Raw genomic sequence first — 57,671 nt, forward strand, 5'->3', positions numbered from 1 at the left:
CACCCGGGCGCGGGGGGGGGGGGGGGCGCCCCCCCGCGCCCCGGGGGGGGCGCCCCGCCCCCCCCCCCCCCCCCGCGCCCCCCACGGGCCGGGCGCCATGCCGACCGTCGCCCTCCGACCGCCGGCTCGCCCGGGGGACCGCCCGGCCCGAGGGGGTACCGCGGCGGCGGTAGTCGGCCGTTACTCCACAGGGAGGACTCGCCGATGGCGCGGTCCGGCTAAGGTGCGCGTATGAGCACAGGACTGTCCCGTGTCTGGGCCCAGGTCGGGGACTGCGTGATCGCGGTCGGATTGGCGGCGGTACTGCTGGTCACCGCGCTGTCCGGGGACCACGCCGCCACGGACCTCGCGCCCCTCGGGTACGCACTGGTGGTGACGAGCGGCCTGGCCCTGGCAGTCCGCCGCCGCGCACCGGTCCCCGCCCTGGTCGTCACGGGCCTGTGCGTGGTGGGGTACAACGCGGTCGGTTTCGAAGTGCCCGCCGTGGCCTTCCTGTTCGCGGTCTACACCGCCGTACGGTCGGGGCGTGGCCTGCTGACCGTACTGGTGTGCGTGGTGATGCTGCTCGGCCTCCCCTTCGCGGTCATGGCATCCCCCGGAGACGGCCCCGCCGCCGACGCCTTCGCGCAGGCCCGTGGGGTCCTGGAACTGGCGTGGCTGATCGCCGCCGGGGCCGCGGGCGAGGCGCTGCGGCAGGCCGAGCAGCGGGCGGACGAGGCCGAACGCACCCGCGAGGAGACCGCGCGGCTGCGCGCCACCGAGGAACGGCTGCACATCGCGCGTGAGCTGCACGATTCGCTGACGCACCAGATCTCGATCGTCAAGGTGCAGGCAGAGGTCGCCGTCCACCTGGCGCGCAAGCGGGGCGAGGAGATCCCCGAGTCGCTGCTCGCCATCCAGGGCGCCGGCCGCGAGGCGACCCGCGAGCTGCGCGCGACCTTGGAGACCCTGCGGGACGAGACCAAGTCCCCGTCGTACGGCCTCGACCGCGTTCCCGAACTGGTGCAGCGCGCCCACGGGATAGGACTGAAGACCACGCTGACGATCGAGGGGCAACGCCAGGACGTGCCGGACGCCGTCGACAGGACCGCCTACCGGATCGTGCAGGAGTCCCTCACCAACGTCGCCCGCCACGCAGCGGCCGCCACCGCGTCCATCCGCATCGACTACCGTCCGGACGCACTCGCCATCCGCGTCGACGACGACGGCAGGGCCGAGCCGGGGTCCACCCCGGTGGCCGGTGTCGGCCTGCTGGGCATGCGCGAACGCGTCGCCGCCCTGGGCGGCCGCCTGCTCGCGGAGCCGCGCAGCGAAGGCGGTTTCACTGTCCAAGCCGAGATTCCGGTGGCCCGCATCTCATGATCCGTGTACTGCTTCTGGACGACCAGCCCCTCCTGCGCAGTGGTTTTCGCGCGCTGCTCGACGCCGAGGACGACATCGAGGTGGTGGCCGAGGCCGCCGACGGGAAGGAGGGCCTCGCCCTCGCCAGGAAGTACCTGCCCGACATCGCGCTCGTCGACGTCCAGATGCCGGTCATGGACGGCATCGAGACGACCCGTCAGATCGCCGCGGACCCGTCCCTGTCCGGTGTGCGTGTGGTCATCCTGACCAACTACGGCGTCGACGAGTACGTGTTCAACGCGCTGCGCGCCGGCGCCGCGGGGTTCCTGGTCAAGGACATCGAGCCCGAGGACCTGCTGCACTCCGTGCGCGTCGCCGCCCGCGGTGACGCGCTGCTCGCGCCGACGATCACCAAGATGCTGATCGGCCGGTACATCGCCCAGCAGCCCAGTCTGGACGTCGGGCCCGGGCTGGCGGAACTGACCAACCGCGAACGCGAGGCCGTCGCCCTGGCCGCTCAGGGCCTGTCCAACGACGAGATCGCCGACCGCATGGTGATCAGCCCGCTCACCGCGAAGACCCACATCAACCGCGCCATGATCAAGCTCCAGGCCCGCGACAGGGCCCAACTCGTGGTGTTCGCCTACGAGGCGGGCCTGGTCGTCCCCCGAGGACGCTGAACACGCCGACGGACCCGGAGGCCGATGCCCCGGGTCCGTCCGCGTCATGAGGCGACTAGATGAAATCCATCACCCCGGGCTTCCACTTGTAGTGCGACTCGAGCTTGTAGTACTCCCCTTCGGGGGCGAGCGCGACGCCGTAGACGAACTTCCGGTCCGCGCCGGTGTGCGGGACGCTGCTCACGAACTTCTCGATCTCCGGGGCCATGCGCACCGGGAGGGTCTGCAGGTCCGTCGTGGTCACGGCGTAGCAGATCCGCTCGATCCTCGACGAGTCCCAGCTCAGCGTCACATACAGACCGAACGCCGACCGACCGAGTGCGAGCATCTGCTCGCTCGGCTCCCCGAACCCGGATTCGCGGAGCATCGCGCGGATCGTCCCCGGTGCGAAGCACTCCGCGGGCGCCTCGTTGAAGTACACGTTCACGGTGCGGTGCGGGTAGTCGATGCCGATCACCCCGACCCGGTCGTGCAGGCCGTACCGCTTGAAGAAGTCCCCGTTCCCGGCCAGGCTGCGCGGCATGGACGGAATGCCGGCGAGCGCCGCCACCTCTTGCAGGGCGTCCGGGGTGAAGAACGAGTAGATCTTCTTGAAGCCGCCCACGACTCCGAAGTCGATCCCGTAACTGTCGATGGGCAGCCGTTCCTGCAGGGCGGAGAGCAGGGAGCCGACGGGATGGCCGGTCTTCGGCGTGAGCCCGTTCGACAGGGCGAGGGCGTAGGGGTCGCGGTGCGTGGGATGGGTCGTGAAGCGGCAGTCGAGTTCGCCGATGTGGCGCTTGCCGGTCGCCACCCGGAAGGCGACCACGGTGGCGTCGTGCTCGAAGGTTTCGCCGTACGTGGACAGGATGGGCGCCACCGTGTCGGGCGAGCAGGTGACGCCCAGCAGCCGAGCCGAGTCCTCTACGACCGCGTGAAGTTCTGCCGCCCCGGCAGTTGCGAACATGTCTCCTCCAATGGCCCCCCGGCGGGGGAGAGATGATTGCGGCCGGCGTACGCCCGTCGGCGTACGCGTTCGGCTTCTCGTGACAGCGGCCCTAGCGAGGCTCGTAGACGCGCTTGTGACCGGACAGCGCGGCCAGCCGGTAGGGCCCGGTCGTCTCCGCCGGCACCGGGTGGTGGCCGCCTTCGACCGGGAAGGAGTGCTCGTGCAGCTCCCGGTACTTGGCGTAGTCGATGGGCCGGCGCCGGCTGATCGCGTCGCGGTGCGACGCCGTCCGCAGCCGCGCTCGATAGCCCGGTACGACGGTGCCGCCGAAGAACTCGGCCACGCTGCCGGAGCCGTAGCTGAGGAAGCCTATGTGCTGGCCGGTCAGGTCGTCGGCGTTGTCGAGCAGGGCGGCCAGCCCGAGGTACATCGACGCGGTGTAGCTGTTGCCGACGTCGGCGTTGTAGGTCGTGGTGAGCCCGATGGCGCGGGCGATGCGCTCCTCGTCGACCTCGTGCCCGCAGTTCTCGAGCAGGTGCCGGTGCGCCTTGTACGCCATCCTCGTGAACGGCTGGTGATAGCAGAAGGCCCTGAACTCGTCGAGCGCCCGGCCGCCCTGCTCGGTGTAGTCCTTCCACACCCCCGCCACCGCCTGGAGGTACGCGAAGACGGACTCCTGTCCGTCGACCAGCGCGGTGGAGCGGTAGTTGGGCCGCCAGAAATCCATGACGTCGGCGGTGAACAGGCCGGACGGTTCCTCGATGCGCAGCAGCGCGGGATCGGCGCCGACCAGCATGGCCACCGCGGCAGCGCCCTGAGTGGCCTCGCCCGGGCTGTCCAGGTCGTACTTGGAGACGTCGCCGGCGATCACCAGGACCTGCTGCGAGGGGTCACGGTGGACGAGGCCGACGGCGAACTGCAGGGCCGCCGTACCGCCGTAACAGGCCTGCTTGAGCTCGACGACCCGGGTGGCCGAGGGCATCCCCAGCAGTGCGTGGACGTGTATGCCGGCCGCCTTGGCCTGGTCGACGGAGGACTCGGTCGCGAAGACGATCGTCCGGATCCGGTCGGTGCCGTGCCGTTCGACGACGGGCGCGGCAGCGGCGGCGGCCATCGTGACGATGTCCTCGTCGGCGGCCGGCACACTCATGCCGCGCTGGCCGATACCCGCGTGGTACTTGCCGATGTCCGTGCCGTTGTGGGCGGCCAGGGTGGCGTGCGTCAGGACGAACCGGGTCGTGGAGAAGGAGAGGTCGTGGATTCCGACGGCGAGGCCCGTGGACATCGTCAGCCTCCGACCTTGCTGGTCGCGCCCTTGCGCTCCAACTGGACGTGTGCCCGCATCAGTTCGCCCGGGTTGGTCTGCGCCGCCAGCAGGGAGAGCTCGCCGCACAGGACGGTCGCGGCCGTGATCACCGCGAGCCGGCGCGCGTTCTCGCCGGGCTCGCGCTCTTCCCGGCAGCCGAGACGGGTCAGGTTCTCCTCGACGAAGTCGAGCCCCTTCCCGTTGCCGACCGTGCCCACGATCAGGTTCGGCAGCGTGCAGGAGAAGTACAGGTCGCCGTCCCGGTCCTCGGCCACGGTCACCCCCTGTGAGCCTTCGACGATGTTGGCCGCGTCCTGGCCCGTCGCCAGGTAGAACCCGAGCAGCATGTTGGCGTAGTGAGCGTTGGCGGACCGGATGCCACCGGCGAGCAGCGTGCCGATCATGTTCTTGCGCAGGTTCAGCCGGGCTATCGCGGCCGCCGAGGTGTGCAGCACGTCGCGGACGACGTCACGCGGCACCAGCAGCTCGGTGACCACGTTCTTGCCCCGGCCCAGAATGCCGTTGACCGCGGTCGCCTTCTTGTCGGTGCAGTAGTTGCCCGAGATCGAGCCGTACGAGATCCCCGGGATGGATTTCAGGAGGTGGGCCAGCAGGGCGTCGGCCGCCAGCGTCGCCATGTTGTGCCCGGAGGCGTCGCCCGTCGTGAACTCGAACCGCAGGAAGAGCAGGTTGGCCGCGATCTCGTGACGGAACCCGATCAGTTCGGTGAACCGCCCGCAACCGCGCACGATCTCGCGCAGCTCGTCGAACCGCGCGTCGACCTCCAGCGCCGCCAGGTGCGCGGTCTGCGCGTCCTCGGCCGTGACGAGTACCGAGCGCGTCATCCGCTCGTCGACGAGTGTGGCGAGGATGCCCCGCTCGACCAGCATGGAGACCTTCGCGCCCCGGCCGACGGAGGGCCACAGGGGCGACTCGTACGTGGCGAGTGGAACCTCCGTCTCGGTCGTCGTCACGTTTCCCGAGATCCTCACGGGACCTACCCACCTCATCGGTACACCGGCGATCGCCTGGGTGTCGTTCATCGAATGCCTCCCACCGTCTCGTGAGTGATGTCGTAGGTGATGGAGCGTGTGGCCGGCCGGCGGGTGTCGATCCCCCGGTCGGCGCAGAAGGCGCGCAGGTCGCCATGGACGAGCACGTCGCACCGGGTCAGTTCGGACGGGGTACGCGCGCCCAGCGCCGTCATCAGGGCCGCGAGTTGGTCGAGCCAGGTGGTGATGCGGGCGACCAGCGCCGAGACACCTCCGTCGAGAACAGTCCTGAGGAATCCTCCGGACACCCCGGCGGCGGCGGCGCCGAGCGCCAGTGCGCGCGCCACGTCGAGCGGATGCCGTACTCCGCCGGAGGCCAGCAGCGGGATCCCGGCACCCTGGGCGTCCAGCAGGCACGCGGGAGCGGACTGCCCCCAGCCTTCCAGGTAGCCGTAGTCGGCGTCCCGGCGCCGGTCGTTCTCGATCCGCGCGAAGTCGGTGCCGCCCCGGCCGGCCACGTCCGCCACGCTCACGCCCAGGTCCCGCAGCAGGGCGACGGTCCGGCCGCTCAAGCCGAAGCCGACCTCCTTCACGATCACCGGGACGTCCACTGCGGCCACGATCTTCTCGATCTGCGACGCCCAGGCAGAGAACGACCGGTCCCCTTCCGGCATGACCGTCTCCTGGACGACGTTGAGGTGGATCTGCAGGGCGTCCGCCCGCAGCAGATCGACGGCCCGCCGCGCCTTCTCCACCGAGGCGTTCGCATTGATGTTCGCCATGACGAACCCGTCGGGGTTCTCGCGGCGCATCACGCGGAAGGTGTCGGCCACGGACTCGTCGGCGAAGTACGCGCTCATGGAACCGGTGGCGATGGGGACACCGGTCTCGCGGGCGGCGATCGCCAGGTCCCGGTTGATGGCACCGGTCCGCTCGCTGCCGCCGGTCATCGCGTTGATGTAGAGCGGAACCGGCCAGTCGATGCCGGCGAACCGGGTCGCCAGCGAGACGTCGGCCCGGTCGATGCCGGCCAGGGCGTGGTGGACGAACGACACCTCGTCGAACTGATTGCCTCCGCCCAAACGGCGTTGCTGCTCGGCGGCGAACCGCACATGGTCGTCCTTGCGCTCGGCGATCACTCCGTGCTCCCTTTCGTTGACGTGATGGAGATCGGTAGGGGGAGCAGCCCCGCGGCGGTCCACTTCTCCCGCAGCAGCGAGATCTCCGCTTCGGCCGTGGCGTCCAGCAGTGCGATGCCGCAGTCGCCGCCACCGGCGCCGGAGGGTTTCGCCGCACCGCCCACGGCCTCGGCGGCGTCGCACAGCGCCGTCAGCCGGGGGGTGAAGATGCCGAGGCCGACCTCGTCGTCCAGAGCGGTGAGCAGTCGGCGGGCGTCCCCGACCTGCCGCAGCAACGCCTGGTCGTCTCCTTGCCCGAGCGCGCGGACCGCGGCGCCCACGCAGCTGTCGCTGCGGGCCAGGAAGCTCCCTTGTGCCGTGCTGCCCTGCCACCCGCGCCGGCCGAGACGCCCCGTCAGTGAGGCGGTACGGACCGGCCGACCGGTCCAGGCCACCTCCAGAGTCAGTCCCCGGGGTGGCGGCAGCGGACGCACCGCGAAACCGGGCCACGGCGCCCGGAGCGTCTCCTCGACGCCCCGGCGCCGCACCAGGTCGAGCACGGCGGCCCGATCGGGGGCGCGATACTCGATCCAGCCGCCCCAGACCCCGGCGGCGAGGTCGCCGCCGGAGGAACCGGCCTCGATCCGCGCCGTCGCCAGCATCGCGAGCCGGAATCGCGTACCGGGCGACAGTTCCAGGCCGCAGTACGCTGCCACGGCGTCCACCGTGGCGACCGTGACCGCGCCGCTCGACCCGAGGCCGAGCTTGGTCCCGTTGCGGTGCAGGCCACTGCTGATCGAGACGCGGATGGGGGGCACGTCCGTGCCTCGTTCGGCCAGCAGCGCGCCGACCACGTCGATCGCCGACAGCACATGGCGGAGTCCGCCGGACCCCGGCGCCCCGGCGTCCGCGGCCGGCCGGCCGGCCTGCCGTCGCAGTCGCACCTCGCCGGGCCGGAGGTCGGACACGACGACCGTGTCCGCGCCCTCGGCCGCCGACACGGTCACGTGCACGTGCCGGTCGACCGCGACCAGGATCGCCGGGTGACCCGGCTCCATGACCGCGTACTCGCCGGCGACGAACAGCTTGCCCGGCGCCCGTCGTGCCACCGCTGACCGGACGGTCACAGCCCGGCCCCCGTCCGCAGGCGGGCACCCGGCCCGCGCCGGGCGGTGACCACCGAGCAGCCCGGCGCGGCGGCGAGCACCGCCTCGCCCACCCGGGCGGCGTCAGCGGGGTGGCAGAGCACCTTGACGTTCGGTCCGGCGTCCATGGTCGCGTAGGCCGGCGTGCCCTCCCGCCGCAGTCGCAGAACGCCGTCGAGGACGGCCACCGTGGCCGGCGACAGGTAGCGCACCGCGGGCCGTGCGGCCAGCATGGTGGCGTGCATGCCGAGGGCGTTGCGTTCGGCGATCTCACCCACCGCGTCGAGATCGCCGCGCTCCAGGGCCGCCCGCATGTCGGCCAGGTCGCCCTTGCCCGACATCGCCCAGGCCGGGTACAGGGGCGACGTCTCCACGGTGTGCCGCATGGCGGCACGGCTCGACACGGCCTTGGGGCCCGCGTCCACCAGCGCGATCACCAACGCGGGGTCGAAGTCACTCACGGGCACCGGCTCGGCGTACGAGCTGAGGTCGGCGACCGTGCCGACGCCCCGGCCCGCGTGACACACCGCGAAGCCACCGAAGACCGACCGGGAGGCCGACGCGGACCCGCGCCGGGCGAGCCGGGACAGCGCGGTGTCGTCGAGGGCAAGGCCGTACGCGGCGGTGGCGGCGACGGCCAGGGCCGCGAATCCGCTCGCCGACGAGGCCAGCCCCGCCCCGGTGGGCACGGCGTTGCGGGTGTCGACGACGGCCGGTTCACCCCGCCCGGCCAACTCCCTCACCAGGTCCAGGAAGGCGATGACGCGCCGTCCGGGCTCGTCCGCCGCGGGTGCGCCGTCGAAGGTGACGACGTCGCCGCGTGCCCCGGGAGCGAGCCGCACGGTCGTGGTGGTCGGGAAGACGTCCAGCGTCATCGACAGGCTGTCGACACGGGGGATGACGAGTCGCTCGTCGCGTTTGCCCCAGTACTTGATCAGCGCGATGTTCGGATGGGCGACGGCGGTCGAGCCGCGGTCCAGCACGCCGTGCCGCGGGCCGGCCGTCTCGCGCACGCGGTCAGTCGGCATGACGGGCGAACCTCCCCACGGGCACGACCCAGGTGCGGACGGCGCCCGCTTCCCGGAGACTCCGTACGACGTCCTCGGCGTGGCCCGGATCTCCGGCCAGCGCGATCATGCAACCCCCCAGCCCGCCGCCGCTGATCTTGGCGCCCAGTCCGCCGGCCGCGAGCGCGGCACCGACCAGCGCGTCGATCGTCTCCGTGCTGAGTCCCGCCTCGTGGAGCAGCTCGTGGTTCTCGGTCATCCGCTCGCCCAACTCGCCCGGACGGCCGTCGCCCAGGGCTCTCGCGGCGGCGTCGGTCAGGTCCGCGACCCGGCTGACGAAATCCGTCCGTGTGCCCGCGTCGCGCTCGAACCTCTGCCGCAAGAGCTCCACCGCTTTCCTGGTGCTGCCGCTGACACCGCTGTCCGCGATGACGAAGAGTCCGTCGAAGCCGCCGGTGCGGCCCCCGGCCGGTCCGGGCGGGGGCACGAAGCCGTTTCCCGGCAGGGGGACGGGCAGCTCCCGGACCGTGCCGGAGCGGAAGAGCACGAGCGAGGACGATCCGGTGGCGACCGCGTCGATGCCGCTCGCCCTGCCGTGCGCCACGTTCTCCGACGCCTGTACGAGATCGAAGACCGCTCCGGCGTCGAGCCGGCGCTCGAAGAGATCCGCGAGGGCCAGCACGGCCGCCCGGGCGCACGCGGCGCTGGAGCCGAGCCCGCGGCCCTCGGGGATCGCGCAGTCGACGTGCACGTCGACGCGCACCGGGCCGGTCGGACCGGTCCGCAGCGTGAACTCGGCCACCAGACGCCGCAGGCCCTCCGTGGCCGGCGGTGTCGCCGACGCGGCTCCCGGGCCCGACATCGTGAACGAGACCTGCTCTTCGCCCTCCTGCCCCCAGCGGTGGCCCGTCGCCTTCGCCGCGACCGTCAGCTGCGGCACCGGCAGGGCCAGCGCCGGCGCGCCGTACACCACGGCGTGCTCGCCGAGCAGGATGACCTTGCCGTGGGCGCGGCCGGCGCCGGCCCGGTCCCGTCGTGCGCCCGGGCCGGGCGCCGAGCCCTCCCGGCGGGTGAAGGTGCCCGGATCGGGCGCCGCCATCAGTGCGACCTCTGCGTCGCTTTGACCGCCATCTCGGTGAGCCGGGCCTTCGCGGGCTCGGTGGCCTCGCTCGCCTCCAGCACGGCGACGGCCCGGTCGGCGCGCAGCGAGATCTGCCGCTCGACGTGGGCCACCGCGCCGACGTCGACGAGGACGCGCCGCACCGCGGCGAGTTCGTCGTCGCAGAGATCGGTGCCGATCGCGGAGCGGAGGAACGACGCGGCGTCCGGGTCGCGTTCGTCCGCCAGCCCGAGCGCCGTCGCGAGCAGAACCGTCCGCTTGGCCTCGCGGAGATCGTCGCTCGCCGGCTTGCCCGTCACCTCGGGGTCGCCGAACACGCCCAGCAGGTCGTCCCGCAGCTGGAACGCGATCCCGATGTCGACGCCGAACGCCCGGTAGGCCGCCACGAGTTCCTCGTCCGCGTCGGCGATCGCCGCACCGAACTGCAGCGGGCGTTCCACCGTGTACGAGGCCGTCTTGTACTGGTTGACGCGCAGCGCCGAGCCGACGTCCTCGGCGCAGCTCGCCTGGTTGACGAGATCGAGCAGTTGACCGTAGAGAACCTCCGACCGCACGGCGGACCACACCGGGCCGATCCGGGTCTGCGCGTCCACCGGCAACCCGGACGCGCGGACCGCGGCGTCGGCCCAGGTCTGGGCGAGGTCCCCGACCAGCAGGGCGGTGCCTGTCCCGAAGGCTTCCGGGTCGCCGGAGAAGCGCCGCGTCCGATGATGTCCGGCGAAGGCGACATGCGCGGCGGGACGGCCACGGCGGGTGCGGGACGCGTCGATGATGTCGTCGTGGATCAGGGCAGCGGCGTGCAGCAGCTCCAGCCCGGCGCAGGCCCTCACCACCGCCGCCGCGGCCGGGCCGTCCGGGTCGCCGCCGGCCCCGATCCAGCCCAGCCAGGCGAAGACCGGCCGCACGCGCTTGCCGCCGCTCAACACGTAGCTCTCCAGCTCGGCGACGGCGGCCAGGACGTCCCGGCCGAGCGCCTCCGCCTCGGTCCGCCGTTCGGCGAAGAAGTCACCGAGTGCGGCGTCCACGGCGAACGCGTCCGTGGCCGCCTCGACATGACTGACGGTCATGCGCTCAACTCCCGACCGAGGCGGCGATCACTCATACAGGCATGCATCTACCACTCCCAGGAATTCGCTGAGATCACGCTGCTCGGAGCGCGGTTCACCGGTCTCTTCAGGACGCGCACTCGCCGCCGCACCTCCACTGCAGGGAAGAGGGAAGGCGGTTCGACGAAATCCGTCGAGCTTCTCCGAAAAGCGACGCCGAATCCCCGACAAAGCGAATCCACTGCCTTGCGTCACTCACCTCGGAATCGGCACGGCCCGATATTAGCCACGGGGTGATGCCGTGCCCACTACTCGCACGAGTAGTGCCGACCACTCGTTCGAACAAGGGACTCCGGCGGCCACCGGCCGTAGATTACCCGCGTATTACCTGTGTGGCCGTGGTTGCCAGGGAGTGTTCAACCCGTCGGAACAGGCCGTTGAACACCGCGTGTGTTCGCGGGGCCACAGCAGGCGTCGGAAGATCGTCCGGAGCAACGCGGGGGTAATCGTGAAGGCTTTGATCGGGCGCGAACACGTGCTGTCCGTGGTGAACAGCCGTATGGACGCCGTCTCGCAGGGCTCCGGCGGCTGCGTCGTCGTCGAGGGACCGTTCGGGACGGGGAAGACGCATCTGCTGCGGGCCTCGACCCTCGAGGCCTCGGAACGCGGCTTCACGGTGGTCGCGGGGCAGGCGGGCGGGACCGATCAGCCGACCCCCATCCACCTGCTGATCAATGCGTTGCGTCACCTGACGCCCGGCGCGGCCGACTTCGACGCTCTGGTGCGTCCGGGCAGCAATCCGTTCTGGCTGACGGACCGGGTCGGCGAGCTGGTCGAGAGCGCGGCGCGCAGGCGGCCTCTCGTGCTCGTCCTGGACGAGGCCCAGCGGATCGACGACATGAGCGGTCTGGCCCTGCGGGGCCTGGTGCAGTCGCTGGCCTCGGCACCGGTGCTGTGGCTGCTCGCCCGCCGGCCGGTGCCCGCCCGGTCGCTCGCCCAGCACGCTCTCGGCTGGCTGGTCGACCACACCGCGCTGCGGCTGCCCCTGGGAGCGCTGGACGACGAGGCGGCAGCCGCGCTGTGCACCGATGTCCTCGGCGCCGAACCGGATGCGTCGGTGCTGCGCTGGGTGCACCGCTGCGGAGGCAACCCCTGGATGCTGGAAATCCTGCTGGACGCCTTCCGCCGGGCGGGACAGGTGGTGGTCGTCGACGGCACGGCCTCGGTGGTGGCCGAGCGGCTGCCCGAAGGCGTCCTCACGGCCGTCGACCGTCTGCTGGACGGGATGTCCCCCGAGGTGCGGCGTCTGCTCGTGTCCGGCAGCGGGATCGGCCGTGTGTTCACGGCCGGTGAGGTGGCGGCCGTACTCGGCGCGTCGGCGACGGAGCTGTCCGCGTCCGTCGAGGAGGCCGTGTGCGCGGGCCTGCTCCGAAGAGACGGCAGCGATCTGGCGTTCGAGCACGAGGTGATCGAGGAAGCGCTGCCTCTGCTGCCGCCGACGCGGAAGCACGTGCCCGCGGGGGCCCGGCCGCCCGCCGCGGCGAGCGGTGCGCGTCCCACGGGCGAGCCGGAGCCGGCGACCCCGCCCCGGCCCCTCGCCGGGGACCACCGGCACGCGGCCGGTGCGGCGGACGCCCCTGTCCGGCAGCCCGGTACGGCAGCACCGGCCCTCGCGCCCACCGCCCCCGCCATCACGTCGGTCGTCCCGGCGGCCCCGGCGCCGTCACCGCAGCCGCCCGGGTGCGACTGCGAGGATCTGGCGGCTCGGGCCATGGCGTCCCTGGGAGACGTGTTCGACGAGGTACCGCGGACACTGGCCGGGCCCCTGCGTCTGCTCGCCGGAGCGGGACGCTGTGCCGAGGCCGCCCGCCTCGCGCGACTGGCTCTGCGGCCCGGTGTGGAGGCGGTGGCCGAGGCGCAGCTGGTGCTCGGACTGGGCCAGGGACTGCGGGACGCCGGCCACCCCGGCGTGGCGGCCGGGCTGCTGCGGCGGACGCTGACGCGGCAGGACATCGGTGAGCCGGAGCGTGCCGCGCTGAACGAGGCGCTCGCCGACGACGCCCGGTTCCCGGGGGGCACGCCCGACGCCGTCCGGGGAGCCGAGCCCGGCAACGGAACTCCCCTCGACACGGGCGAGTCCCGCGCCGTGGCACCCCGGCGGGCGCCGGGGCGCTGCGGCGCGTGCGAACGGCCGTTGTGGACGTGGCTGATCCGGGCCCTCGCCGCGGCCGACCTGTTCGATGCGGCGGCGACCGTATGCGAGGCCGTGAGGCGTGAGGCGGAGAGGTTCAGCGAGGTCTGGCCGGAGACCCTCTGGTACGGCCATCACGCCGAACTCCTCGCGGCGGCGGGCCGGCTCGAGGAGGCACGGGGCGAGGCCGAAGCGGCGCTGCGGACGGCGGACCGGTCGGCACCGGAGGATTCCGTCCCCGCGCGTCTGGTGCTGGCCCGGCTGAGCCTGCACCGGGGGGATCTCGCCACCGCCAGCGACCAGTTGCGCATGTCCGAGCGGTTGACGGCCCCGGACGGCGGCGCCGACAGGGCCCGCCTGGACTGGGCGCTCGCGCGGTTCCACACGGCCAGTGGGCGCCCGGCGATGGCGGTCCGGACGCTGATCGACGTCGAGGACCGGGTGGAGCCGGACCCCCTGCTCTTCTCCGAGGCTCCGACGGCGGCGGCCATGCTCGTACGGCTGGCCGGGCAGGCGGGTCTCGCGGCGGAGGCCGAACGGGCGGCCGTGTTCGCCCGGCAGATCGCCGACCGCAATCCGACGGTCCGGTCGCTCGCCGGGGGCGCCGAGCACGCCGAGGGCGTCCTGCGCAACGACATGGTGGCGTTGCACCGCGCCGTGGAGCTCCACCGGCACGCCGCCCGGCCGCTGGCGGCGGGCAGCGCGCTCGAGGACGCGGCCCTGGTCGAGCAGTCGATGGGCAACAAGACCCGCACCGTCCGGCTCCTGGAGTCCGCCGTGGACCTGTATCTGGACTGCGGGGCGCAGCGGGACACGGTCCGGGTGCAGAAGAAGCTGCTTCGCCTCGGTGTGCACCACGAGCGCGGGCAGGGTTCGGAACGGCCCAAGACGGGCTGGGAGAGCCTCACGAGCGCGGAACTGCGCGTCGTACGGGCGATCGTGGACGGCATGACCAACCGGGAGGCCGCCAGCAGCCTGTTTCTGTCGCCGCACACCGTCGACAGTCACCTACGGCGCGTGTTCTCCAAGCTCAACATCAACAGCCGTGTCGAACTGACCAAGCACTTCCTCACCCACGAGGCCGTCTCCTCCGGTGTCGCGGCCCTCGGCGGGCCCGGATCGGCGGGGTGAGCGAACGGCGAGGCCCTCGGCGGGCCGAGCCGGGGCAGCTGGTCCCGGCCGGCCCGCCGAGGGCCTCGTCCGTTCGCGGGCCGGACGTCACACCGCACGTCAGGTCAGACGGCCGCACCGCCGGCTCGTCCGAAGCCCGGGTCCCCCTCCGTCTCGGTGGAGTAGATCGCCGCTCTGCTCGAATAGGTGGCGGCTCCGCTCGCCAGTTCGACGCGGGTATTGATGCCCAGCTTCCGGTAGATCTTCCGGAGGTGGTAGTTCACCGTGTGCGCCGAGAGGTGCACTTCCCGGCCGATCAGGCGGTTCGTCATTCCCACGCTCACCAGGTAGGCGATGCGTCGCTCCATGTCGGAGAGACCCGCCCAGCAGACGGGGTTCAGCTGGGAGGCGGTGACCCGGTCGGTCCCCGCCGGCGACGGGTCGGAGGGGACCGACGCCGTGCTCCTCCTCCTGGCCGGGGCCTTGCACCGGTAGATCTTGGCGAGCTCCTCGGTCGCCAGGGCCACGGCGATCGGGTCCGGCGACCGCGCGATGATGTGCGACAGCCCGGCCGCATCCCCGTTCGCCACCGCGTTGGCGTGCATGGCGCCGAGACCGACGACGGTGACCCCGGGATTGTCCGCGGCCAGGGCGTCCACGGTCTCGAGGACGCTCCGCCGGAGGCCGGTGTCGCCCACGTCGAGCGCGAGGCGGACCAGGAACGGGGCGGCCACCGGGTCCTCGACGTACAGACTCCGCTGAGTGGGGAGGTTCCTGTACTTGCCCGCGAACAGGTCGACGGCCGCCTGCGGACCGTCCCTCTTCACCGCGATACGCAGCTCCGTCCAGGCGTACTGCGCGGAGTGGAGCACCGCCCGGTCCGTCGCCAGCTCGCCCTGCGCCCGGTTCAGGTACTCCGCGGCCGTGGGCAGGTCCCCGATGTAGAGGGCCACGGTGCTGAGCACGGAGTACGCCAGCGGCCGGAGCACGGGGACGGCGTGCGGCCTCGCCGCGGCAAGAGCCAGTTCCGCCTCGCGGCGGGCGTCGCCGAAGCGTCCCGACTGGAGGAACAGCCGGGCGCGTACGACCGCGGGCGCGGCGTTCCAGACCCGGGCGGGCAGTCCGTGGAGGCCGGCTTCGGCGTCGTCGATCAGCGCCTCGGCCGTCTCGAACTCGCGGAGATCGATGAGCTTTCCCGCGAGCGCCAGCCGGAAGTGCATGCACCAGACCGGGTCCACGTCGTCGCTGTGACGCACCGCGGTGCGCCCCAGACTGAGACCCTCGCCCAACTCTCCGGCACGCCAGAGCGCGTCGGAGAGCGCCGTGGATGCCATCAGGGTGACGACATCACCCTGCGCGACGCCGCGTTCCCGCAGAAGGCGCCGCGCATATCCCTCGTCCTCTTCCGTGCCCATCAGCGAATGGCCGAGGATTATCGATGCTTCGGCGTCGTCTCTGGTGGCGGACGAGCTTTCGGAGTCCGCGAGAATGCGCTCCGCCGCCCGGATTCCCGCTGTGGTCCGCCCGTCCATGATCAGGGCATGGGCTTGTGAGAGGACCTCGTCGCTTCCTTTGTCGTCCCTGGTGTACACCGTTCTCGGGCGACCGGGCGCCGGCACGGGAGGTTCGGTGCTCGAAAATTCCTGACCGTAGGCTGCGCTATTGCCTGTGAGATGTTCCGCCGCCTCGCGCTGCAATGCGCCGCGTGCCGGAGCGGGAATCGTTTCGAGAATCCCGTGCAGTAAGAATTCGCTCGGGAACGAGAGCCGTAACTCGTCGGCGATGACCATTCCCGATACGATTGCCTCGTCCAGTGGTGAAAGCAGGCTGGCGGACGACCGGTGCAGCATTCTGGAAACGTCCTCCAGCATGAAGGGCATGCCTAACGCGGCAGCAACCTGCAGAAAGTGCCGGCAGTCGGCGCTCAGGTCGTCCAGTCGGTGCTTCACCAAAGCTGGAACACGAAGCGGAATCCGTCGTTCAATCAGACGTGCGGCGCCTTCGTGTAGCTCGACGAGTTCTTCTTCGACCAGCCCGAGCGCGAATTCGACCAGCATTCGGTGATCCCCGCCGCTGCCGGCCGCGAAGTCGAGCAGTTCGCGGTCCGGGACACCGCCGATCACGCGTCGCAGAACCTGTTCGTCGGTCGCATCCTCGTTCAGCGGACTCAGAATCACCCGGCCGAGCCCCGTGCCGTTGCGCTTGATTGCCGGTTCGCTGCTCTCGATCGTCGGTCCACATGCCATGACCTCGACTTACCCCCGTCTGTCGTCCGGTACTACGAGACCGCGCACTTCCTCTGCTCATCTGTCAACGGCAATTCGGAGAAGGCGGCGGCCCGCCGGCGAGCGCAACTCACCTTCATGTGGCGATCTTACCGAATGTTTTCGGTCGTTATAAGAGGTGAGCGGTGAAATATCGCACCCGAGGCGCCGTATCTATTGACAGTCCGTCGAACAGGGCGTAGTGCAGCGTAAATCATAAGGGAAGCCCGGTGGCATATCCATAGGACTTTTGTCATGCCTGCGCAGCGGTGGCCCGCCGTTTTGTCACGCATTTCGTTGACGACCGGAGCTACGATTCCGCACCGCGTCGAGGGCCCCGTCCGGTGCGGACGGGGCCCTCGATCGATGTGAGTGGGTACAAAGCGGGCGCAAAGCGGATACAAAGCGGATACAAAGCATGCGGACCAAAAGTGCGGGGAACCCATGACGGGCTCCCCGCACCTGATGTGAGGCAGGGTCAGACCCTGGCCTCCTCCTCGACCCCGGCCGGGGGAACCGAGGCCGGCTTCTTGGCCCGGCTACCGGGCATCCACCAGTTGGCCTTGCCGCACAGCTCCATCACCGCGGGCACCAGGATCATCCGGATGATGGTGGCGTCGATGAACACGGCGACGGCCATGCCCAGACCGATCTGCTTGATGGAGACGTCGGGGCCGAGCAGCGAGGTCGTGAACACGGCGACCATGATGGCGGCCGCGGCCGTGATGACCTTGGCGGTCCTCGCCAGTCCCTGGGTGACCGCGGTCCGTGTGTCACCGGTCCGCTCGTACTCCTCGCGAACCCGTGAGATCAGGAAGACCTCGTAGTCCATCGACAGGCCGAACAGGACCGGGAACATCATCATCGGCACCCATGTGGTGACCGGCATCTCGGTCGGGAACCCGAGGGCGGAGCCGAGCCAGCCCCACTGCACGACCGCCACCAGCACACCGTAGGCGGCGCCGATCGAGAGGAGGTTCATCACGGCGGCCTGGAGGGCGATCGTGACCGACCGGACCAGCGCCACGAGCAGGAGCAGGGACAGCAGGATGACCACCGCGACCATCCAGGGCAGACGGGTGCTGGTCTCCTCCGCGAAGTCGATCGCGCCGGCGTTCGGGCCGCCGATGCGCACCTTCTCGCCGCCGGACGCCTGGGGGAGCACGTCGTCGCGCAGCTGGTGCACGAGGTCCGCGGTCGCCTCGTCCTGGAATCCCGTCTCGGGGAAGGCCATGAAGGTGGCGGCCCGCTGGTCCTCGCTGACCCGCGGCTCCGTGGCGTAGGCGACACCCTCCGTCTTCCTGACCGCCTCGACCACCGGGCCCAGCCCCGCGCCCCGGGAATCGACCTCGGCGGCGAAGACCAGGGGTGCGCCGTACCCCGGGCCGAAGCCCTCGGAGAGGATCTCGTACGAGGTGTAGCTGCTCCGGTCACGGGGCTGGACACTCGCGTCCGGCAGGCTCAGCCGCATCGACAGGGCGGGGGCGGCCAGCACCAGCAGGCCCGCACCGGCCAGCACCGCCGCGAGCAGCGGCTTGCGCTGCACCACACCGGCCCAGCGCTCGGCGGCCGTACGACGCTCCCTCGACGGGACACCCTCGGTACGCCGCTTGCGGGACGTACGACGGGGCAGCCGCAGAGAGTTGATCTTGTAGCCGGTGAAGCCCAGGAACGCCGGCAGCAGGGTCACCGCGGCGATCATCGTCACCAGTACGGTGACGGACGCGCCGACGGCGACGCCGGTCATCAGCCGCTGTCCCATGGTGATCAGACCCAGCAGGGCGATCACGACGGTCGTGCCGGCGAACAGGACGGCGTGACCGGCGGTGGTGATGGCCCCGACCGTGGCGGCCTCCGGCTCGTCGCCCTCCGCCAGGCCCTCCCGGTACCGCGTCACGATGAACAGGGCGTAGTCGATGCCGACACCGAGTCCGATCAGCGCGGCCACGAGCACGGTGAAGTCCGGTGAGGGAACGATGTGCCCGGCCAGCTTGATGAGGGCGATGCCGCCGAGGATCGCCATCAGCGCGGTCACGATCGGCAGGCCCATGGCCACCAACGAGCCGAAGGCGATGAAGAGGATGACCGCCGCCGCCAGGACGCCGATGCTCTCGGCGGGGCCCTGCGGGGGCGTCTCGGCCTTCTCCGCCTTGTCCCCGCCCAGTCCCAGCGTCACGCCGTCGCCGGAGGCGTCCTTGACCGTGGTCACCAGGGGCTTGACCTCGGTCTTCTTCACGTCCTGATCGGTCAGCGGGATCGTCGTACGGGCGATGCGGCGATCTTCGGTCACCAACTGCTCGTCGTCGTACGGCGAGGTCACCGGCCCGGTGATCGAGGAGGCGTCCAGCTCGGCGATGACCTTCTCGATCTTCTGCCGGGCCGCGGGGTCGTCGATCCCCTTCTCCGACTTGATCGCGAGGGTGAGCGTGTCCCCTTGCTGCTCGGGGAAGTGCTGCTCGATCAGAGCCTGAGCCTTGGCCGAACCGGAGTCACCACCGGTGAAGTCGTTGTCCGAAGCGGCACCGAAGCGAAAGCCCACGAACGCCAGGGCGATCACGCCGATGATCCAGGTCACCAGGACCAGGCGGCGGCGTCGGTAGCAGAACCGGGCTAGCCCCGCCAGAGCTCCGTCCGTGCGGGGAGTCTCGGTTGGCATCGTCTCTCCTCGAGTCGTTGAGCGTTGAGCTCAATCCTCACGAGGAGACTCCTCCGCGTCGATGTGCGTACGGAGGCACTATGCCGATGCCCCTACCGCGGTTGCGGTACTCCCCACGCAGTACTGCCGTGCCGGCGCGCACCCGTGCCGTCGTCCCCCCGGCCGCGCCGAAGGCGGTGCGCAGGCCCAGGTGCTTGGGGTGGATCACGGCCTGGGTGCGCACCGGCTCCTCGTGGCAGCGTTCCACGGGCAGTGCGGTCGGGACCACGGCGTGCTGGATTTGCGACCTCCCGTACGAACCGGAGGCGTTCCTCGTCCCACGCCGGATCGGCGATCAGGTCGATGGCGACCTGGATGCCCGTCCGGCGGGCCGACGGCGCCGGACGGCACCCGGGCGGACCAGCCGCACGCCCACACGGCCGGCGCCGCGGGAGCCGGGTCAGGCGTAGTGGCGGTAGACCGCCTGCGCCACGCAGGCCGGCTTGTCGCTGCCCTCGACCTCGACGGTGAACGTCAGCGGCATCTGCACGCCGTTGCCCTTCACCTCCTCCACGGTGCCGACGGCGCCGTGCAGGCGGATCTTCGCGCCGACCGGGACGGGACTGGGGAAACGGACCTTGTCCAGACCGTAGTTGACGCTCATGGAGATGCCGGTGATGTCCAGCAGCTCACCGAAGAGCGGGATCATCAGGGAGAGCGTGAGGTACCCGTGGGCGATCGGGCCGCCGAACGGGCCGTCCTTGGCCCTCTCCGGGTCCGTGTGGATCCACTGGTGGTCGTCGGTCGCGTCCGCGAAGGTGTTCACCCGGTCCTGGGTGATCTCCCGCCACTCGGTGCGCCCGAGGTCGGTGCCGCCGAGGGCCTTGAGTCCGTCGATTCCATGGGCGGTGGTGGGCATGAAAGATCCTTTCGAAGGTTCAGCAGGGTGCGTCACGTGGGGGAGTGGTGGGACGGTCCGCCCGCGTGCAGGTCGCGGACGGCGGACTTGATGATCTTGCCGGAGGCCGTGCGGGGCAGACGGTCCGTGAGGATCACGGACTTGGGGATCTTGTACTTGGCGAGCCTGCCCCGGAGGTGGCCGAGGAGGTCGTCCTCGGCCGCACGGGCCCCGGGCCTGAGGACGACGACGGCGCGGCCGACCTCGCCCCAGACCCGGTCGGGCACACCGATCACCGCGCACTCGTCCACGGCGGGATGGGTGAGGAGCGCGCCCTCCACCTCGGCCGGATAGACGTTCTCGCCGCCCGACACGAACATGTCCTTCACGCGGTCGACGATGTAGGCGTAGCCGTCCGCGTCGGTACGGGCGACGTCACCGGTGCGCAGCCAGCCCCCGTCGGTGAAGGCGGCCTCGGTGTCATCCGGCCGGCACCAGTAGCCGCTCATCACGTTGGGGCCGTGCACGAGGATCTCCCCGCGCTGCTCAGGCCCGGCGTCGCTGCCGTCGGGCAGGACCACGCGGGTGTCGGTGAAGAAGTGCGGCACGCCGGCGGAGCCCGCCTTGGCCGAGGTCTGCTCCTTGTCCAGGAAGAGAACCCCGGGGGAGGCCTCGGTCATGCCGTACCCCTGGCTGAAGGCCAGGCCGCGGGCCAGGTACGCGGCGATGGTGCGTGCCGGGACCGGTGCGCCGCCGCAGGTGACGGTGCGCAGGCTGGACAGGTCCGTGGTCGCCCACCGGGGCCGGGCCGCCATCGCGTCGTACATCGTGGGGACGGCGAACAGGTGGGTCACGCGCCGGCTCTCGATGGTCTCCAGCACCTGCTCGGCGTCGAAGGCGCCGAGCAGGACCACGCGGCCGCCCTTGAGGAGGGTGGGCAGGCACGTCATGTTGAGACCGGCGGTGTGGAACAGCGGGGCCACGACCAGGGTGACCTCGTCACCGGCGAGGTCGGTGTCGACGAGGACGTTGACGCTGTTCCAGATGATGTTGCCGTGGGAGAGGACGGCGCCCTTGGGGCGGCCCGTCGTTCCCGAGGTGTACATGATCATGCACGGGTCCTCGGGAGTCACGGCCACGTCCAGGGGGCCGGCCGCGCCGCCTGCGATCAGCTCCTCGTAGCCGTGGGCACCGTCCTCGGGACCGTCCAGCGCGACGCGGTGGCACAGCCCCGCCTCGTCGGCGGCGGCGCGGGCGGCCAGGGCCTGCTCCGGTCCGTGGACGAGGACGGTGCTGCCCGAGTCGGACAGGTTGTACGCCAGTTCCGGAGCCGCCAGCCGGGTGTTGAGCGGCACGAACACCGCACCGAGCGCGCCGGCGGCGAACAGGGTCTCCAGGAAGGCCGGATGGTTGGGGCCCAGGTAGGCGACGCGGTCACCGCGCCCCGTACCCAGCGCCCGCAGGCCGTGGGCGAGGCGCAGGACACGCCGGTGCAGGTCGCGGTAGGTCCAGGAGCGGTCCTCGTGGACGACGGCGACGCGGTCGGGTGTCTTGCGGGCCCGGCGGGCCGGCCATGAGCCGAGGCCTTGGTTCAGCACGAGGACTCCTTCAGTCCGTGAGCAGGCCGAGCAGGCGGGCGGCGTTCTCCTTGAGGATCTTCGGCCGGACCTCGGGCTTGATGTCGAGCTTCTCGAAGTCCGCGAGCCACCGGTCGGGCGTGATGACGGGGTAGTCGGAGCCGAAGAGGACCTTGTCCTTCAGCAGACTGTTGGCGTACCGCACGAGCTGCGGCGGGAAGTACTTCGGGGACCAGCCGGACAGGTCGATGTAGACGTGGGGCTTGTGGGTGGCCACCGCGAGCGCCTCGTCCTGCCAGGGGAAGGACGGGTGGGCCAGGATGATCCGCAGCTGCGGGAAGTCCACGGCGACGTCGTCGACCAGCATGGGGTCGGAGTACTTCAGCCGGATGCCGCCGCCGCCCGGGACACCCGCGCCGATGCCGGTCTGGCCGGTGTGGAACAGGGCGGGCACGCCGAGTTCCTCGATGGCCTCGTACAAGGGGTAGGCGAGCGGGTCGTTCGGGGAGAACGCCTGGATGCTCGGGTGGAACTTGAACCCGCGCACGCCGTACTCCCGGACCAGACGCCGGGCCTCGCGCACTCCCGCGCGCCCCTTGTGCGGGTCGACGGAGGCGAACGGGACGAGCACGTCGGCGTGGGCGGCGCAGCTCTCCGCGATCTCCTCGTTGGAGATCCGCGGGTGCCCGGTGGCGTGTTCGGCGTCGACGGTGAACACCACGGCGGCCATGCGGCGTTCACGGTAGTGCGCGGCCATCTCCTCGATGGTCGGCTGCCGGTGCCCGTGGGCCTTGAAGTACTTCTCGGAGGCGCCGAACAGCTCGGGGCTCAGCGCTCCGTGGCCGTCCTTGGAGACCTCCGCGTGCGTGTGCACGTCGATGGCGGTGAGCCGGTCCAGATCCAGCGCGAGGTCGCCCATGTCACGCCACCGGGGCCTTGGGCGCCGGGATGCCGTACGTCTCCGGCTCGGCGCCCACGCCGTCCGCCCACTGCGCGGCGATCGTCTCCGCGTTCCAGCCGCCGTCGGCGAAGGCGACGGCCTTCTCCTTGGGGTGGGCCCACAGGGCCAGGCGGTCGCCGCCGACACCGATGGCCTGTCCGGTCACGTCCCGCGAGGCGTCCGAGGCCAGGAAGGTGACCAGGCCGGCGACATCCTCGACGGTGCCGAGTCCCTCGTCCTTGCGCAGCCAGTCCGGCAGCGGGGAGCCGTCCCGTTCGGCGGCCTCGATGACCGGGGCGAAGGCCGGGATGGTCTTGGTCATCTCGGTGGCGGCGACCGGCACCACGGCGTTGACCGTGACGCCGGCGCGGCCCAGCTCCATCGCCCAGGTCCGGGCCATGGCGACGATCCCGGCCTTGGCGGCGGCGTAGTTGGTCTGGCCGAAGTTGCCGCGCTGCCCGGCCGGCGAGGAGATCAGGATCAGCCGGCCACCGGTGCCCTGCTCCCGCATGCGGACGGCGGCGGCCCGGGCGCAGGTGAAGGTGCCGCGCAGATGGACGCGGACCACGGCGTCGAAGTCGTCGTCGGTCATCTTCCACAGCACGCGGTCGCGCAGGATGCCGGCGTTGGTGACCAGGACGTCGAGGCTGCCGAACTCCCGTACCGCCGTGTCCACCAGGAGCTGGGCCGCCTCGCTGTCGCCGACCGCGGCGACGACGCCGGTCGCCCTGCCGCCCGCGGAGGTGATCGAGGCGACGGCCGTGTCGACGGCGGCCCGGTCGACGTCGTTGACGACGACGGCGGCCCCCGCCGCGGCGAGTGCCTGCGCGTACCCCAGCCCGAGACCGCGCCCGCTTCCGGTGACTACGGCGACTTTGCCCTGAAGATCCATGAGAGGTGCCCCTCGTGTGCGGTGTGAAGAGGAATGCCGAAGCGCCGGCCGAGCCGGGATCGACAGGAATCCTGATGAACGGCAGTCTGGGCAATCATCAGGATTCCTGTCAATGCCTTAGTGTGGGACGCGCCGTCGAGCCGGCGGCGCACAGCGAAGGGAGCGACATGAACCGATCCGCGCGGACCGCCACCTCGGGAGGGCGGACGTGACCGCCTCGCTCCTCTACCTGGTCAAGAGGACGGAGCTGGCGGTGCGGGCCCGCCTCGAGGAGCTGCTCAGGCCCGCCGGCATCACGGCGCTGCAGTACACCGCCCTCACCGTGCTGGAGCGGCACGACGGAATCTCCGCCGCGCAGCTCGCCCGCGACTCCTTCGTCACCGCCCAGACCATGGCCGACATGGTGCGTGCCCTGGAACGCCGCGGCCTGATCCGGCGTGAACCCAACCCGGTCAACCGTCGCGAGCGCCTGATCCTGCTCGCCGGACCGGGACGGCGACTGCTCGCCGAGTACGCGGAACCGGCCCGCGAGCTGGAGCGGCGCATGGTCGCCGAACTGACCGCCGAGGAGGTCGCCCTGTTCCGGGAGGCGCTGAACGAGGCATGGCGCGCCCTGTCCTGACCGCCCGCGGGCGGGCCACTGGCGGAGGAGCGGCTGCTGGTCGAGCCGGCGGTGGGCGGGCGCGTCCGTGCGGAGGGCCGGCCGCCACGGAAGCGAAGTGTGGGAAAACAGGAAGGAGGCCGGGGTGCTGGAGCGGCTGAACCAGGCCATGGAGCACATCGAGTCGCATCTCGACCAGCAGATCGACGTGGCCGAACTGGCGCGCGTCGCCTGGACGTCGGAGTACCACTTCCGGCGCATGTTCTCCGCGCTGTCCGGCATGCCGCTGTCGGAGTACGTCCGGCGCAGGCGGCTGACGGTGGCGGGCGCCGAGGTGCTCGCGGGTGAGCGGACACTGCTGGACGTCGCGATCCGCTACGGCTACGGGTCCGGTGAGGCCTTCGCGCGGGCGTTCCGCGCCCTGCACGGGGTCGGTCCGGGCGAGGCCCGGCGGACCGGTGCGGCGCTGCACTCCCAGCCCCGGATGTCCTTCCGGATCGTCGTGGAGGGCAGCAGCGGCATGCGGTACAGGATCCTCGACAAGAAGGAGTTCCGGGTCGTCGGCAGGAAGGCCCGGGTGCCCCTGGTCCACGAGGGGGTCAACCCTTCGATCGCCGAGTTCATCCGGGGTATCGGCCCCGAGCCGCTGCGGCGCCTGGCGGCACTGTCCGACCAGGAACCGGAGGGCATCGTGGGGGTGAGCGACCAGCTCGACCCCAGCCGGGCGGAGGGCACCGAACTCGACTACTACCACGCGGTGGTGACCGGGGCCGAGGCGCCCGAGGACATGGACGTCCTCGAGGTGCCCGCCGGGACGTGGGCGGTCTTCGAGAGCTCCGGCCCGTTCCCGCAGGCACTCCAGTACCTGTGGCGCGACGTGTACACGCAGTGGTTCCCCTCGAACCCGTACCGGAGCAGGCCGGGTCCCGAGATCCTCCGCGTCCGCGTGTCCGAGGACGGGGCGCAGGCGGACGCGGAGGTCTGGATCCCCGTGGAGCGGGCCGTCGGCTGAGCGGACGCCCGGCCGGCGGCCCGCGCGGGTCAGGGCTTCACCGGATTGCCGTCGGAGGTCACCACGAGGCGGCCGTCCGAGGCGAAGGACCACCCCAGGGCTCCGCCGTACGCGGGGCACCGGGAGCCGTTCGAGCCGGTCCAATCTGGATGGTGCCGTCGGCGTCGCCCACGGTCCTGTCGTGCGAACCGCCGCCGCTGCGGCACGAGGCGTTGCCGCGGAACACCGAAGTGCCCGCATCGAACGAGAAGTTGCGCTGGGCGTCGTCGATGCTGACGTTGTCCGACACCCGTTCATCGAGCCCGGGTTGCTGTTGCAGGTGAACCCGTGCTTGCCGTTGGCGTGGGCGATGCCGCGCCGGACGACGCGGCCGACCGCGATGTCCTCGCCGCCGAGCGTGTGGCCGTCGCGGTCACCGCTGGAGTTCCGGGTGCCGCCGACGAAGACGCCGTTGCCCCGGCGTGTGTGACGACGAGGCCCTGGCTTCCGGCGTGTCGTGACACTCGTGCTGGGCACTGGGGGACGATGGGCGTCCCCGGGCAGACACGGCACCGGCCGGACAGGGAGGGCACGTGGACCAGCGGGCCGTACGGGAGGCAACCGCGCCGGCGGGCGGGCCGGCCGGCGCTCCGGGGCGCGGGCACCACCAGGGCGGGGAGGGAACGGACACCCGGCGCCGCATCCCCCGCACCGACGCCGTACTGCGGGACCCGCGGCTCGCGGAGGCAGTGCACCGGCTCGGCCCCGACACGGTGAAGTCGGCCGTCCGGCAGGCCCAGGACCAGGCCCGTGAAGGGACGCTCCTCCCCGAGGACGTGGCGGACACGGCCCTCGCCCTCCTGCCGCCCTCGGCCGGCGGACTGCGGCCGGTGATCAACGCGACCGGCGTACTGCTGCACACCAACCTCGGCCGGGCCTCCCTGTCGCAGGCGGCCCGCCGCGCCGTGCGGGAGGCCGCCGGGCCGACGGACGTCGAACTCGACCTGCGCACCGGCGTACGCGCCCGCCGGGGACGTACCGCACTGGCCGCCCTGCGGGCACGGGTGCCCTCGGCCGGTGCCGCGCACGTGGTGAACAACGGTGCCGCCGCGCTGGTGCTGGTGGCGACCGCGCTCGCCGCGGGCCGCGAGATCGTCATCAGCCGGGGGGAGATGGTGGAGATCGGAGACGGTTTCCGCCTGCCCGACCTGCTGGTGTCGACCGGCGCCCGGCTGCGCGAGGTCGGCACCACCAACCGCACCTGCGTCGCCGACTACGCCGACGCCCTCGGCCCGGAGACTGGCTTCGTCCTGAAGGTGCACCCTTCCAACTTCCGCGTCAGCGGATTCACCCGCGCCGCCTCCACCGCCGAACTGGCCGCGCTGGGCGCCCCGGTCGTCGTCGACATCGGCTCCGGACTGCTCGCGCCGCACCCGCTGCTGCCCGAGGAGCCGGACGCCGAGAGCCAACTGCGCTCCGGCGCCGCCCTGGTGACGGCCAGCGGCGACAAACTGCTCGGCGGACCCCAGTGCGGACTGCTGCTCGGCCACGACGACCTCGTGCGGACGGTGTCCCGGCACCCCCTCGCCCGCGCACTGCGGGTGGACAAGCTGACCCTGGCCGCGCTGCAGGCGACCCTGACCGGCCCCGGCACCCCGACCGCCGACGCCCTGGCCGCCGACCCGGTACGGCTCCGGCACCGCGCCGAGCGGCTGGCCGCCGCACTGGGCGCCGACGGCGTCGACGCGCGGGCCGTCGCGAGCGACGCGACGGTGGGCGGCGGCGGTGCCCCGGGCGTCACCCTGCCCAGCGCAGCCCTCTCCCTCCCGGAGGCGTACGCCACCGCGCTGCGCACCGGCCGGATCCCCGTGGTGGGGCGCCTGGAGGGCGGCAGGTGCCTGCTCGATCTGCGCGCCGTACCGGCCGAGGACGACGAGCGGCTGGCCGAGGCCGTACGGGCCGCGGCGGAGAGGTAGGCGTCATGCGGGTGGTGGCCACCGCCGGTCACGTCGACCACGGCAAGTCCGCCCTGGTGCGGGCGCTGACGGGCATGGAGCCCGACCGTTACGAGGAGGAGCGCCGCCGAGGGCTCACCCTGGACCTCGGATTCGTCTGGACCCGGACCGAGCAGGACGGGGATCTCGCCTTCGTGGACGTGCCCGGGCACGAGCGGTTCGTCGCCACCATGCTGGCGGGCGTCGGACCGGTGCCCGCCGTGCTCTTCGTGGTCGCCGCCGACCAGGGCTGGCAGCAGCAGTCGCGGGAACACCTCGCGATCATCGACGCCCTCGGCGTACGGCACGCCGTCCTCGCGGTGACCCGCAGCGACCTCGCCGACCCCGGGCCCGTACGGGCCGACGCCGTCGAACGCCTCGCCGCGACCTCCCTCGGCAAGGTGCCGGCCGTCGCGGTGAGCTCCGTCACCGGCGCCGGACTCGACGAGCTGCGCGCGGAGTTGGGGCGGCTGGCCAGGTCGCTGCCCGTGCCGCCGGCCGACGCCGACGTACGGCTGTGGCTGGACCGGGCCTTCACGGTGCGCGGACGCGGCACGGTCGTGACCGGCACCCTCGGCGCGGGCACGCTGCGCGTCGGCGACCGGCTGCTGACGGGGGACGGCAGGGCGGAGCTGCGGGTGCGCGGGATGCAGTGCCTGCACGAGGAACGCACCACCGTGAGCGGGGTGGCCCGCGTGGCGGTCGACGTGCACGGAGCCGCCGACGGCACCCTGCGCCGGGGCCAGGTCCTGCTGTCGCCGGACCGCTGGCTGCTCACCGCACTGACCGACGTGCGTGTCACCGGGGAACCGGTCGCCGACCTGCCCCGGGCGTCGACCCTGCACATCGGGACGGCCGCGGTGCCGGTGACCGTCCGCCCGCTCGGCGGGGACACGGCGAGGCTGGCGCTCGGCCGCCCGCTGCCCCTGCGCGTCGGCGACCGCGCCGTCCTGCGCGAACCGGGCGGCACCCGCGCCCCCTGCGCGGTGACCGTCCTCGACGTGCGTCCGCCACGCCTGACCCGACGGGGAGCGGGCCGCGCCCGCGCCGAGGAACTCGCCACGATGACCGGACGCCCGGACGGCACCGCCGAGCTGCGGCGGCGCCGGCTCGTACGGCGCGGCGAACTGCTGGCGATGGGAGTGCCCCCGCCCGCCGAGCCCGTCGCCGGGGACTGGCTGGCCGACGCCGGCCACTGGGCACGGCTGCGCGCACGCCTCGCCGAGGAGGTCGCGCGGCACGCCCGGCAGCACCCGATGGAACCGGGCCTGCCCGCCGAGGCCGCGCGCCACCTCCTCGGCCTCCCCGACCGGCTGCTGGTCGACGCCCTCGCCCGGACCCCCGGCCGCCCCGGACTCCGATACCGGCAAGGGCGGCTGTACGGCGCCGACGCCGGCCCCACCCTGCCCCCGGCCCTGCGCGAGGCCGTCGACGCCGTACGCCGGGACCTGACCCGCGCGCCGTTCCGCGCGCCCGAGGCGGACCGGCTGAGCGAACTCGGGCTCACCCGCAAGGCCCTGGCCGCGGCCGTCACCGCCGGCGCGCTCCTGCGGGTCGGCGACGCCGTCGTGCTGCTGCCGGGCGCGGACACCGAGGCCGCCGCCGTCCTGGCCCGGCTGCCCCAGCCGTTCACCCTCAGCGAGGCCCGCCGGGCGCTGGACACGACGCGCCGTGTGGCCGTACCGCTGCTGGAGCACCTGGACGCCAGGGGACTGACGGAGCGGGTGGACGACCAGCGCCGGCGCTGCCGACCGGCCACCGGGAGCGGCGGAAGCGGAGACGGACGGGAATCGAACCCGCCTGCCCGAGATCCTCGGACACCTCGGTTTTGAAGACCGGGAGGGCCACCAGGCACCCACACGCCTCCACCGCCCGGCCAGGCTACACGGGCACCCGGCCACGGTCCCGTCACCACCGGTTCACGTCATCACCGAGTCCCGTCACCACCCAGGAGTACGGCATGACATCGACGAGCGAGACCGCCGTCCGCCTCACCCAGTACGCCCACGGCGGCGGCTGCGCCTGCAAGATCCCTCCCGGCGAACTCGAGGACGTGCTCGGCCCGCTGGCCCGGACGCGGCCCACCACGAGCGACTTCCCGCTCCTGGTGGGACTGGCCACCGGCGACGACGCGGCCGTCGTCACCCTGTCGGCACCGCCCGGCGGCACCGCACAGGCCGTGGTGTCCACGGCCGACTTCTTCACCCCGGTCGTCGACGACCCCTACGACTGGGGACGCATCGCCGCGGCCAACGCGCTCTCCGACGTCTACGCGATGGGCGGCCGCCCGGTCCTGGCGGTCAACCTGCTGGCCTGGCCGCGCGACGTCCTGCCCTTCGAGCTGGCCCGCGAGGTGCTGCGCGGCGGCCTGGACATCGCCGCCGAGGCCGGCTGCCACGTGGGCGGCGGACACAGCGTCGACGACCCCGAACCCAAGTACGGCATGGCCGTCACCGGCCTGGCCGACCCCACCCGGCTGCTGCGCAACGACGCCGGCCGGCCCGGCCTGCCGCTGTCGCTGACCAAACCGCTCGGACTGGGCGTCCTCAACAACCGGCACAAGGCCACCGGCGAGCGGTTCGAACAGGCGGTGGCCACCATGGTCGCCCTCAACCGGGACGCGGCCGCGGCCGCGCTGGACGCCGGGGCGGTCTGCGCCACCGATGTCACCGGCTTCGGCCTCCTCGGCCACCTGCACAAGCTGGCCCGCGCCTCCGGGGTGACCGCCGTGCTCGACTCCGCCGCCGTGCCCTGCCTGGACGGTGCGCGGGAGGCGGTGCGCGACGGCTACGTCAGCGGCGGCACGCGGCGCAACCTGGAGTGGGTGGCGCCGTTCACCGACTTCGGGGACACGGACGCCGACACCCGCATCCTCCTGGCCGACGCCCAGACCTCCGGCGGACTGCTCGTGGCCGGTGAGGTGCCGGGGGCACCGGTGATCGGCGAACTGGTCGCCCGCGGGTCGCACTCGGTCGTCCTGCGCTGACCGGCGCGCGTCCACCGCCCGTCCGTCACACCTCCGTGCCGGTGTGCCCGTCGATGCCCGCCCGCGCCCGGTACTCCCGCACCAGCGCCGGCGCGGCCGGACCCCTCGGACGCCGGCCCGGCCGGATGTCCACGGCGAACGCCTTCGTCTCCTGGATGTGCGTGTTCGGGTCGAGGGACAGATGCAGCAGCTCGTTCGCCGCGTCGCCCGTGCTGTAGCCGTTCGGACCCCAGTGATAGGGCAGCCCCACCTGGTGCAGGGTCCGGCCGTGCACGGTCAGCGGCGCCACGCGGTCGGTGACCAGCACCCGCGCCTCGACCACGCCGCGGGCGCTGACGATCGTCGCCCAGCCGGTGTGCTCCAGGGCGCGCTCGGCGGCCAGCTCGGGGGAGACCTCGCAGAAGAACTCCGGTTGCAGCTCCGCCAGATACGGCTGCCAGCGGGACATGCCGCCCGCCGTGTGGTGCTCGGTGAGCCGGTACGTGGTGGCGACGTACGGGAACACCTCCGAGCCGGGGGCGCCCGCGCTCGGCTGGTAGCGGTTGTCCGGGTGCGGCGGCAGCAAATGTCGTACGGGGTTGCGCTGTTGGCCGTACAACAGGTTGGGGAAGGGCGAGTCCTGAGGCTCGTAGTGCGCGGGCAGCGGGCCGTCGGTGAGTCCCGAGGGCACGTACAGCCAGGCCTTGCCGTCGGCCTGCATGATGAACGCGTCGGTGCCCGACAGGGCCTCGGGCCCGGTCGCGTCGGGCGGCGGCACGTGGTCGGGGGACTTGTCGGCGGCGAAGTCCGGGACGTCGTGCCCGACCCACTTCTCCTGGTCCTCGTCCCACCACACCAGCGCCTTGCGCTCGCTCCACGGCCTGCCGTCCGGGTCGGCCGAGGCGCGGTTGTACAGCACACGGCGGTTGGCCGGCCACGCCCAGCCCCACTCGGCGGCCACCCAGTCCTGCTGCTCCCCGGGTGTGCGGCGGGCGGCCTGGTTGACGCCGTCGGCGCGGACACCGCAGTAGATCCAGCAGCCGCACACCGTGGAGCCGTCGTCGCTCAACTGCTGGTAGGACGACAGCGGGTTGCCGTCGGCGTCATGGCCGTTGATCTCGGCCAGCACCGCCTCGGCGTCCGGTTCGGACAGCTCGCCCTTGACCGGGTAGTCCCAGGTCAGGTCGACGATCGGCCGGTCCGCCGGATCGGTGGAGCCGGCGAGCTTTCGGCGGATGATCCGCCCCAGGTGGTAGGTGAACCACAGGTCGCTGCGGGCCTCGCCGGGCGGCCGGACCGCCTGGTGGTGCCACTGCAGCAGGCGCTGGGTGTTGGTGAAGCTGCCGTCCTTCTCGGTGTGGGCGGCGGCCGGGAGGAAGAACACCTCGGTGCCGATGTCCTCCGTGCGCATCTCGCCCGTCTCGATCTCCGGGCCGTCCTTCCACCAGGTCGCCGACTCGATGAGCGAGAAGTCCCGCACCACCAGCCAGTCCAGGTTCGCCATCCCGAGCCGCTGCATCTTGCCGTTGGCCGAGCCGACCGCCGGGTTCTCGCCCATCAGGAAGTAGCCCTTGCAGGTCCCCTCCAGCTGGGCCATGACCGTCTCGTACGTCGAGTGGGAGCCCGTCAGCCGCGGCAGGTAGTCGAAGCAGAAGTCGTTCTCCGCCGTCGCCGCCTCGCCCCAGTAGGCCTTCAGCAGGCTCACCAGGTAGGCGCGCATGTTGCCCCAGTAGCCCTTGCGGGCCGCCTCGCCCCGCACGAACGCGTCCAGGCCCTCCTGCTGGTGCGCGTGCGGCATCGGGATGTAGCCCGGCAGCAGATTGAACAGGGTCGGGATGTCCGTGGAGCCCTGGATGGAGGCGTGTCCCCGCAGGGCCAGGATGCCGCCGCCGGGCCGGCCGATGTTGCCGAGCAGGCTCTGCAGCACGGAGGCCGCGCGGATGTACTGCACGCCCACCGTGTGCTGCGTCCAGCCGACCGCGTAGGCGAAGGCGGTGGTCCGGTCGCGGCCCGAGTTCTCCGTGACCAGCTCGCACACCTGCCGGAACAGGTCCTGCGGCACCCCGCAGATCCGCTCGACCATCTCCGGCGTGTAGCGGGCGTAGTGCCGCTTGAGCACCTGGAAGACGCAGCGCGGGTGTGTCATCGTCTCGTCCCGCTCGATCTCGCCCTCGCCGATGTCGGCGCCGCCCGAGCCGTGGGCCTCGCCGCGTGCCGCCTCCGTCACCGAGGCGCCGCCGCCCGTGCGGTCCTGGTACTGCAGGTCGCGTTCACCGGAGGCGGCCTGCATCTGCGTGCCCTCGTACTGCCAGCTGCCGTTGTCGTAGCTGCGGCTGTCGGGGTCGAGGCCGGAGAAGACGCCGTCGAGGTCCTCGGTGTCCCGGAAGTCCTCGCGCAGCACGACGGGACCGTTGGTGTAGGCGACGACGTAGTCGCGGAAGTACTTGTCGTGGCCGAGGACGTAGTTGACGATCCCCCCGAGGAAGGCGATGTCCGAGCCCGCGCGCAGTGGCACGTGCACGTCGGCCAGCGCGCTGGTGCGGGTGAACCGCGGGTCGACGTGGATCACTTTCGCGCCGCGGGCCTTCGCCTCCATCACCCACTGGAACCCGACCGGATGGCACTCGGCCATGTTCGAGCCCTGGATGACGATGCAGTCCGAGTTCTGCAGGTCCTGCTGGAAGGTGGTCGCGCCGCCGCGGCCGAACGAGGTTCCCAGACCGGGAACGGTGGAGGAGTGTCAAACACGTGCCTGATTCTCGATCTGCACCGCGCCCAGAGCGGTGAACAGCTTCTTGATCAGGTAGTTCTCCTCGTTGTCCAGCGTCGCGCCACCGAGGCTCGCGATGCCCAGCGTGCGGCGGGTACGGGTCTCGTCGACCTCCCACTGCCAGCCCGCGCGCCGGGCCTCGATCACCCGGTCGGCGATCATGTCCATCGCCGTGTCCAGGTCCAGGCGCTCCCAGTCGGTGCCGTGCGGGCGCCGGTACAGGACGTGGTGCTCGCGGGCGCCGCCCGTCGTCAGCTGGAGGCTCGCCGAGCCCTTGGGGCAGAGCCGGCCCCGGGAGATGGGGGAGTCGGGGTCGCCCTCGATCTGGGTGACGCGCCCGTCCTCGACGTACACGTTCTGGCCGCAGCCCACGGCACAGTACGGGCAGACGGACTTCACGACCCGGTCCGCCGACGCCACCCGGGGGGTGAGCCGTTCGGTCGTCCCGCTCTTGGCGGCGGCTCCGCGGCCCAGGGGGTCGGTGCCCTTGAGCTGACGGTAGACCGGCCAGGAGTCGATCCAGGTGCGTACGCCCATGTCGTCCTCCGCCCTTCCTCGGTGTGCTCCGCCGGCCCCGGGTGTCCCGTTTCCGGCCTTCCCATCCGTGCCGCGCCGTCCGGCGGACCTCGGGCCCGCGAGGCGCGGACCTCTCAGCCCGCGCCGTCCTCCAGCCGCTCCCGCTGCGGGACGACGGTGTACCGGGGGTCCTCCGCCGAGGCCACCCCGGCGTGGAACACGCCGAACCGCAGGGCCGCGGAACCCGCCAGCAGTGCCGCCCCGGCCAGCGCGGCCGGGGCGCGGCGACGGCCCGCCACGGCGGCCAGGGCCGCCCCACCGGCCGTCAGCGTCTCCGCCGCGCGCAGCAGTCCGCGCGCCTTGCCCTGCTCGAAGGGCTCGGACACCATCCCCATCCGCCGCTTCATCAGCCGGAAGGCACCCAGCTCCAGGGCCGCCCCCAGCACCGCCGTCCGGCGCGCGGGCCCCGTCTGCGCCGACGGCACACCGGCCAGCGCCAGCCCCGCCGCCGCGGTCGCCGCCGAACCGGCGAAGACGAACGGCAGCTCCCGGTAGCCCTCGTGCCAGGAGGGCACCGCGGTGTCCGACAGCAGCACGGCGGTGTACGTGGCGACCGCCGGGCCGAGCACCGAGGCGGCCGCCGTGGCGGCGGACCCGGCCGGCCGGAAGCGGCCGCTCACGTCGGCCGCCGCGGCGGCCATGGTGAGCGGGGCATAACCGGCCAGCAGCCAGGAGCCCACGTTCATCGGCGAGGTGGGCTTGAAGACGCGCAGCATATTGAGGAACCGGGAGGGCCGGCCCAGGTCGTGCACCAGCGCGCCCAGCGACAGCGAGACGGCGCCCGCCGCGCCCAGCTTCGCCGTCCGCGCCAGCGCCGGACGCCCCGTGGCGTGCCCGCCGGCCGCCAGCAGCGACGACGCGCCCGCCAGCCCGCCCAGCCAGAGGTAGCCCGCGATGTCGAGGGCCGCCCAGTTCGGCCTGTTCAGCACCGGCTTGCCGTAGTACGAGGAGAATTCGGCGTCCGGCACCATCGGTTGCTCACCGCGCCCACGGCGGCGCCGGCGGCGCCCGGCGTGCGCTGCCGTCGGGGCGTCCCGTCCGGGCCGCGCGCCCTGGACGCCGTCGCGGGTGACGTCCGAACCGGTCATCGGGGCCTCCTGGCGAAACCGGCGACGGCCAGCGCGGCCAGCGAGGCTGCGGCCATCGCCGCGTGCCGCCACATCGAGGGCAGGTCCCGGGTGGTGACCACCGGGTCGGGCGGCAGCCCGTACACCTCCGGCTCGTCCAGCAGCAGGAAGAAGGCGCCGTCGCCGCCCACACCGTCGTCCGGGCTCTCCCCGTACAGCCGGGCGTCGGTCACCCCGGCCGCGTGCAGCCGCGCGACGCGGGACGCCGCCCGCTCCCGCAGCTCCTCCAGCGGGCCGAACTGGATCGAGTCGGTCGGGCACGCCTTCGCGCAGGCCGGTTCCATGCCGACGCCGAGCCGGTCGTAGCACAGCGTGCACTTCCAGGCGCGTCCGTCGCCCTCCCGCTGGTCGATGACGCCGTAGGGGCAGGCAGGCACGCAGTAGCCGCAGCCGTTGCAGATGTCCTCCTGCACCACGACCGTGCCGAACTCGGTGCGGAACAGGGAGCCGGTGGGGCACACGTCCAGGCACGCGGCGTGGGTGCAGTGCTTGCACACGTCGGAGGCCATGAGCCAGCGCAGCTCGGTACGCCCGTCCGGGCCGGGGGAGGAGGGCAGGGCGCCCAGGCCCCGGGCGGCCGCGAAGACGTCGACGTCCCCGTGGCCGGCCCCCGGCTCCCGGCCGCCGAACGGCCCCCGCTGCTCGATGAAGGCGACGTGCCGCCAGGTGTCGGCGCCGAGCCCCTGCGTGTTGTCGTAGGACATGCCGGTGAGCAGCAGACCGTCCTCCGGTACGGCGTTCCACTCCTTGCAGGCCACCTCGCAGGCCTTGCAGCCGATGCACACGGAGGTGTCGGTGAAGAAGCCGACGCGGGGCGGGGGATCGCGATGACCGGCCGCGGCCGCCACGTCCGGCTCCGGGCCGGAGAGCCGGTGGGCGTGCTTCGCACGGCCGCCGGTGCGGGCGGCGCCGGCGCTCTTCTCGGTCATCCCGTACCTCCACGCCCCTCGGTGCCCTCCTCCCGAGCCTGGCACGGGTGCCCGCGCCGCGCGCGCCCGAAACGGCCGACGGTGACTGCCGCGCGGGCGGGCCGGGACTGCTCAGGCGACGCCGGGGCCGGTGATCGGCCGGCCGTCGCCGTCGTAGGGCCAGACGTTGGTGGTGCAGCCGTGCAGTCCCTTGATCTGCTGCATCATCACCGGCGCGGGCCGCCCCGGGCCGGGGCACCCCTCATGGCCGTGGCCCAGGAAGTGCCCGACCTCGTGGTTGACGATGAGCGCCCGGTACGACGTCACGTCGTCCGCGTAGTACTGCGTGGCCAGCAGCCACCGCTTGAGGTTGACCATGACGTCCTGACCGACGTTGCAGTTGACTTCGCCGCCCGTGTCCAGGCCGTACCGGCCGCATATGTCGTCCACCGTTCCCGCCGTGGCGAGCCGCACCCGGAAGTCGGACGCGCCGCCGGACACGCGGCGGAACCCCACCTCGCCGTCGGCCGTCCAGCCCCGGTCGTCGGCGAGGATCCGCTCGACCTCGGCGGCGACGTCCCGCGCCGACACCCCGATGCCGTCCTCTACCTGGACGACATAGGTCAGCGTGCGCCCGTTCCCGCCGGCCCGGTCACCGCCGCCCCCGGCGGTGGTGAACGTTCCGGGCCCCGAGGACGGGATCGAGTCGGGGCTCTCCGAGCCGTCCGGCTGAACCTCCGGGTCCTTCTTCTCGGCCACGGTGCCCGGCGCGGGCCGCCCGGCCGGGGAGGAGGCGCCGGCGGACGGCCGGGGCTCCACCGTCGTGACCGGACCGGCGGCGCCGGCGGGACGTTCGGAGGCGGAGGTGCTCCCCTTCACGGCCAGCGCTCCGGCGAGCAGCACGACGGCGGCCGCCGACCCCGCCCAGAGGGCCGGCGCCCTCCGTCGCCGCGCGCGGCGGACACGTCTGCCGCTCCGGCGCCGGCGGGCCTGGTCGGCGGACGGTGAGGGACTCGATCGGTGCGCGTTCATGATCACGCAGCGTTCCCCGGCCGTGTGATCGCCGGTGGACCGCTTGTGGACCGTCCTGTAACAGCCGCCCACCCGTGCGCGAACACGCGTTCGCCCCCACGCATACTGAGACCCATGCCACGGGTCCTGATCATCGAAGACGACCGCGCCGTCCGGGAGGGCGTCCGCCTCGCCCTGCGCCGGCAGGGACACGAGGTCGCCGCCGCCGCGACCGGCGAGGACGGGCTGCGGGAACTGCGCACGTTCCGGCCCGACGCCGTCGTCCTCGACCTGATGCTGCCCGGCATGTCCGGCCTGGAGGTGTGCCGCCGCATCCGCGACCACCACCAGGTGCCCATCATCATGGCCACCGCCCGCGGCGACGACGCCGACGTCGTCGTCGGACTGGAGGCCGGAGCGGACGACTACGTGGTCAAGCCCGTCCGCGCCCGCGTGCTGGACGCACGCATCCGGGCGGTGCTGCGCCGCGCGGGCGGCCCGCCGGACGACCACGGCGGCCCGCGTACCGAGCAGCACGGCGACCTGACCATCGACCGCGCCGGACTCACCGTCACCCACCAGGGGCGGCCCGTCGCCCTCGCACCGTCCGAACTGCGGCTGCTGCTCACCCTGTCCGCCTCGCCCGGCCAGGTGTTCAGCCGTCAGCAGCTTCTGGAAGCCGTGTGGGAGCACAACTACCACGGGGACGCACGGCTCGTGGACGCCTGCGTGAAGCGCCTCAGGTCCAAGATCGGCGAGCCCGCGGACCGGCCGCACCACATCCACACCGTGCGCGGTTTCGGCTACCGGTTCGGGCCCCGGTGAGGGCGGTGAAGCTGCTGCGCGCGCTGGGCGGACTCCGCCTGCGGCTGGTGGTGGCCTTCGCCTTCGTCGCCGCCGCGGCCACGGTGACCACCGGTGCGCTGACCTTCCGCGAGGCACGGACCGGCATCCTCCAGCAGAGCCAGGACACGGTGATCGAGGACTTCCGCGACCGGGTCAACACCCTGGTGCCCAACTACCGGTTCCCGCCCGACCGGTCCGACCTGGAGTCGTTCGCCGCCGACGTGGCCCGCGGCGGACGGTCCCAGAACTGGCGGGTGCTGGCCGCCTACCGGGAGCTGAGTGTCACGTCCGCCGCAGACGACGCCTTCGGCGAGCTGTCCCCGGGAATGCGCGAGTCGGTGCGCTCGCGCCGCGCCACGGTCTTCCAGCGGGTGACGAGGGACGGCCGCTCCTCCCTCGTCGTCGGCATGCCCGTCACCTTCGCCGGCCCGTACCCCGTCTCCGAGCCCGCCTCCGGGCTCGAGGTCTACCTCACCGTGCCCCAGAACGAGGAACAGGGATACGTCGACGCCCTGGTCGCCGCCATCGAACGGGCCACCGTGCCCGCCCTCGCCCTGGCCGTCGTCCTCGCCCTGCTGGCCGCGCGCGGGGTGCTGCGGCCGGTCCGGGAACTGCGCCGGGCGACCCGCAGCATCGCCGAGGGCCGGCTCGACACCCGGCTCGCCGTGCAGGGTACCGACGAACTCGCCGACCTCTCCCGCACCTTCAACGAGACCGCCGAGGCGCTGGAGGGGTCGGTCGCGGAACTGCGGCGCATGGAGGCCGGTGCCCGGCGCTTCGCCGCGGACGTCTCGCACGAACTGCGCACCCCGCTCGCGGCGATGACGGCGGTCACCGACGTGCTGGACGAGGACGCCGCCGGCCTGGACGACGACACCGCGACGGCCGTCCGCCTCATCAGCGAGGAGACCACCAAACTGGCCGGCCTGGTGAACGACCTGATGGAGATCTCCCGGTTCGACGCGGGCGCGGCCGCCCTCCACCTGGACGACATCGACCTCGCCGAGTCCGTACGGCGCACCCTCGCCACGCGCGGCTGGACGCACACGGTGGAGACCGTCCTGCCGGAACCCGGCACACTGCGCGGCCGCGTCGACCCGCGCCGCCTCGACGTCGTCGTCGCCAACCTCGTCGCGAACGCCCTGCGCCACGGCCGTCCCCCCGTGCACCTGCACCTCTACGGACTTAACGACCCCGAAACGGGCGCACAGGCGGTCGTCGAGGTCCGCGACAGCGGGGACGGCATCCCCGACAGCGTCCTGCCGCACGTCTTCGACCGCTTCTACAAATCGGACACCGCCCGGGTCCGCAGCGAGGGCAGCGGGCTCGGACTGGCCATCACCACGGAGAACGTGCGCCTGCACGGCGGCACCGTCCGGGCGGGCAACCATCCGGACGGCGGCGCCGTCTTCACGGTCGTCCTTCCCCTGCGCCAGGACGGCGCGGCGGACGGAACGGGGAACCCGGCGAAGGAGGACCGCGCATGAACGTCCGGCGCGCGCTGCCGGCCCTGCTGACGGCGGGCCTCGCCCTGTCCGCCTGCGACATCCCCGCGACCGGCGTGGTCGAGGCCGGCGAACCCGCCACCGGCGTCCTCGAACCGCCGGGCGCCACCCGGACGCCGGAGGAGCCCCGGGCCCTGCCGGCCGCCACGGTCCCGCTGTACTTCGTCTCCGGCGGTTCCCTGGTCGCCGTCTCCCGCACGCTGCCCGGCGGGGCGGAACTCGGCAGCACGGTACTGATGCTGTTCAAGGGCCCGGACACCGCGGAACGCGAGCGCGGACTGACGACCGAACTTCCGCCGACCGGCGTCGCGCCCACCATACGGACCGACGGCGCGACGGTCACCGTCGAACTCCCGCCGGCCGCCGCCGGACTGAGCGGCACGGCCGTCGACCAGCTGGCCTGCACGGTCGCCGGTGCCCGACTGCTCCAGGACCCGGAACTGGGGAGCGCGCAGGTGACCGTGGAGCAGCCGGGCGGGCGGCTGGCCGGCCGGTCCAGCGACGACTGCCCCGGCATGGCGACCGCCGTGCCCACCGCCGCCGTGCCCACCGGCTGACCGCCCGGCCCGTCCGGCGGCACCGGCGAGGAAGCGGTCGCGCCACCCCGCCTGCCTGCCGACCGTCCCCCGGTGGCACCGTGTCCAGCGTGAGGGAACCGGAGACGACGAGGAGACCGGACATGCCGACGAGCCACCACACGGACGACACGCAAGCGCTGCGGGGCGTGCGGATCGCGGACTTCTCCCGCGTGCTCGCCGGGCCGTACGCGACGATGCTCCTCGCCGACCTGGGCGCCGAGGTCGTCAAGGTGGAGCGGCCCGGCACCGGCGACGACACCCGCGCCTGGCGACCCCCGGCCGACGCCTCCGGGACCTCCACGTACTTCCTGGGCGTCAACCGCAACAAGCGGTCCGTCGCCCTCGACCTGACCACCGACGAGGGACGCGAGCGGGCCCGCACGCTGATCGCCCGCTCGGACGTCGTGGTGGAGAACTTCCGCCCCGGCACCATGGAGAAGCTCGGGCTCGGACACGAGGAGCTCCTCGCCGCCGACCCGCGGCTCGTCTACTGCTCCGTCACCGGCTTCGGCACCGGCGCCGGCGCGGCACTGCCCGGCTACGACCTCCTGGTGCAGGCGGTGGGCGGGCTGATGAGCGTCACGGGGGAGCCCGACGGGGAACCCCTCAAGACCGGCGTCGCCCTCGTCGACGTCATCACCGGACTGCACGCGGTCGTCGGCATCCTGGCCGCGCTGCGCCACCGGGAGCGGACCGGCCGGGGACAGCTCGTCGAGGTCAGCCTGCTCGGCTCGCTGCTGTCGGCGATGGCCAACCAGTCCTCCGGTTACGTGTCCGCCGGCGTCGTCCCGGGACGGCTCGGCAACGCCCACCCGAGCATCGCCCCGTACGAGACCTTCCCCACGGCGGACCGCCCGATCGCCCTCGCCGTCGGCAACGACCGGCAGTTCGCCGCGCTGGCCGCCCTGCTGGGACGGCCGGAACTCGCCGGCGACGAGCGGTTTCGCACCAACCCCGACCGCGTCGCCCACCGGAGCGAACTCCGCCCGCTCCTCGAGGACCTGCTGCGCACCCGCACCGCCGACCACTGGGCCGGCGTCCTGCCCGCCGCCGGGGTGCCGGCCGGGCCGGTCAACGCCCTCGACGAGGCGTTCGACTACGCCGAACGGCTCGGTGTCGAGGCCGTCGTGGACGCCGGCGGTACCCGCCAGGTGGCCCACCCGATCCGTCTCGGGGCGACGCCGGCGCAGTACCTGCTCGCACCGCCTGAGCTGGGCGAACACACGGAGGAGGTGTTCCCCGCCGACGAGGGGCGCGACACCTGACGCCGCTGCGGCGTGGCCGTACGGCCGGTGCCCGGACCCCTGGGTACCCTCCGCCGCATGGCGGTGGACAGAAAGACCGAGCCGCCGCGCCGGACACCGGCGCGGCAGCGGACCGGCCGCACCCTCGGGCGGGCGCTGGCGCGGTGGGCGAAGACGACCGATCACAAGGTGATCGGGAATCTCTACATGACCACGTCGTTCGGCTTCTTCCTCTTCGGCGGCGTGCTGGCCATGCTGATGCGCACCGAGCTCGCCCGCCCCGGGCTGCAGCTGTTCTCCGCCGAGCAGTACAACCAGCTCTTCACCGTCCACGGCACCGTCATGATGCTGCTGTTCGCGACCCCGCTGTTCGCCGGGTTCACCAACGCCGTCATGCCGCTCCAGATCGGCGCCCCGGACATGGCGTTCCCCCGGCTCAACGCGCTGTCCTACTGGATGTACCTGTTCGGCGGCCTGGTGGTGGTGTCCGGGTTCCTGACCCCGGGCGGGGCCGCCTCCTTCGGATGGTTCGCCTACGCACCGCTGAACAGCTCCGCGTTCAGCCCGGGGCCGGGCGGCGACCTGTGGACCATGGGCCTGGTGGTGAGCGGTGTGTCGACCACGCTCAGCGCGGTCAACTTCATCACCACCATCGTGTGTCTGCGCGCGCCCGGCATGACCATGTTCCGGATGCCGATCTTCACCTGGAACGTGCTGTTCACGTCGATCCTGGTGCTGCCCGCCTTCCCCGTGCTCACGGCCGCCCTGTTCGCGCTGGAGGCCGACCGGAAGTTCGGCGCGCACATCTACGACGCCGCGAACGGCGGGGCGCTGCTGTGGCAGCACCTGTTCTGGTTCTTCGGGCACCCCGAGGTGTACATCGTCGCGTTGCCGTTCTTCGGTATCGTCTCCGAGATCATCCCGGTGTTCAGCCGCAAACCGATCTTCGGCTACGTCACGCTGATCGGCGCCACCATCGCCATCACCATGCTCTCCGCGGTGGTGTGGGCCCACCACATGTTCGCCACCGGAGCCGTGCTGCTGCCGTTCTTCTCGGTGATGTCGTTCCTCATCGCGGTGCCCACGGGCGTGAAGTTCTTCAACTGGATCGGCACGATGATCCGCGGCTCGCTGTCCTTCGAGACACCCATGCTGTGGTCGATCGGCTTCCTGGTGACGTTCCTGCTCGGCGGCATGAGCGGTGTCCTGATCGCCTCGCCGCCCCTGGACTTCCATCTGACGGACTCGTACTTCATCGTCGCCCACCTGCACTACGTACTGTTCGGCACGGTGGTGTTCGCGATGTTCGCCGGCTTCTACTTCTGGTGGCCCAAGTTCACCGGCAAGTTCCTCGACGAACGCCTCGGGAAGATCCACTTCTGGACCCTCTTCGTCGGCTTCCAGACCACGTTCCTCGTCCAGCACTGGCTCGGTGAGCGGGGCATGCCGCGCCGCTACGCCGACTACCTGGCCGCGGACGGCTTCACCGCCCTCAACACCATCAGCTCCGTCGGCGCCTTCCTGCTGGGCCTGTCCACGCTGCCGTTCCTCTACAACGTCTGGCGCACCCGCCAGTACGGCACCCCGGTGGAGCACGACGACCCCTGGGGTTACGGCCGTTCCCTCGAATGGGCCACCTCCTGCCCGCCCCCGCGCCACAACTTCACGTCGCTGCCCCGGGTGCGCTCCGAGTCCCCGGCGTTCGACCTGCACCACCCCGAGATCACCCGACACGACCAGAGGCACGTGCAGTGAGGACCGAAGCCCGTCTGTTCACCGGTGTGGCGCTCTTCTTCGCCGCCACCGCCGTGCTCTACGGCTGGTGGTCGGCCGAGCCGGCCGGCACCGCCGCCCTGACCGTCGCCTTCCTGATGGCCTCGCTCGTCGCCTTCTTCTTCCGTGTGCAGCACCACAAGCGCGGACCGCGGGCCCAGGACCTCGACGACGCCGAGGTCGCCGACTCCGCGGGCCCGCTGGACTTCTTCCCGCCGCACAGCCCGTGGCCGATCACCATCGCGCTGGGCGCGGTCGTGATCGCGCTCGGCATCGTCTTCGGCCTGTGGCTCGCCCTGATCGGCTTCGGCGTGCTCGCCCTCGCCGTCTTCGGACTGGTCTTCCAGTACGCCGGCCGGGGCGCTCAGCGCCCCAGCTCGCCCGAGGAGGAGGACTCCCGTTCCGGCTCCTCGACGTCGACCCGGTCCCCGTAGTACCACTCGCTGAGCGTCGCCCGCAGCCGCCCGACGTGCGGCGCCTCCGCGTCGGGCGCGGTCCGCGCGAGCGGCTCGGGCTCCCTGCGCGCCCGCAGCACGTACCGTTCCTCGGCACCGAGCGGCTCATGGCTCTCGGCGTAGCCGCCCGCCAGGGTCTGCCGCAGCTCGCCCGTCTCCTCGCCCTCGGCCAGCCGTTCGCGCTCCGACTCCTGCATCGCCAGGCAGACCCGCTTGGTCACCATGAAGGCGACCGGCGGCAGCACCACCAGACAGACCCGGAACACCCACGTCAGCAGGTTCAGCGAGACGTCGAACGTGTGGGCGATGATGTCGTTGCCGCCGGCGAGCAGCAGCACCGCGTAGAAGACGATCGCGGCGACGCCCAGGCCGGTCCGCACCGGCTTGTCGCGGGGCCGGTCGCACAGGTGGTGCTCCTCGTGGTCGCCCGTCACCCACCGTTCGAAGAACGGGTACGCGTACAGCACGGCGAAGAGGACTCCCGGCAGCAGCACCGCCGGAACCAGCACGTTCCACATCACGGTGTGCCCCGCCACCACCGTCTCGAAGGGCGGCATCAGGCGCAGCGAGCCCTCCAGGAAGCCGACGTACCAGTCCGGCTGCGAGCCCGTCGAGATGACATCGGTGCGGTAGGGGCCGTACGCCCAGATGGGGTTGATCTGCGCCACCGCGGAGAGGACCGTCAGGACCCCGGACACCATGAAGAACAGGCCGGTCGAACTCGCCGCGAACTGCGGGAACAGCGGCTTGCCGACGGCGTTGCGGTCGGTGCGGCCCCGGCCCGCCCACTGCGTGTGCTTCAGATAGAAGACCAGCACGAGGTGGAGGGTGACGAGCGCCAGCAGCAGTCCCGGGACCAGCAGGATGTGCACCGAGTAAAGCCGTGGGACGAAGTCGTGGCCGGGATACTGGCCGCCGAACACGAACATGCTGATGTACGTGCCCACCACGGGGATGGACAGCATGATGCCCTGCGCGATGCGCAGTCCCGTACCGGACAGCAGGTCGTCGGGGAGCGAGTAGCCGGCGAAGCCCTCGACGAGCGCCAGCACGAACAGCGTGACGCCGATCAGCCAGTTGACCTCACGGGGGCGGCGGAACGCGCCCGTGAAGAAGACCCGCAGCAGATGCACCCCGATGGCCGACAGGAACACCAGGGCCGCCCAGTGGTGCAGCTGGCGGATCAGCAGCCCGCCGCGCACGTCGAAACTGATGTCGAGCGTCGTGCGGTACGCCTCCGACATGCTCACGCCGAGCAGCGGCTCGTACGAGCCGTCGTAGACGACCTCCGTCATCGACGGATGGAAGAAGAGGGTCAGCCAGACCCCGGTCAGCAGCAGGACGACGAAGCTGTAGAGGGCGATCTCGCCCAGCAGGAACGACCAGTGCTCGGGGAAGGCCTTGCGCAGCAGCCCCCCGCCCTCGGACACGGGCAGCCGCCCGTCGGCCCAGTCGACGGTGCGCTCGGCGGCGTGACGGGCCCGCGCGCCGGCGCGGGCCCTTCTCCTCTTCAACAGCACGGCAGCATGGGTTTCCCCGCCACCCGTACCGGAAACTACCTCCGTGCCACCACCGGTTTACGCACGGTGGCCCTCGGGCTTGCCGGCCGCGTCCCGCACGGTGGTCACTCCCCCCGGTACGACGAGGGGCCCGGGCGCGGCCGTGCCGGTCGCGCCCGGGCCCGTCAGAGCCGTGCCGGGTCCCTGGAGCGGGACGGCGGACGGGTCAGCGCGCGCCGCCCGGGCCGCCACCGCCGAAGGAACCGCTGCTGCCCTCGCCCCAGCGCGGCCGGTCCTGGCCGGACGCGGTGCGGCTGCCCTGGTGCCGGAGCTCGTGCGGCAGCGTGCGGTCCTCGCTCCTCGGCACCTCCTCGGGTTCACGGTTCTCCCTGACCTCGCGGACCGGTCCGCCGTCGGGCACGTGGGGCTGCTCCTCGGGGAGGGGCGGCGGCGGCTCCTTGCGCTTCATGCGGCTTCCGAAGACGAAGGCGCCGATCAGTACCGCCACCACCACGACGGCCGCCACCACCAGCCAGACGCCGGCGGCGCCGGAGCCCGCGGCCAAGTCCATCGTTGCGCTAGTCATGAACCGCGAGTACCCCCGGCGGACCCGGCCAACCAGCTCAGCCCGACCGGGCCGCTCGCGTCCGCGAACGGTTGGCCTTCCGGATCGCGTCGAGCAGTTCCGCCTTGGACATCCGTGACCGCCCCGCCACGTCCAGCCGCTTGGCGACGCCGTAGAGGTGCTCCTTCGACGCCTTCTCGTCTACGCCCTCACCGCTGCGCCCGCCCTGCTGCCGGGGCCGTGCCGACTGCGGGTCGGAGGGGCCCTTGCGGCCGCCCTCCTTGCGTTCCCAGTGGTCGCCGACCTTCTCGTACATGTGCTTGAGCGCCCCGTACGCCACCCGATGGGCGCGTTCGCCCTCGCCGTACTCCTCGACGGCCGAGTCGTGGGCCTTGATCCAGGTGCGCTGGGCTTCCTCGGGGGACCGTTCCAGGGTCGACGGCAGTTCCTGTCGTCCCGGCATGTCGTGCACCTCCGCGCGTCGTCGTCTCCTCTTGCGGTGCGTCGCCGGGTGCCCGGCGACGCACCGGCGAAAACGGGCCACGGCCCTTGGGAACACGGGCCTCGACGGGTTTGGTGCCGACCACGGCGGCAACCCGCGCGGTGTGACATCGACGACGACTTCCCAGCAGGAACTGTTCCGTTTCCTGGAGGACCGCTTCGCATGTGCACAGGCCTGTACCGAGTGCGCGCGAGCGTGCGCGCTGCGGGCGAGCCTGGTGGACCCGGACGGGACCGAGTACCAGGAACTCGTACGGCGCAAGGGCATCATGTGCGCGGAGGTGTGCGACGCGACGTGCCGTGTGCTGTCCGAGCAGAACCAGGTGGACGAGACCGCGATACGCGTCCAGCTGGAGTGGTGCATGCAGGTGTGCCTGGAGGGCGCGCACGTCTTCGACAAGCAACCGGGCGCCGAGGACAGCGCCGAGGCGTGCCGCGCCTGCGCCCGGGCCTGCGGAGAGTTCCTCGCCACGCTGCGCTGAGGCGCCCGGGCGGCAAGGGCCCCCGTGCCGGGGGGCGCACCGCCCGGGCCGGCGCACGCACGCCGACGGGGTGCGGCCTGCCGCATCCGGCGTACCCGATCCTGCGCCCGTACGACCACGGGCGCTACGGCAGACCGGCCCCCGCACCCGCCACCGCCGGCCGCCTGCCGCGCACCCCGGGCGTCGGACCGCACGGATGCCCGCACGTCTGCACCCCGGACTGCCTTCCAAACACCCCCGGCCCGCCAGGGCCGGGCGCGGGCCCGGCACCGTACAAACCCGGGCCATAAGCCGCCATACTGGACCGGCCAGGGGAGGGCGGGGCGGACTGAACCACGGGGGCGGGCGCAGCGATGGGGGACAGCACGCTGATCCAGGGCCGGTACCGGTTGCTCGAACGGATCGGGCGCGGCGGCATGGGCGAGGTGTGGCGGGCACGGGACGAGTCGCTGGGGCGGCGCGTCGCGGTGAAGTGCCTCAAGCCACTGGGCACGCAGCACGACCAGTCCTTCACCCGCGTGCTGCGGGAGCGGTTCCGGCGCGAGGCCCGGGTGGCCGCCGCGCTCCAGCACCGCGGAGTGACCGTCGTGCACGACTTCGGCGAGTACGACGGCGTGCTCTTCCTGGTCATGGAGCTGCTGGAGGGCCGCGACCTCAGCCGGCTGCTGGAGGACAACAAGCACCATCCGCTGCCGGTCCCCGACGTCCTGGACATCGCCGAGCAGGTCGCCGCCGCGCTCGCCTACACGCACGAACAGGGCATCGTGCACCGCGATCTGAAACCCGCGAACATCGTGCGCCTGGCCGACGGCACCGTGAAGATCTGCGACTTCGGCATCGCCCGGCTCGGCCACGACGTCGGGTTCACCGCCCGGCTGACCGGCACCGGCATCGCCATGGGCACCCCGCACTACATGTCGCCCGAGCAGATCGGCGGCGACGAGGTCGACCGGCGCAGCGACCTGTACTCGCTGGGCTGTGTGCTCTACGAGATCGCCACCGGCGTCCCGCCCTTCGACCTCGACGACGCGTGGGCCGTCCTCGTCGGCCATCGCGACACCGCGCCCGAGCCGCCGCGCCGGCACCGGCCCGACCTGCCCGGGTACCTGGAGCGGATCATCCTGGACCTGCTGGCCAAGCAGCCCGGGCAGCGGCCGCAGGACGCCCGCGAAGTGGGCCGCCGGCTCACCGCGGACCGCTCGGCGCAGGTGTACGCGCCCGCCGTGGTGGCGCCCGGCGCGGCCACGCGGACGCCCGAACCGGTCGGGGGCAGGGCGGCCCCGCCGTCGTGGTCCCTCGGCATGACCACCGGGCCGAAGGCGACCGGCGCCGGGCTGCGCAGCACACCACCGGACCCCGCGGCCGGGCTGTCCGGGGACTGGCTCCCACGCCCCGCCGGCGGCGAGGCGGCCGCGTCCGCCCCCGGCGAGCGGCCCGGCCCGGAGCCGGAGGTCCTGACCGCGCTGGCCGGACGGCACAACGCGGCGCTGAGCCTCGGCCGGCTCGGCCGCTGGACGGAGGCGTCGGAACTGCACCGGGCCGTGGCCGGCGAACGCGAGCGCCTCCTCGGCCCCGACCACCCCGACACCCTCGCCAGCCGCTACGAGATCGCCTTCGCCCTCAGCCGCACCGGCCGTGCCGCCGACGCGCTGCGGGCGTACAAACGCGTGACCGAGGCCCGGATCCGGACCCTGGGCGCCGACCACGCCGACACGCTCGCCGCCCGTCAGGAGATGGCGTACGTCCTGGGCAGGCTGGGCCGGTACGCCGACGCCCACCAGGTCTACACGGCCGTCCTCGCGGCCCGGGAGCGCACCATGGGCGCCGACCATCCCGACACCCTGCGCTGCCGTCACAACCTCGCCTTCAACCTCGGCCGGCTCGGCCGCCCCGAGGACGCCCACCGCATGGCGTGCGAGGTCGCCGAGGCCCGCGCCCGGGTCCTCGGCCCCGAGCACCCGGACACTCTGGTCACCCGCTACGAGGTGGCCTACGCGCTCGGCCGGCTCGGCCGCTGGCGGGAAGCCCTGGAGACCTACCGGGAGGTCGCCGGCGCACGCGCCCGGGCCCTCGGCCCGGACCACGCCGACACCCTCGCCGCCCGCTACGAGGCGGGCATCTGCCTGGGCCGCCTCGGACACAGCGCCGAGGCGCTGACGCTGTACGCCGCGCTGATCGACGACCGCACCCGTGTCCAGGGCCCCGAACACCCCGAGACCCTGCGCGCCCGGCACGGCCTCGGCGTCAACCTCGGACGCCTCGGCCGCTGGCACGAGGCGCTCACCGCGGCCCGCGAGGTCTGCGCGATCCGCGAGCGCGTCCTCGGCCCCGACCATCCCGACACCCTGGTCAGCCGCCGCGAGGTCGCCGTGGGCCTGGGCTGGCTGGGCCGCTGGTCCGCCGCCCTGGCCGAGTACAGCGAGGTCGCCGCCGCCCGCGAGCGCGTCCTCGGTCCCGACCACCCCGACACCCTCGCGAGCCGCGACGACGAGGCACACTGCCTGGAACAGCTCGGCCGGGGGCCGGAGGCGGTGGAGCTGTACCGCAGGGTGGCGGTGCTCCGGCGGGCCGGTGCCCGCTGAACCGGGTGCCGCTCGGCCGGCCCTTCGCACGGCGCACGGCGTCGACAGCCGGGCGCAGTGCCCCTCGGTCACCCGGTGGAGCCGCGCGTCCGGCCGGCGCGCCGCACTGCCGGCCGGACGCGCCGCGCTGCGCGGCCCGGCGCCCCTGAGCCGTCACCGCAGGCCGGGGCCGCGTGCCGGGCCACGCCGGCCGGACGCGCCCCCGAGGCTCCACGACGCGCGACGCGCGGCGCACGACGCACACGACCGCGTGATCCACCCCTGGCCGCCCGGGATCACCTCGTGCTACCAAGAGCCATGACCCCACCGCGCACATCCCGTACCTACGACGCCGTCATCGTCGGCGGCGGCCACAACGGGCTGGTCGCCGCCGCCTATCTGGCCCGCGCCGGGCGCTCCGTGCTGGTGCTGGAGCGGCTCGGCCGCACCGGGGGCGCGGCCGTGTCCACCCGGCCGTTCGCCGGGGTCGACGCGCGGCTGTCCCGGTACTCGTACCTGGTCAGCCTGCTGCCCCGGAAGATCGTGCGGGACCTGGACCTCGACTTCCGGGTGCGCGGCCGGACCGTCTCCTCGTACACGCCGGCCCACCGGGACGGCCGGCCCACCGGGCTGCTCGTCGGCGGGGGCGAGCGGCGCACCCGGGAGTCGTTCGCCGCCCTCACCGGCTCGGAGCGCGAGTACGCCGCCTGGCAGAGGTTCTACGGCATGACCGGCCACGTCGCCCAGCGTGTCTTCCCGACCCTCACCGAGCCGCTGCCCACCCGCGACGAGCTGCGCCGCCGGATCGACGACGAGGACGCCTGGCGGGCCCTGTTCGAGGAGCCGATCGGTGTCGCGATCGAGGAGCACTTCGCGGACGACCTGGTGCGGGGCGTGGCCCTCACCGACGCGCTGATCGGCACGTTCGCCGACGCCCACGACCCCGCCCTGAGCCAGAACCGCTGCTTCCTCTACCACGTGATCGGCGGCGGCACCGGCGCCTGGGACGTGCCGGTCGGCGGCATGGGCGCCCTCACCGACGCGCTGGCCGGCGCGGCCCGCGCCGCCGGTGCCGTGCTCGCCACCGGACACGAGGCGGTGCGCGTCGACACCGACGGGAAAGCGGCCGAGGTCACCTACCGGTCGGCCGACGGCGACGGCGTCGCCGCCGCGCGCCACGTTCTGGTCAACGCCTCCCCGCGGGAACTGGCGGCGCTGACCGGCCAGGCGCCGCCCCCGCCGGCCGAGGGCGCCCAGCTCAAGGTGAACATGCTGCTGAAGCGCCTGCCGGCACTGCGCGACCCCGCGGTCGACCCGAGTGAGGCCTTCGCGGGCACCTTCCACATCGCGGAGGGCTACGAGCAGCTGGCCACCGCGTACGCCCGGGCCGCGGCCGGTGACCTGCCCGCCGCCCCGCCTTCCGAGATCTACTGCCACTCGCTGACCGACCCCACGATCCTCGCCCCCGACCTCGCCGAACAGGGCCTGCACACCCTCACCCTGTTCGGGCTCCACACCCCCGCCCGCCTCTTCGCCCGGGACAACGACGCCGTCCGCGAGGAACTGCTGAAGTCGACCCTCGCCCAGCTCGACGCCCATCTGGCCGAGCCCCTCGCGGACTGCCTGGCGACCGACGCCGACGGGCGGCCCTGCATCGAGGCCAGGTCGCCGCTGGACCTGGACCACGACCTCCGGCTGCCCGGCGGCCACATCTTCCACCGCGAGCTGTCCTGGCCCCACGCGGCCGAGGGCACCGGCCGCTGGGGCGTGGAGACGGGTCAGGCCAACGTCCTGCTGTGCGGGGCGGGGGCGGTGCGCGGAGGAGGGGTCAGCGGGGTGCCGGGACACAACGCCGCGATGGCCGTGCTGGAGCGGACCGGAGAGTGACCGGCGCATGCGCCGGGTCGGGCTGGGTACCGCGACATAACGGAAATCCCGTACGTACGACCAGCACGACAAGGAGCCTGCCATGGCGGACCTCAGCCCCATCGACCTGCAGAAGGCGCTCAGCGGCATGGACTACCCGGCGGACAAGAAGGCGCTCGTCGACCGCGCCCGCAAGAACAAGGCGGACGACAAGGTCGTCAGCCGCCTCGACGGCCTGAAGGAGAACAGCTTCGACGGGCCGAACGAGGTGCAGAAGGCCGTGTTCAACGGATAGCGGACCCGCCCGTGGCCTGCCCTAGTCGGCCGACGGCGTCCACCCCACCGCTTCGATCCGCGCCGCGTCCGCCGGGCGCGCGTCGTCGAACAGGACGCCGCCGGCCGCCTCCGCGCGCAGCCCGTCGACGTACGCCCCGCGGCCCACGTACAGCCGGTCGGTCACGTACCGCCAGCGCAGGACGAGCCCCCGGGCGGCCGGGAGGTCCGCCGACAGGCGGTGCCACACGCGCCCCGACCAGCCGCTGACCGAACCCGCCGGATGCGTCTGCGGCCCCTCGCCGCGGCGTGTGGTCGTGAAGGGGACGGGCCGCCATGTGGTGCCGCCGTCCATGGTGGCCTCCAGGACGAGCACGTCCGCTCCGGGCTCGGTGTCCCACCACAGCGCGCAGCGCAGCCGCGCGTCACCGGCGGACGTGTCCAGCGCGGGCAGGGCGAGGGTCGCCGACGCGGAACTCGCCGTCCCCGAGAACCAGGCGGTACGCCCGTGCGCCGGACGGACGGGCACGGCACGCGCCAGGTTCGTACCGGCCGCGACCCGGGGAGCCGACCCCGAGCGCCAACTGCGCACCGGGTGCACGGAGTTGCCCAGCACCACCAGGAACGAGTCGGTGGTCGGGTCGAGCACCAGCGAGGTGCCCGTGAAGCCGGTGTGCCCGGCGGTGCGCGGGGTGGCCATGGCGCCCATGTACCAGTGCTGGTAGAGCTCGAAGCCGAGGCCGTGCTCGTCGCCGGGGAAGGCGGTGTTGAAGTCGGTGAACATCAGCTCCACCGACTCCGGCCGCAGGATGCGCGCCCGCCCGTAGGACCCGCCGTTGAGCAGCGTACGGCCGAGCACCGCCAGGTCCCACGCGCAGGAGAACACCCCCGCGTGGCCGGCGACCCCGCCGAGGCTGAAGGCGTTCTCGTCGTGCACCTCGCCCCACACCAGCCCCCGGTCGAGGCCGGACCAGGGCCGGCGGGCGTCCTCCGTGGCCGCGATCTTCGGCCGCCAGGAGGCGGGCGGGTTGTAGCGGGTGCGGCGCAGGCCCAGCGGGGCGGTGATGTTCTCACGCAGCAGGACGTCCAGGGTGCGGCCCGTGATCTTCTCCAGCACCAGCTGGAGCGAGATCATGTTCAGGTCCGAGTAGAGGTACGCGGTGCCGGGCGGGCTGACCGGTGCCTCGTCGAAGACGAGCCGGACCTTCTCCTCGTACGTCGGCGCGCTGTACAGCGGGATCCAGGCCCGGAATCCCGAGGTGTGCGTGAGGAGCTGACGGATGGTCACCCTCTGCTTGCCCGCCCGCCCGAAGTCCGGCAGGTACGAGGCGACCGGCGCCTCCAGCTCCAGCGCGCCCCGCTCCATCTGCTGCACGGCGAGAAGAGAGGTGAACAGCTTGGAGATCGACGCCAGGTCGAACACCGTGTCCTCGGCCATCGGGATCTGCTGCCCGGCCGGGAACTCGACGCCGGTGTCGGTCTTCTCGTCGTACGCCCGGTAGCGCACCGCCATGCCGATCGGCTCGTGCAGCGCCACCGTGCCGCCGCGCCCGGCGAGCAGCACGGCGCCCGCGTACCACGGGTGTTCGGGGGAGGGGCCGAGGAACGCCTCGGCGTCGGTGACCAGTTGCCGCAGATGGCCGCGGAGCAGCCCGGCGCGCTCCGCCGAGCCGCGCCTGAGGGTGGGGCGGGGGGCCTGGTCCGCGACGGCCTCGGCGGGCCCGGCCGCGAACGGGGCGATCGCCAGCGCCCCGCCCAGCGCCAGGGCGTCGGCGCCCAGTTGCCGCCGCGTGTATCCGCTCGTGCCCTGACCGGCCATCGAAGAGCCTCCCGCCACCGAAGCTGAAAGTATCTTTCCCGGATCACCGTGCGGAGTGAAACTTTCCTGTCAGCGGCGGGTCGTGTCAATGGGGCGTGCGGGACCCACGGGCCGCGGCCCGCCCGGTGGGTCACCGGACGGGCCGCGGGACGGTGCCGCTCAGCGTTCGCGCACCCGGACGATCCGCAGCGCGGGCGACGCCAGGATGTCCCGCTCGCAGAAGCGGGACGTCACCCACTTCTCCTCGGAGAACAGCCGGGTCTGGTCCGCGTGGTGCGGCGAGCCCGGGTCGGAGGACTGGGAGTAGGTCAGCAGCGTGCGGGCCACCGGGCACCGGCCGCCGTCCCAGCCGACGGCCTGGATGTAGCTGGAACCGGTGGTCACCTCGGTGTAGCCACCGTGCGCCGGGTCCCAGACGGGCTCGACCTTGTTCCAGACGCCCAGGGACTCGGTGCCGCCGCCGACGGGGACGCGTGCGCCGTCGCGGACGACGAACTGGTGCTCCCCGAGCGGCGCGTCGAGCGGGATGCCCGCGGCGCGCAGCTCGCCGACCGCGTCCGCGAGGGCGGTGGCGACACCCTGCGCGCCGGTGTTCAGCGTGTTCGGGGTGCGGACCGGGTCCGCCGGCGAGAACGGCACCTTCCACAGCTCTCCCGCCGGCACGGCCCGGTTGAGCGCCCGCCAGAACCGGTCGAAGAGCAGCGCGCCCCGGCTGCCGGTGTCCATGGTGCGGTCCCAGCCGGCGAGCACGTCACAGGCCTCCCGCACGTCCACGGACCGGCCGTCGCCGCCCGTGGCCGTGGAGCCGGGCAGCGCGGCACAGGCCTTCGCGGCGTCGGCCGCGGTCAGCTCGCCGGCGGGCGCCCGGTCGGCGAACTGCTGCCGCTGGAGGTCCCGTACGGTCAGCCCGCCCCGGTCCGCCATCGTCGCCACGTCCTCGATCGCGCCCCGCGTGCGCATCGTCCGCTGGGTGCCGACCGTGCCGAAGATCCGCTCGTAACCGGTCAGCGGCCGGTCGGCGTTGGCCAGCCAGGCGCTGTCGTTGGAGTTCTCCGCGTACGGCGCGTCCTTCAGCGTGGGCATGCTCGACGGGCCGAAGATCCCCGGCTGGACCGCGTCCCGGTCACGGCCGAGCGCGCAGTCCCCGCGCGAGCCGTCCAGCACCGCCAGCCCCGAGGACGGGTACGTCACCTTGCCGAGCGGCGTGGAGCAGCGCCCGGCGAGGTCGTCGGTGATGCGGGGGAGCACCTGGGACTGGGTGAACAGGGTGTGGCCGCGCGAGTCGGCGGCGATCGTGTTCACCCACGGCAGCCCCTGTGTGCGGCGCAGGGAGGCGAGGACGTCGTCCGTGCCGCGGGCCCGGCTGAAGCCGAGGGCGGTGTCGGAGCCGCGCAGATTGGTGGCGTTCGGATCGTTCAGCGCGTACGCGGTCGTCGCCGTCCAGGGCAGGGGCAGCGAGGCGCCGAGCGAGGTCACCACCGGGCCGTACCGGGTCCACCACTGCGTTCTCGTCACCGGGGTGCCGTTGCGCACGGCGACGGTGACGGACCGTTGAGTCATCCGCTCGCGCCTGCCGTCCACCAGGTAGACCGTCGGGTCGGCCGGATCCAGCGTCAGCTGGTGCAGGTTGAGGGTGACGCCCGTGGCGACGGTGTGGCTCCAGGCGACGTGCGCGTTGTGGCCGATGGACATGGTCGCCGAGCCGAGCAGCGAGGCGCCCGAGACGTTCAGCCGCCCGGGGATCGTCTGCTGGGACTGCCAGAAGCGGCGCCCGCCCTGCCAGGGGTAGTGCGGATTGCCGAGCAGCAGGCCGCGGCCGTTCGCCGTGGTGCCGCCGCCGAAGGCGACCGCGTTGGAGCCCATGTCGGCGTCGCCGGCGGCGAAGAGCGTCCGGGCCGCGCGGGCGGTCGCCTCGGCGCCGGGGCCCTGCGCGGTGCCGGTCCCGGCCGTCGTGCCCGGCGGCCGCGCCGCCGTGATGCCGTCCACCGCCCGGCCCTGTCCGCCGAGCACGGAGAGGGCGAACCCGCGTGCGGCCACGTCCAGCGCGGTCACCGGCCGCACCCAGGCGGCGCCCCGGCACGCAGGGTCGGTGATCCGGTTCTGCTCCAGCCAGGCGTTGTAGCCCGCGGCGAAGCCCCGCATCAGCTCCTTGGCGTCCCGGCTCGGGCCCCGGGGCGCCGGCTCGGCGAGCAGCCTCTCCACGGTCCCGGCCCGGCGCACCCCGGAGAAGTACAGGTCGCTGGAGAGGTTCGTGGCCGCGGAGGAGAGGGAGAGGTCGGGCGCGGCGTCCGGGCCGAAGAAGCGGGAGCGTTCGCCGCGCACGGTCACGAAGCCGTCGGCCAGGGTGCAGACCTGGTCGGCGGCCTGCGCCCAGCCGGTGCCGAAGCCGAGGTTCGCGTAGTCCTTCGCGACGATGTGCGGAATGCCGTACTCGGTGTACCGGACGACGGCGGACAGCCCGCCGTGGGACGGCCGTTCGGCCCGGCCGCCCGAGGGTCCGTCCGCGGCGGCCGCGGGCAGGGTGGTCGCCGCGGTGAGCAGGGCGACGGCCGTGACGACGAGTCGTCTCCGGCGGATGCGCATGGTGCCTCCCGACGTCTTTGGGGAAGGAGCGGCTGAGCGTACCAGTCGGTATGTGCACGTGTCAGTGGCATGACAGTACGAGTCACGGCGCCGCCCGCGCACGTCTTGACCCGCCCCGCGTACCGGCCGAGGATCATGCCATGACGCCCGGACACCGCAGCACGGTCGACGGGGTGCTGCGGCGCAGCGCCCGACGCACCCCCGCGCGCGTCGCGGTGGAGTACCGCGACCGCTCCTGGACGTACGAGGAGCTCGACACCGCCGTCTCCCGCGCGGCGAGCGTCCTGCGGGAGCAGGGGCTCGCGCCCGGCGACCGGGTCGGTGCCTACGGGCACAACTCGGACGCCTATCTGATCGCCTTCCTCGCCTGCGCCCGCGCCGGACTCGTGCACGTCCCGGTCAACCAGAACCTCACCGGCGACGACCTCGCCTACCTCGTCCGCCAGTCCGGCAGCGCCCTCGTCCTCACGGACCCGGACCTCGCCGGCCGCCTTCCCGGCGGCGTACGCACCCTGCCGCTGCGGGACGCCGACGGCAGCCTGCTCGACCGGCTGGCCACGGCACCCGCGTACGACGGGCCCGAGCCGGACGGCGAGGACCTGGTGCAACTGCTCTACACGTCGGGCACCACCGCGCTGCCCAAGGGCGCGATGATGACCCACCGCGCCCTGGTGCACGAATACCTCAGCGCCATCACCGCCCTGGACCTCGGCGCCGGCGACCGCCCCGTGCACGCGCTGCCCCTCTACCACTCGGCGCAGACGCACGTCTTCCTGCTGCCCTACCTCGCCGTCGGCGCGACGAACATCGTCCTGGACGCACCCGACGGCGACCGCATCTTCGACCTGATCGAGGCCGGCCGCGTGGACAGCCTCTTCGCGCCGCCCACGGTCTGGATCGGCCTCGCGAACCGCGCCGACTTCGCCACCCGCGACCTCGGCGGCCTGCGCAAGGCCTACTACGGGGCGTCGATCATGCCCGTGCCCGTCCTGGAGCGGCTGCGCGAACGCCTCCCGCACCTCGCCTTCTACAACTGCTTCGGCCAGAGCGAGATCGGCCCCCTCGCCACCGTCCTCGGCCCCGACGAACACGAGGGCCGCATGGACTCCTGCGGCCGGCCCGTCCTGTTCGTCGACGCGCGCGTGGTCGACGAGGACGGCAAGGACGTGCCCGACGGCACCCCCGGCGAAGTCGTCTACCGTTCCCCGCAGTTGTGCGAGGGCTACTGGGACAAGCCCGAGGAGACCGAGGCGGCCTTCCGCGGCGGCTGGTTCCACTCCGGCGACCTCGCGGTCCGGGACGCCGACGGCTACCTCACCATCGTCGACCGGGTGAAGGACGTCATCAACTCCGGCGGCGTCCTGGTCGCCTCCCGCCAGGTCGAGGACGCCCTCTACACCCACGAGGCCGTCGCCGAGGCCGCCGTCGTCGGCCTGCCCGACGAACGCTGGATCGAGGCCGTCACGGCGGTCGTCGTCCGCCGCGGCGAGGTCACGGAGGACGAACTGATCGCCCACGCCCGCGAGAAGCTGACCGCGTTCAAGGCCCCCAAGCGCGTCCTGTTCGTGGACACCCTGCCGCGCAACGCCAGCGGCAAGATCCTCAAGAGAGAACTGCGCGACCGCTTCGCCGGTTCTCGGCCGTGACCCTGAAACCGCTGTTGCAGAGTCACGTGGACAGGGTCCGGCACATGACAACGCTCGACGACCTCGTCCGTCTGTGTCCGCCGCCCGCCGAGCCGCCGCCCGCCGTGGACTGGACGCAGGCGGAACGGGCCCTCGGCTCAGGTCTGCCCTCCGACTACAAACGTCTGGTGGAGACGTACGGAGACGGGGTCTTCGACGAGACGGTCTGGCTGCTCGTGCCCGACTCGGCCCACGACGACTGCGATCTGTTCGCCCAGGCCGCCGAACGGGAAGAGATCCTGGCCCAGTTGTGGGCGGCGGGAGAGGAGCAGCCCGCCCACCTCTTGGAGGAGGGCGCGCGAGTGCTGCCGTGGGCCCACGAGGAGGGCACGGGAGCCTTCCTGTACTGGCTGGTGCGTCCCGGCCAGGATCCCGACGCGTGGACGGTCCTCTACAACGAGGGCCGCGGTCCCCTGTGGGAGCACCACGACACCGGGTGCCTCGCGTTCCTGCTGTCGGTCCTCGACGGGACGGCGCGGACGGAGTACTTCGGCTACCTCTACGAGGTGCTGAAACCCTCCGTGCACCGTTTCACCACGGCCGACGAGGCCCTCGGGACCTGACGGCGACGCCGGGGCAACCCCGTTGCGCCCGCCGCGGCCGGCGGTCATGATCGACGCCATGCCGACCCTCTCCGCGTACGACGGGACCGAAATCGCCTACCACGTCCGGGGTGACGGTGACCCGCTCGTCGTCCTGCCGGGCGGACCCATGCGCGCCTCCGCCTACCTGGGCGACCTCGGCGGTCTGACGGCCCACCGCCGGCTGGTCCTCCTCGACCTGCGCGGCACCGGCGACTCCGCGGTGCCCGACGACCCCGCGACGTACCGCTGCGACCGGCTCGTGGACGACGTGGAGGCCCTCCGCGTCCACCTCGGACTGGAGCGCATGGACGTCCTCGCGCACTCGGCGGGCGGCAGCCTCGCCATGCTGTACGCCGCCCGCCACCCGGCACGCGTGCGGCGGCTCGTCCTGGTCACCGCCACACCGTGGGCGCTGGACCTGCCGGCAACGCCCGAGGACCGGCTCGAAGCGGCACTGCTGCGCAAGGACGAGCCCTGGTTCGAAGACGCGTTCGGGCCCTTCCGGGCATGGCTGGCCGGGACCGGCGACTTCGATCCCGTGTTCGTCCCCTTCTTCCACGGCCGCTGGAACGACGCGGCCCGCGACCACGACGCCCGCGGCGAGGAGGAGACCAACGAGGAGGCCGCCGACGTCTACCTGTCCCCGGACGCCTTCGACCCGCCCGCCACCCGGGCGTCCCTGGCCCGTTGCGCCGCCCGGGTACTCGTTCTCGCAGGTG

The 57,671-nt window shown here is 72.8% G+C and carries 43 protein-coding genes, 1 tRNA gene and 3 pseudogenes (1 of these 47 only partly in view); 21 read left to right on the forward strand and 26 right to left on the reverse strand.

Annotated features, from left to right (window positions below):
* The first annotated feature begins 231 nt into the window (after positions 1-231).
* Both ACIRG6_RS33780 and ACIRG6_RS33785 read left to right on the forward strand, forming a co-directional pair.
* On the forward strand, positions 232-1,362 hold the full coding sequence (locus tag ACIRG6_RS33780; protein ID WP_350721310.1) for a sensor histidine kinase: 1,131 nt from the start codon (positions 232-234) through the stop codon (positions 1,360-1,362).
* A complete protein-coding gene (locus ACIRG6_RS33785; RefSeq protein ID WP_239767247.1) occupies positions 1,359-2,021 on the forward strand; it encodes a response regulator in 663 nt (220 codons plus the stop codon). Before ACIRG6_RS33780 ends, ACIRG6_RS33785 begins: the two co-directional genes overlap by 4 nt.
* A gap of 55 nt (positions 2,022-2,076) precedes the next feature.
* Here the strand turns inward: ACIRG6_RS33785 and ACIRG6_RS33790 are convergent, their stop codons facing one another.
* From ACIRG6_RS33790 to ACIRG6_RS33825, 8 genes are all read right to left on the reverse strand, one after another.
* The gene (locus ACIRG6_RS33790; protein ID WP_364681828.1) at positions 2,077-2,967 is read right to left on the reverse strand and encodes an aromatic prenyltransferase; all 891 of its coding nucleotides are present in this window, start codon (positions 2,965-2,967) and stop codon (positions 2,077-2,079) included.
* 91 nt (positions 2,968-3,058) lie between these two features.
* Positions 3,059-4,234, reverse strand: coding sequence for a hydroxymethylglutaryl-CoA synthase (locus tag ACIRG6_RS33795; protein ID WP_318217257.1), 1,176 nt, complete (start codon positions 4,232-4,234; stop codon positions 3,059-3,061).
* A gap of 2 nt (positions 4,235-4,236) precedes the next feature.
* Positions 4,237-5,298: a hydroxymethylglutaryl-CoA reductase gene (locus ACIRG6_RS33800; protein WP_350721313.1), complete on the reverse strand. Its 1,062-nt coding sequence runs from the start codon at positions 5,296-5,298 to the stop codon at positions 4,237-4,239.
* Positions 5,295-6,386: a type 2 isopentenyl-diphosphate Delta-isomerase gene (gene fni / locus ACIRG6_RS33805; protein ID WP_364826136.1), complete on the reverse strand. Its 1,092-nt coding sequence runs from the start codon at positions 6,384-6,386 to the stop codon at positions 5,295-5,297. The genes ACIRG6_RS33800 and fni overlap by 4 nt, the downstream gene beginning before the upstream one ends.
* The gene (locus ACIRG6_RS33810) at positions 6,383-7,474 is read right to left on the reverse strand and encodes a phosphomevalonate kinase (protein WP_403325481.1); all 1,092 of its coding nucleotides are present in this window, start codon (positions 7,472-7,474) and stop codon (positions 6,383-6,385) included. The genes fni and ACIRG6_RS33810 overlap by 4 nt, the downstream gene beginning before the upstream one ends.
* 14 nt (positions 7,475-7,488) lie before the next feature.
* The gene (gene mvaD, locus ACIRG6_RS33815) at positions 7,489-8,538 is read right to left on the reverse strand and encodes a diphosphomevalonate decarboxylase (protein WP_403325484.1); all 1,050 of its coding nucleotides are present in this window, start codon (positions 8,536-8,538) and stop codon (positions 7,489-7,491) included.
* Complete coding sequence (gene mvk / locus ACIRG6_RS33820) at positions 8,528-9,616, reverse strand: mevalonate kinase (protein WP_403325487.1); 1,089 nt, start codon at positions 9,614-9,616, stop codon at positions 8,528-8,530. The genes mvaD and mvk overlap by 11 nt, the downstream gene beginning before the upstream one ends.
* Positions 9,616-10,704: a polyprenyl synthetase family protein gene (locus ACIRG6_RS33825; RefSeq protein ID WP_364681818.1), complete on the reverse strand. Its 1,089-nt coding sequence runs from the start codon at positions 10,702-10,704 to the stop codon at positions 9,616-9,618. Before ACIRG6_RS33825 ends, mvk begins: the two co-directional genes overlap by 1 nt.
* Before the next feature lie 496 nt (positions 10,705-11,200).
* Between ACIRG6_RS33825 and ACIRG6_RS33830 the strand changes: the two genes are divergently transcribed.
* Positions 11,201-14,005, forward strand: coding sequence for a BREX system ATP-binding domain-containing protein (locus ACIRG6_RS33830; protein ID WP_450152418.1), 2,805 nt, complete (start codon positions 11,201-11,203; stop codon positions 14,003-14,005).
* A gap of 104 nt (positions 14,006-14,109) precedes the next feature.
* Here the strand turns inward: ACIRG6_RS33830 and ACIRG6_RS33835 are convergent, their stop codons facing one another.
* From ACIRG6_RS33835 to ACIRG6_RS33865, 7 genes and pseudogenes are all read right to left on the reverse strand, one after another.
* Complete coding sequence (locus ACIRG6_RS33835) at positions 14,110-16,230, reverse strand: helix-turn-helix transcriptional regulator (RefSeq protein ID WP_365023905.1); 2,121 nt, start codon at positions 16,228-16,230, stop codon at positions 14,110-14,112.
* 496 nt (positions 16,231-16,726) lie between these two features.
* Positions 16,727-18,904, reverse strand: coding sequence for an MMPL family transporter (locus ACIRG6_RS33840; protein WP_365023907.1), 2,178 nt, complete (start codon positions 18,902-18,904; stop codon positions 16,727-16,729).
* A gap of 130 nt (positions 18,905-19,034) precedes the next feature.
* Positions 19,035-19,278, reverse strand: a pseudogene (locus ACIRG6_RS33845) (hopanoid C-3 methylase HpnR); the annotation flags it as partial.
* 65 nt (positions 19,279-19,343) lie between these two features.
* Positions 19,344-19,802, reverse strand: coding sequence for a MaoC family dehydratase (locus ACIRG6_RS33850; RefSeq protein ID WP_403325494.1), 459 nt, complete (start codon positions 19,800-19,802; stop codon positions 19,344-19,346).
* A 32-nt stretch (positions 19,803-19,834) separates the two neighbouring features.
* Entirely contained in the window at positions 19,835-21,379 is a 1,545-nt protein-coding gene (locus tag ACIRG6_RS33855) for an acyl-CoA synthetase (protein WP_403325497.1), read from the reverse strand.
* Between the two features lie 10 nt (positions 21,380-21,389).
* Positions 21,390-22,262 carry an amidohydrolase family protein gene (locus tag ACIRG6_RS33860; protein ID WP_350721389.1) on the reverse strand — a complete coding sequence of 291 codons (873 nt, stop codon included), beginning with the start codon at positions 22,260-22,262 and terminating at the stop codon, positions 21,390-21,392.
* Between the two features lie 16 nt (positions 22,263-22,278).
* Positions 22,279-23,190 carry an SDR family oxidoreductase gene (locus tag ACIRG6_RS33865; protein WP_318217246.1) on the reverse strand — a complete coding sequence of 304 codons (912 nt, stop codon included), beginning with the start codon at positions 23,188-23,190 and terminating at the stop codon, positions 22,279-22,281.
* A 208-nt stretch (positions 23,191-23,398) separates the two neighbouring features.
* On the opposite strand from ACIRG6_RS33865, the gene ACIRG6_RS33870 reads away from it, so the two are divergent.
* Together ACIRG6_RS33870 and ACIRG6_RS33875 are read left to right on the forward strand one after the other, a co-directional pair.
* On the forward strand, positions 23,399-23,812 hold the full coding sequence (locus ACIRG6_RS33870; RefSeq protein WP_239767269.1) for a MarR family winged helix-turn-helix transcriptional regulator: 414 nt from the start codon (positions 23,399-23,401) through the stop codon (positions 23,810-23,812).
* A gap of 124 nt (positions 23,813-23,936) precedes the next feature.
* Complete coding sequence (locus tag ACIRG6_RS33875) at positions 23,937-24,803, forward strand: AraC family transcriptional regulator (RefSeq protein WP_403325605.1); 867 nt, start codon at positions 23,937-23,939, stop codon at positions 24,801-24,803.
* Between the two features lie 29 nt (positions 24,804-24,832).
* Here the strand turns inward: ACIRG6_RS33875 and ACIRG6_RS33880 are convergent.
* A pseudogene (locus ACIRG6_RS33880) lies at positions 24,833-25,256 on the reverse strand (silent information regulator protein Sir2); the annotation flags it as partial.
* A 227-nt stretch (positions 25,257-25,483) separates the two neighbouring features.
* On the opposite strand from ACIRG6_RS33880, the gene selA reads away from it, so the two are divergent.
* The gene (selA, locus tag ACIRG6_RS33885) at positions 25,484-26,758 is read left to right on the forward strand and encodes an L-seryl-tRNA(Sec) selenium transferase (protein WP_403325608.1); all 1,275 of its coding nucleotides are present in this window, start codon (positions 25,484-25,486) and stop codon (positions 26,756-26,758) included.
* A 5-nt stretch (positions 26,759-26,763) separates the two neighbouring features.
* Positions 26,764-28,506 (forward strand): annotated as a pseudogene (locus tag ACIRG6_RS33890) (SelB domain-containing protein); the annotation flags it as partial.
* A gap of 43 nt (positions 28,507-28,549) precedes the next feature.
* Here the strand turns inward: ACIRG6_RS33890 and ACIRG6_RS33895 are convergent.
* Positions 28,550-28,643 (reverse strand) — tRNA-Sec (locus ACIRG6_RS33895).
* 93 nt (positions 28,644-28,736) lie between these two features.
* On the opposite strand from ACIRG6_RS33895, the gene selD reads away from it, so the two are divergent.
* The gene (selD, locus tag ACIRG6_RS33900; RefSeq protein ID WP_403325501.1) at positions 28,737-29,762 is read left to right on the forward strand and encodes a selenide, water dikinase SelD; all 1,026 of its coding nucleotides are present in this window, start codon (positions 28,737-28,739) and stop codon (positions 29,760-29,762) included.
* A 25-nt stretch (positions 29,763-29,787) separates the two neighbouring features.
* Here selD and fdh read toward each other — a convergent pair whose 3' ends face one another.
* The 4 genes from fdh to ACIRG6_RS33920 all read right to left on the reverse strand — a co-directional run bounded on the left by fdh (position 29,788) and on the right by ACIRG6_RS33920 (position 36,154).
* Entirely contained in the window at positions 29,788-33,048 is a 3,261-nt protein-coding gene (fdh, locus tag ACIRG6_RS33905) for a formate dehydrogenase (protein ID WP_364825412.1), read from the reverse strand.
* A gap of 113 nt (positions 33,049-33,161) precedes the next feature.
* Entirely contained in the window at positions 33,162-34,175 is a 1,014-nt protein-coding gene (gene nrfD, locus ACIRG6_RS33910; protein ID WP_365024385.1) for an NrfD/PsrC family molybdoenzyme membrane anchor subunit, read from the reverse strand.
* Positions 34,172-35,143: a 4Fe-4S dicluster domain-containing protein gene (locus ACIRG6_RS33915; protein WP_403325505.1), complete on the reverse strand. Its 972-nt coding sequence runs from the start codon at positions 35,141-35,143 to the stop codon at positions 34,172-34,174. The genes nrfD and ACIRG6_RS33915 overlap by 4 nt, the downstream gene beginning before the upstream one ends.
* A 111-nt stretch (positions 35,144-35,254) precedes the next feature.
* On the reverse strand, positions 35,255-36,154 hold the full coding sequence (locus tag ACIRG6_RS33920) for a DUF3152 domain-containing protein (protein WP_403325508.1): 900 nt from the start codon (positions 36,152-36,154) through the stop codon (positions 35,255-35,257).
* A gap of 114 nt (positions 36,155-36,268) precedes the next feature.
* Here ACIRG6_RS33920 and ACIRG6_RS33925 point away from each other — a divergent pair, with 114 nt between their 5' ends.
* From ACIRG6_RS33925 to ACIRG6_RS33950, 6 genes are all read left to right on the forward strand, one after another.
* A complete protein-coding gene (locus ACIRG6_RS33925; protein WP_239767280.1) occupies positions 36,269-36,958 on the forward strand; it encodes a response regulator transcription factor in 690 nt (229 codons plus the stop codon).
* Positions 36,959-36,969: 11 nt separating this feature from the next.
* A complete protein-coding gene (locus tag ACIRG6_RS33930; protein ID WP_364825431.1) occupies positions 36,970-38,466 on the forward strand; it encodes a sensor histidine kinase in 1,497 nt (498 codons plus the stop codon).
* Positions 38,463-39,041 (forward strand): hypothetical protein, encoded by a 579-nt coding sequence (locus ACIRG6_RS33935; RefSeq protein WP_364681791.1) that lies wholly within the window; start codon positions 38,463-38,465, stop codon positions 39,039-39,041. Before ACIRG6_RS33930 ends, ACIRG6_RS33935 begins: the two co-directional genes overlap by 4 nt.
* A 122-nt stretch (positions 39,042-39,163) precedes the next feature.
* Positions 39,164-40,327 carry a CaiB/BaiF CoA transferase family protein gene (locus ACIRG6_RS33940; protein ID WP_403325511.1) on the forward strand — a complete coding sequence of 388 codons (1,164 nt, stop codon included), beginning with the start codon at positions 39,164-39,166 and terminating at the stop codon, positions 40,325-40,327.
* Positions 40,328-40,384: 57 nt separating this feature from the next.
* Positions 40,385-42,061, forward strand: coding sequence for an aa3-type cytochrome oxidase subunit I (gene ctaD, locus ACIRG6_RS33945; RefSeq protein WP_364681787.1), 1,677 nt, complete (start codon positions 40,385-40,387; stop codon positions 42,059-42,061).
* Entirely contained in the window at positions 42,058-42,513 is a 456-nt protein-coding gene (locus tag ACIRG6_RS33950; RefSeq protein ID WP_318217236.1) for a cytochrome c oxidase subunit 4, read from the forward strand. The genes ctaD and ACIRG6_RS33950 overlap by 4 nt, the downstream gene beginning before the upstream one ends.
* On the opposite strand, the gene qcrB is transcribed toward ACIRG6_RS33950, so the two are convergent.
* From qcrB to ACIRG6_RS33965, 3 genes are all read right to left on the reverse strand, one after another.
* Positions 42,444-44,054, reverse strand: coding sequence for a cytochrome bc1 complex cytochrome b subunit (qcrB, locus tag ACIRG6_RS33955; protein WP_403325514.1), 1,611 nt, complete (start codon positions 44,052-44,054; stop codon positions 42,444-42,446). The genes ACIRG6_RS33950 and qcrB overlap by 70 nt on opposite strands.
* Before the next feature lie 205 nt (positions 44,055-44,259).
* Positions 44,260-44,619, reverse strand: a complete 360-nt coding sequence (locus tag ACIRG6_RS33960) for a DUF6479 family protein (protein WP_403325517.1) — start codon at positions 44,617-44,619, stop codon at positions 44,260-44,262.
* A gap of 37 nt (positions 44,620-44,656) precedes the next feature.
* Complete coding sequence (locus ACIRG6_RS33965; RefSeq protein WP_239767296.1) at positions 44,657-45,061, reverse strand: ChaB family protein; 405 nt, start codon at positions 45,059-45,061, stop codon at positions 44,657-44,659.
* Between the two features lie 142 nt (positions 45,062-45,203).
* Here ACIRG6_RS33965 and ACIRG6_RS33970 point away from each other — a divergent pair, with 142 nt between their 5' ends.
* From ACIRG6_RS33970 to ACIRG6_RS33985, 4 genes are all read left to right on the forward strand, one after another.
* A complete protein-coding gene (locus ACIRG6_RS33970; protein ID WP_189233432.1) occupies positions 45,204-45,581 on the forward strand; it encodes a four-helix bundle copper-binding protein in 378 nt (125 codons plus the stop codon).
* 353 nt (positions 45,582-45,934) lie between these two features.
* A complete protein-coding gene (locus tag ACIRG6_RS33975) occupies positions 45,935-48,163 on the forward strand; it encodes a serine/threonine-protein kinase (protein WP_364681778.1) in 2,229 nt (742 codons plus the stop codon).
* A gap of 297 nt (positions 48,164-48,460) precedes the next feature.
* Entirely contained in the window at positions 48,461-50,029 is a 1,569-nt protein-coding gene (locus tag ACIRG6_RS33980) for a phytoene desaturase family protein (RefSeq protein WP_391985002.1), read from the forward strand.
* An 82-nt stretch (positions 50,030-50,111) separates the two neighbouring features.
* Positions 50,112-50,303 (forward strand): DUF2795 domain-containing protein, encoded by a 192-nt coding sequence (locus ACIRG6_RS33985; protein WP_364681774.1) that lies wholly within the window; start codon positions 50,112-50,114, stop codon positions 50,301-50,303.
* A gap of 21 nt (positions 50,304-50,324) precedes the next feature.
* Here the strand turns inward: ACIRG6_RS33985 and ACIRG6_RS33990 are convergent, their stop codons facing one another.
* Both ACIRG6_RS33990 and ACIRG6_RS33995 read right to left on the reverse strand, forming a co-directional pair.
* Positions 50,325-52,100, reverse strand: a complete 1,776-nt coding sequence (locus ACIRG6_RS33990) for a serine hydrolase (protein ID WP_403325522.1) — start codon at positions 52,098-52,100, stop codon at positions 50,325-50,327.
* Between the two features lie 159 nt (positions 52,101-52,259).
* Positions 52,260-54,683, reverse strand: a complete 2,424-nt coding sequence (locus ACIRG6_RS33995) for a penicillin acylase family protein (protein ID WP_403325525.1) — start codon at positions 54,681-54,683, stop codon at positions 52,260-52,262.
* A 140-nt stretch (positions 54,684-54,823) separates the two neighbouring features.
* Here ACIRG6_RS33995 and ACIRG6_RS34000 point away from each other — a divergent pair, with 140 nt between their 5' ends.
* The 3 genes in view from ACIRG6_RS34000 to ACIRG6_RS34010 are tightly spaced (at most 58 nt apart) and all read left to right on the forward strand, a layout consistent with a single transcriptional unit that may run on beyond the window.
* Positions 54,824-56,329: an acyl-CoA synthetase gene (locus ACIRG6_RS34000; RefSeq protein ID WP_403325528.1), complete on the forward strand. Its 1,506-nt coding sequence runs from the start codon at positions 54,824-54,826 to the stop codon at positions 56,327-56,329.
* A 44-nt stretch (positions 56,330-56,373) separates the two neighbouring features.
* Entirely contained in the window at positions 56,374-56,931 is a 558-nt protein-coding gene (locus tag ACIRG6_RS34005) for an SMI1/KNR4 family protein (RefSeq protein WP_365021238.1), read from the forward strand.
* A gap of 58 nt (positions 56,932-56,989) precedes the next feature.
* Positions 56,990-57,671, forward strand: partial view of an alpha/beta fold hydrolase gene (locus ACIRG6_RS34010; RefSeq protein ID WP_403325531.1) — the 5' portion only. 158 nt of this gene lie beyond the right edge of the window; 682 of the gene's 840 nt are visible here — the first part of the coding sequence; the start codon lies at positions 56,990-56,992; its stop codon lies beyond the right edge, outside the window.

The sequence above is a fragment of the Streptomyces flaveolus genome (assembly GCF_044765825.1).
Lineage (GTDB): Bacteria > Actinomycetota > Actinomycetes > Streptomycetales > Streptomycetaceae > Streptomyces > Streptomyces flaveolus.

Excerpts from the sequence above, each read along its gene's own strand:
- ACIRG6_RS33800 (WP_350721313.1), bottom strand. The coding sequence starts at position 5,298 with ATGAACGACACCCAGGCGATCGCCGGTGTACCGATGAGGTGGGTAGGT.
- ACIRG6_RS33940 (WP_403325511.1), top strand. The coding sequence starts at position 39,164 with ATGCCGACGAGCCACCACACGGACGACACGCAAGCGCTGCGGGGCGTG.
- ACIRG6_RS33825 (WP_364681818.1), bottom strand. The coding sequence starts at position 10,704 with ATGACCGTCAGTCATGTCGAGGCGGCCACGGACGCGTTCGCCGTGGAC.
- ACIRG6_RS33980 (WP_391985002.1), top strand. The coding sequence starts at position 48,461 with ATGACCCCACCGCGCACATCCCGTACCTACGACGCCGTCATCGTCGGC.
- ACIRG6_RS33790 (WP_364681828.1), bottom strand. The coding sequence starts at position 2,967 with ATGTTCGCAACTGCCGGGGCGGCAGAACTTCACGCGGTCGTAGAGGAC.
- mvaD (WP_403325484.1), bottom strand. The coding sequence starts at position 8,538 with ATGCCGACTGACCGCGTGCGCGAGACGGCCGGCCCGCGGCACGGCGTG.
- ACIRG6_RS33960 (WP_403325517.1), bottom strand. The coding sequence starts at position 44,619 with ATGACTAGCGCAACGATGGACTTGGCCGCGGGCTCCGGCGCCGCCGGC.
- ACIRG6_RS33840 (WP_365023907.1), bottom strand. The coding sequence starts at position 18,904 with ATGCCAACCGAGACTCCCCGCACGGACGGAGCTCTGGCGGGGCTAGCC.
- nrfD (WP_365024385.1), bottom strand. The coding sequence starts at position 34,175 with ATGACCGGTTCGGACGTCACCCGCGACGGCGTCCAGGGCGCGCGGCCC.
- ACIRG6_RS33935 (WP_364681791.1), top strand. The coding sequence starts at position 38,463 with ATGAACGTCCGGCGCGCGCTGCCGGCCCTGCTGACGGCGGGCCTCGCC.
- ACIRG6_RS33835 (WP_365023905.1), bottom strand. The coding sequence starts at position 16,230 with ATGGCATGTGGACCGACGATCGAGAGCAGCGAACCGGCAATCAAGCGC.
- mvk (WP_403325487.1), bottom strand. The coding sequence starts at position 9,616 with ATGGCGGCGCCCGATCCGGGCACCTTCACCCGCCGGGAGGGCTCGGCG.
- ACIRG6_RS33865 (WP_318217246.1), bottom strand. The coding sequence starts at position 23,190 with ATGGATCTTCAGGGCAAAGTCGCCGTAGTCACCGGAAGCGGGCGCGGT.
- ACIRG6_RS33925 (WP_239767280.1), top strand. The coding sequence starts at position 36,269 with ATGCCACGGGTCCTGATCATCGAAGACGACCGCGCCGTCCGGGAGGGC.
- ACIRG6_RS33965 (WP_239767296.1), bottom strand. The coding sequence starts at position 45,061 with ATGCCGGGACGACAGGAACTGCCGTCGACCCTGGAACGGTCCCCCGAG.
- ACIRG6_RS33780 (WP_350721310.1), top strand. The coding sequence starts at position 232 with ATGAGCACAGGACTGTCCCGTGTCTGGGCCCAGGTCGGGGACTGCGTG.
- ACIRG6_RS33990 (WP_403325522.1), bottom strand. The coding sequence starts at position 52,100 with ATGGCCGGTCAGGGCACGAGCGGATACACGCGGCGGCAACTGGGCGCC.
- ACIRG6_RS33975 (WP_364681778.1), top strand. The coding sequence starts at position 45,935 with ATGGGGGACAGCACGCTGATCCAGGGCCGGTACCGGTTGCTCGAACGG.
- ACIRG6_RS33920 (WP_403325508.1), bottom strand. The coding sequence starts at position 36,154 with ATGAACGCGCACCGATCGAGTCCCTCACCGTCCGCCGACCAGGCCCGC.
- ACIRG6_RS33850 (WP_403325494.1), bottom strand. The coding sequence starts at position 19,802 with ATGCCCACCACCGCCCATGGAATCGACGGACTCAAGGCCCTCGGCGGC.
- ACIRG6_RS34000 (WP_403325528.1), top strand. The coding sequence starts at position 54,824 with ATGACGCCCGGACACCGCAGCACGGTCGACGGGGTGCTGCGGCGCAGC.
- ACIRG6_RS33915 (WP_403325505.1), bottom strand. The coding sequence starts at position 35,143 with ATGACCGAGAAGAGCGCCGGCGCCGCCCGCACCGGCGGCCGTGCGAAG.
- selD (WP_403325501.1), top strand. The coding sequence starts at position 28,737 with ATGACATCGACGAGCGAGACCGCCGTCCGCCTCACCCAGTACGCCCAC.
- ACIRG6_RS33985 (WP_364681774.1), top strand. The coding sequence starts at position 50,112 with ATGGCGGACCTCAGCCCCATCGACCTGCAGAAGGCGCTCAGCGGCATG.
- ctaD (WP_364681787.1), top strand. The coding sequence starts at position 40,385 with ATGGCGGTGGACAGAAAGACCGAGCCGCCGCGCCGGACACCGGCGCGG.
- ACIRG6_RS33995 (WP_403325525.1), bottom strand. The coding sequence starts at position 54,683 with ATGCGCATCCGCCGGAGACGACTCGTCGTCACGGCCGTCGCCCTGCTC.
- ACIRG6_RS34005 (WP_365021238.1), top strand. The coding sequence starts at position 56,374 with ATGACAACGCTCGACGACCTCGTCCGTCTGTGTCCGCCGCCCGCCGAG.
- ACIRG6_RS33785 (WP_239767247.1), top strand. The coding sequence starts at position 1,359 with ATGATCCGTGTACTGCTTCTGGACGACCAGCCCCTCCTGCGCAGTGGT.
- ACIRG6_RS33795 (WP_318217257.1), bottom strand. The coding sequence starts at position 4,234 with ATGTCCACGGGCCTCGCCGTCGGAATCCACGACCTCTCCTTCTCCACG.